Annotated in this window: 49 protein-coding genes (2 of these 49 running past the window's edge); 20 read left to right on the top strand and 29 right to left on the bottom strand. The window is 74.4% G+C overall.

The features are described from left to right. The 3 genes from ACQZ2A_RS05745 to serC form a co-directional block, all read left to right on the top strand. A protein-coding gene (locus ACQZ2A_RS05745) for a citrate synthase 2 (protein WP_430208219.1) crosses the window boundary here: on the top strand, positions 1–543 show its final stretch. It extends 573 nt beyond the left edge of the window; the window shows 543 of its 1,116 coding nt (coding positions 574–1,116); its start codon lies beyond the left edge, outside the window; it ends in the stop codon at positions 541–543. A 101-nt stretch (positions 544–644) separates the two neighbouring features. Continuing rightward, a complete protein-coding gene (locus ACQZ2A_RS05750; RefSeq protein WP_430208221.1) occupies positions 645–2,630 on the top strand; it encodes a PQQ-dependent sugar dehydrogenase in 1,986 nt (661 codons plus the stop codon). A gap of 214 nt (positions 2,631–2,844) precedes the next feature. Further along, positions 2,845–3,972: a phosphoserine transaminase gene (serC, locus tag ACQZ2A_RS05755; protein ID WP_430208224.1), complete on the top strand. Its 1,128-nt coding sequence runs from the start codon at positions 2,845–2,847 to the stop codon at positions 3,970–3,972. A gap of 138 nt (positions 3,973–4,110) precedes the next feature. Here the strand turns inward: serC and ACQZ2A_RS05760 are convergent, their stop codons facing one another. The 3 genes from ACQZ2A_RS05760 to ACQZ2A_RS05770 form a co-directional block, all read right to left on the bottom strand. Beyond that, positions 4,111–5,412 (bottom strand): MFS transporter, encoded by a 1,302-nt coding sequence (locus ACQZ2A_RS05760; protein ID WP_430208227.1) that lies wholly within the window; start codon positions 5,410–5,412, stop codon positions 4,111–4,113. Continuing rightward, on the bottom strand, positions 5,409–5,831 hold the full coding sequence (locus tag ACQZ2A_RS05765) for a MarR family winged helix-turn-helix transcriptional regulator (protein ID WP_430208230.1): 423 nt from the start codon (positions 5,829–5,831) through the stop codon (positions 5,409–5,411). Before ACQZ2A_RS05765 ends, ACQZ2A_RS05760 begins: the two co-directional genes overlap by 4 nt. 159 nt (positions 5,832–5,990) lie before the next feature. Further along, the gene (locus ACQZ2A_RS05770) at positions 5,991–7,490 is read right to left on the bottom strand and encodes an NCS2 family permease (protein ID WP_430208232.1); all 1,500 of its coding nucleotides are present in this window, start codon (positions 7,488–7,490) and stop codon (positions 5,991–5,993) included. A 93-nt stretch (positions 7,491–7,583) separates the two neighbouring features. On the opposite strand from ACQZ2A_RS05770, the gene ACQZ2A_RS05775 reads away from it, so the two are divergent. After that, positions 7,584–7,841, top strand: coding sequence for a DUF2530 domain-containing protein (locus ACQZ2A_RS05775; protein ID WP_430208235.1), 258 nt, complete (start codon positions 7,584–7,586; stop codon positions 7,839–7,841). A 101-nt stretch (positions 7,842–7,942) separates the two neighbouring features. Here ACQZ2A_RS05775 and ACQZ2A_RS05780 read toward each other — a convergent pair whose 3' ends face one another. Together ACQZ2A_RS05780 and ACQZ2A_RS05785 are read right to left on the bottom strand one after the other, a co-directional pair. Next, positions 7,943–8,689 carry a DUF3027 domain-containing protein gene (locus ACQZ2A_RS05780; protein WP_430208237.1) on the bottom strand — a complete coding sequence of 249 codons (747 nt, stop codon included), beginning with the start codon at positions 8,687–8,689 and terminating at the stop codon, positions 7,943–7,945. Beyond that, entirely contained in the window at positions 8,689–9,087 is a 399-nt protein-coding gene (locus ACQZ2A_RS05785; protein WP_430208240.1) for a cold-shock protein, read from the bottom strand. Before ACQZ2A_RS05785 ends, ACQZ2A_RS05780 begins: the two co-directional genes overlap by 1 nt. Positions 9,088–9,271: 184 nt before the next feature. Between ACQZ2A_RS05785 and ACQZ2A_RS05790 the strand changes: the two genes are divergently transcribed. Next, on the top strand, positions 9,272–10,588 hold the full coding sequence (locus tag ACQZ2A_RS05790; protein WP_430208242.1) for an MFS transporter: 1,317 nt from the start codon (positions 9,272–9,274) through the stop codon (positions 10,586–10,588). 13 nt (positions 10,589–10,601) lie between these two features. Here the strand turns inward: ACQZ2A_RS05790 and ACQZ2A_RS05795 are convergent, their stop codons facing one another. Beyond that, positions 10,602–11,414, bottom strand: a complete 813-nt coding sequence (locus ACQZ2A_RS05795) for a hypothetical protein (RefSeq protein WP_430208244.1) — start codon at positions 11,412–11,414, stop codon at positions 10,602–10,604. Positions 11,415–11,519: 105 nt separating this feature from the next. Beyond that, positions 11,520–12,458 (bottom strand): hydroxymethylglutaryl-CoA lyase, encoded by a 939-nt coding sequence (locus ACQZ2A_RS05800; protein WP_430208247.1) that lies wholly within the window; start codon positions 12,456–12,458, stop codon positions 11,520–11,522. Between the two features lie 83 nt (positions 12,459–12,541). Here ACQZ2A_RS05800 and ACQZ2A_RS05805 point away from each other — a divergent pair, with 83 nt between their 5' ends. After that, positions 12,542–13,288 (top strand): hypothetical protein, encoded by a 747-nt coding sequence (locus ACQZ2A_RS05805; protein ID WP_430208250.1) that lies wholly within the window; start codon positions 12,542–12,544, stop codon positions 13,286–13,288. Between the two features lie 12 nt (positions 13,289–13,300). Here the strand turns inward: ACQZ2A_RS05805 and ACQZ2A_RS05810 are convergent, their stop codons facing one another. Beyond that, positions 13,301–17,269, bottom strand: a complete 3,969-nt coding sequence (locus tag ACQZ2A_RS05810; RefSeq protein WP_430208251.1) for a hypothetical protein — start codon at positions 17,267–17,269, stop codon at positions 13,301–13,303. A gap of 193 nt (positions 17,270–17,462) precedes the next feature. On the opposite strand from ACQZ2A_RS05810, the gene ACQZ2A_RS05815 reads away from it, so the two are divergent. The 5 genes from ACQZ2A_RS05815 (at position 17,463) to ACQZ2A_RS05835 (ending at position 23,775) form a co-directional block, all read left to right on the top strand. Next, positions 17,463–18,176: a response regulator transcription factor gene (locus ACQZ2A_RS05815; protein WP_430208254.1), complete on the top strand. Its 714-nt coding sequence runs from the start codon at positions 17,463–17,465 to the stop codon at positions 18,174–18,176. Then, a complete protein-coding gene (locus ACQZ2A_RS05820; protein ID WP_430208256.1) occupies positions 18,176–19,621 on the top strand; it encodes a sensor histidine kinase in 1,446 nt (481 codons plus the stop codon). Before ACQZ2A_RS05815 ends, ACQZ2A_RS05820 begins: the two co-directional genes overlap by 1 nt. A 66-nt stretch (positions 19,622–19,687) precedes the next feature. Continuing rightward, positions 19,688–21,103 (top strand): S1C family serine protease, encoded by a 1,416-nt coding sequence (locus ACQZ2A_RS05825; RefSeq protein WP_430208259.1) that lies wholly within the window; start codon positions 19,688–19,690, stop codon positions 21,101–21,103. A gap of 91 nt (positions 21,104–21,194) precedes the next feature. Further along, the gene (locus tag ACQZ2A_RS05830; protein ID WP_430208262.1) at positions 21,195–23,072 is read left to right on the top strand and encodes a hypothetical protein; all 1,878 of its coding nucleotides are present in this window, start codon (positions 21,195–21,197) and stop codon (positions 23,070–23,072) included. A 46-nt stretch (positions 23,073–23,118) separates the two neighbouring features. After that, a complete protein-coding gene (locus ACQZ2A_RS05835; RefSeq protein ID WP_430208264.1) occupies positions 23,119–23,775 on the top strand; it encodes an HD domain-containing protein in 657 nt (218 codons plus the stop codon). Here ACQZ2A_RS05835 and ACQZ2A_RS05840 read toward each other — a convergent pair. Continuing rightward, positions 23,756–24,532 (bottom strand): DUF4031 domain-containing protein, encoded by a 777-nt coding sequence (locus ACQZ2A_RS05840; RefSeq protein ID WP_430208266.1) that lies wholly within the window; start codon positions 24,530–24,532, stop codon positions 23,756–23,758. The two genes, ACQZ2A_RS05835 and ACQZ2A_RS05840, sit on opposite strands and share 20 nt — an antisense overlap. A gap of 122 nt (positions 24,533–24,654) precedes the next feature. On the opposite strand from ACQZ2A_RS05840, the gene ACQZ2A_RS05845 reads away from it, so the two are divergent. Then, entirely contained in the window at positions 24,655–24,945 is a 291-nt protein-coding gene (locus tag ACQZ2A_RS05845) for a WXG100 family type VII secretion target (RefSeq protein WP_430208269.1), read from the top strand. Positions 24,946–24,952: 7 nt separating this feature from the next. On the opposite strand, the gene ACQZ2A_RS05850 is transcribed toward ACQZ2A_RS05845, so the two are convergent. From ACQZ2A_RS05850 to ACQZ2A_RS05865, 4 genes are read right to left on the bottom strand one after another with little or no spacing between them, the layout of a single operon-like run. Further along, complete coding sequence (locus ACQZ2A_RS05850; protein ID WP_430208271.1) at positions 24,953–25,471, bottom strand: N-acetyltransferase family protein; 519 nt, start codon at positions 25,469–25,471, stop codon at positions 24,953–24,955. 25 nt (positions 25,472–25,496) lie between these two features. Beyond that, positions 25,497–28,058: an ABC transporter permease gene (locus ACQZ2A_RS05855; RefSeq protein ID WP_430208273.1), complete on the bottom strand. Its 2,562-nt coding sequence runs from the start codon at positions 28,056–28,058 to the stop codon at positions 25,497–25,499. Positions 28,059–28,060: 2 nt separating this feature from the next. Beyond that, positions 28,061–28,837 (bottom strand): ABC transporter ATP-binding protein, encoded by a 777-nt coding sequence (locus tag ACQZ2A_RS05860; protein WP_430208275.1) that lies wholly within the window; start codon positions 28,835–28,837, stop codon positions 28,061–28,063. 9 nt (positions 28,838–28,846) lie between these two features. Further along, on the bottom strand, positions 28,847–30,637 hold the full coding sequence (locus ACQZ2A_RS05865) for an alkaline phosphatase D family protein (protein ID WP_430208278.1): 1,791 nt from the start codon (positions 30,635–30,637) through the stop codon (positions 28,847–28,849). Positions 30,638–30,907: 270 nt separating this feature from the next. On the opposite strand from ACQZ2A_RS05865, the gene ACQZ2A_RS05870 reads away from it, so the two are divergent. After that, the gene (locus ACQZ2A_RS05870) at positions 30,908–32,257 is read left to right on the top strand and encodes an NYN domain-containing protein (RefSeq protein ID WP_430208280.1); all 1,350 of its coding nucleotides are present in this window, start codon (positions 30,908–30,910) and stop codon (positions 32,255–32,257) included. A gap of 122 nt (positions 32,258–32,379) precedes the next feature. Here ACQZ2A_RS05870 and groL read toward each other — a convergent pair whose 3' ends face one another. After that, complete coding sequence (groL, locus tag ACQZ2A_RS05875) at positions 32,380–34,005, bottom strand: chaperonin GroEL (RefSeq protein ID WP_430208283.1); 1,626 nt, start codon at positions 34,003–34,005, stop codon at positions 32,380–32,382. 322 nt (positions 34,006–34,327) lie between these two features. On the opposite strand from groL, the gene ACQZ2A_RS05880 reads away from it, so the two are divergent. Next, entirely contained in the window at positions 34,328–35,506 is a 1,179-nt protein-coding gene (locus ACQZ2A_RS05880; RefSeq protein ID WP_430208286.1) for a M48 family metallopeptidase, read from the top strand. Between the two features lie 9 nt (positions 35,507–35,515). On the opposite strand, the gene ACQZ2A_RS05885 is transcribed toward ACQZ2A_RS05880, so the two are convergent. The 7 genes from ACQZ2A_RS05885 to ACQZ2A_RS05915 form a co-directional block, all read right to left on the bottom strand. Further along, complete coding sequence (locus ACQZ2A_RS05885; protein WP_430208288.1) at positions 35,516–38,539, bottom strand: alpha-mannosidase; 3,024 nt, start codon at positions 38,537–38,539, stop codon at positions 35,516–35,518. Positions 38,540–38,574: 35 nt separating this feature from the next. Continuing rightward, positions 38,575–39,798 (bottom strand): CehA/McbA family metallohydrolase, encoded by a 1,224-nt coding sequence (locus tag ACQZ2A_RS05890; protein ID WP_430208291.1) that lies wholly within the window; start codon positions 39,796–39,798, stop codon positions 38,575–38,577. After that, entirely contained in the window at positions 39,795–40,874 is a 1,080-nt protein-coding gene (locus tag ACQZ2A_RS05895) for an ABC transporter ATP-binding protein (RefSeq protein ID WP_430208292.1), read from the bottom strand. The genes ACQZ2A_RS05890 and ACQZ2A_RS05895 overlap by 4 nt, the downstream gene beginning before the upstream one ends. Continuing rightward, complete coding sequence (locus ACQZ2A_RS05900; RefSeq protein WP_430208295.1) at positions 40,874–41,701, bottom strand: carbohydrate ABC transporter permease; 828 nt, start codon at positions 41,699–41,701, stop codon at positions 40,874–40,876. Before ACQZ2A_RS05900 ends, ACQZ2A_RS05895 begins: the two co-directional genes overlap by 1 nt. Next, on the bottom strand, positions 41,698–42,600 hold the full coding sequence (locus ACQZ2A_RS05905; RefSeq protein ID WP_430208297.1) for a carbohydrate ABC transporter permease: 903 nt from the start codon (positions 42,598–42,600) through the stop codon (positions 41,698–41,700). The genes ACQZ2A_RS05900 and ACQZ2A_RS05905 overlap by 4 nt, the downstream gene beginning before the upstream one ends. Next, complete coding sequence (locus ACQZ2A_RS05910; protein ID WP_430208300.1) at positions 42,575–44,005, bottom strand: extracellular solute-binding protein; 1,431 nt, start codon at positions 44,003–44,005, stop codon at positions 42,575–42,577. Before ACQZ2A_RS05910 ends, ACQZ2A_RS05905 begins: the two co-directional genes overlap by 26 nt. A 290-nt stretch (positions 44,006–44,295) precedes the next feature. After that, positions 44,296–44,763: a hypothetical protein gene (locus ACQZ2A_RS05915; RefSeq protein ID WP_430208303.1), complete on the bottom strand. Its 468-nt coding sequence runs from the start codon at positions 44,761–44,763 to the stop codon at positions 44,296–44,298. A 135-nt stretch (positions 44,764–44,898) separates the two neighbouring features. On the opposite strand from ACQZ2A_RS05915, the gene ACQZ2A_RS05920 reads away from it, so the two are divergent. The 3 genes from ACQZ2A_RS05920 to ACQZ2A_RS05930 are packed head-to-tail and all read left to right on the top strand — an operon-like array spanning position 44,899 to position 47,039. Next, positions 44,899–46,125: an inorganic phosphate transporter gene (locus ACQZ2A_RS05920; protein WP_430208305.1), complete on the top strand. Its 1,227-nt coding sequence runs from the start codon at positions 44,899–44,901 to the stop codon at positions 46,123–46,125. Positions 46,126–46,143: 18 nt separating this feature from the next. After that, positions 46,144–46,443: a hypothetical protein gene (locus ACQZ2A_RS05925; protein ID WP_430208308.1), complete on the top strand. Its 300-nt coding sequence runs from the start codon at positions 46,144–46,146 to the stop codon at positions 46,441–46,443. Positions 46,444–46,451: 8 nt separating this feature from the next. Continuing rightward, on the top strand, positions 46,452–47,039 hold the full coding sequence (locus tag ACQZ2A_RS05930) for a DUF3349 domain-containing protein (RefSeq protein WP_430208310.1): 588 nt from the start codon (positions 46,452–46,454) through the stop codon (positions 47,037–47,039). A 177-nt stretch (positions 47,040–47,216) separates the two neighbouring features. Here the strand turns inward: ACQZ2A_RS05930 and ACQZ2A_RS05935 are convergent, their stop codons facing one another. From ACQZ2A_RS05935 to ACQZ2A_RS05960, 6 genes are all read right to left on the bottom strand, one after another. Next, on the bottom strand, positions 47,217–47,510 hold the full coding sequence (locus tag ACQZ2A_RS05935; RefSeq protein ID WP_430208312.1) for a DUF3263 domain-containing protein: 294 nt from the start codon (positions 47,508–47,510) through the stop codon (positions 47,217–47,219). A 176-nt stretch (positions 47,511–47,686) separates the two neighbouring features. Next, positions 47,687–49,003 carry a pyridoxal phosphate-dependent decarboxylase family protein gene (locus tag ACQZ2A_RS05940; protein ID WP_430208647.1) on the bottom strand — a complete coding sequence of 439 codons (1,317 nt, stop codon included), beginning with the start codon at positions 49,001–49,003 and terminating at the stop codon, positions 47,687–47,689. Positions 49,004–49,063: 60 nt separating this feature from the next. After that, complete coding sequence (locus tag ACQZ2A_RS05945) at positions 49,064–49,726, bottom strand: HAD family hydrolase (RefSeq protein WP_430208314.1); 663 nt, start codon at positions 49,724–49,726, stop codon at positions 49,064–49,066. 127 nt (positions 49,727–49,853) lie between these two features. After that, positions 49,854–50,270: an arsenate reductase ArsC gene (locus ACQZ2A_RS05950; protein WP_430208317.1), complete on the bottom strand. Its 417-nt coding sequence runs from the start codon at positions 50,268–50,270 to the stop codon at positions 49,854–49,856. Further along, a complete protein-coding gene (arsB, locus tag ACQZ2A_RS05955) occupies positions 50,263–51,240 on the bottom strand; it encodes an ACR3 family arsenite efflux transporter (RefSeq protein ID WP_430208650.1) in 978 nt (325 codons plus the stop codon). The genes ACQZ2A_RS05950 and arsB overlap by 8 nt, the downstream gene beginning before the upstream one ends. Positions 51,241–51,332: 92 nt before the next feature. Continuing rightward, positions 51,333–51,851, bottom strand: coding sequence for an ArsI/CadI family heavy metal resistance metalloenzyme (locus ACQZ2A_RS05960; protein ID WP_430208319.1), 519 nt, complete (start codon positions 51,849–51,851; stop codon positions 51,333–51,335). Between the two features lie 115 nt (positions 51,852–51,966). On the opposite strand from ACQZ2A_RS05960, the gene ACQZ2A_RS05965 reads away from it, so the two are divergent. Genes ACQZ2A_RS05965 through ACQZ2A_RS05975 form a run of 3 tightly spaced genes read left to right on the top strand, consistent with a single transcriptional unit; the run spans position 51,967 to position 53,869 of the window. Then, positions 51,967–52,314, top strand: coding sequence for an ArsR/SmtB family transcription factor (locus ACQZ2A_RS05965; protein ID WP_430208322.1), 348 nt, complete (start codon positions 51,967–51,969; stop codon positions 52,312–52,314). A gap of 24 nt (positions 52,315–52,338) precedes the next feature. Continuing rightward, complete coding sequence (locus tag ACQZ2A_RS05970) at positions 52,339–53,037, top strand: uracil-DNA glycosylase (protein ID WP_430208324.1); 699 nt, start codon at positions 52,339–52,341, stop codon at positions 53,035–53,037. 34 nt (positions 53,038–53,071) lie between these two features. Next, positions 53,072–53,869 (top strand): SGNH/GDSL hydrolase family protein, encoded by a 798-nt coding sequence (locus ACQZ2A_RS05975; RefSeq protein ID WP_430208653.1) that lies wholly within the window; start codon positions 53,072–53,074, stop codon positions 53,867–53,869. 49 nt (positions 53,870–53,918) lie between these two features. Here ACQZ2A_RS05975 and ACQZ2A_RS05980 read toward each other — a convergent pair whose 3' ends face one another. After that, on the bottom strand, positions 53,919–56,837 hold the full coding sequence (locus ACQZ2A_RS05980) for a glycosyltransferase (RefSeq protein WP_430208325.1): 2,919 nt from the start codon (positions 56,835–56,837) through the stop codon (positions 53,919–53,921). Next, positions 56,834–56,965: the final stretch of a glycosyltransferase family 4 protein gene (locus tag ACQZ2A_RS05985; RefSeq protein ID WP_430208327.1), read on the bottom strand. The gene runs 1,062 nt beyond the window's last position; the window shows 132 of its 1,194 coding nt (coding positions 1,063–1,194); the start codon falls outside the window, past its right edge; its stop codon occupies positions 56,834–56,836. Before ACQZ2A_RS05985 ends, ACQZ2A_RS05980 begins: the two co-directional genes overlap by 4 nt.

The raw sequence follows: 56,965 nt of genomic DNA on the forward strand, positions 1-56,965 counted from the left end.
ACGGGCGCCGACGTCGCGGCGTGCCTCTCCGGCGCCATCGGCGCCCTGTCCGGCCCGCTGCACGGCGGCGCGCCCAGCCGCGCGCAGCACATGATCGAGGGCGTCGAGCAGACCGGCGACGCGGTGAAGTACGTCAAGGGCGTCTTCGACCGCAAGGAGCGCCTCATGGGCTTCGGGCACCGCGTGTACCGGGCCTACGACCCGCGCGCGGCCGTCCTGCGCGACACCTGCAAGCGCCTCGGCGCCCCCCGGTACGAGGTGGCCCTCGAGCTCGAGAAGGCGGCCATCGCCGAGCTCGCCGAGCGCTACCCCGAGCGCCGGATGGAGACCAACGTCGACTTCTGGGCCGCGGTGCTGCTCGACTTCGCCGAGGTCCCCGGCGAGATGATGACACCGCTGTTCGTCGCGGCCCGCACGGCCGGCTGGTCGGCGCACGTCCTGGAGCAGAAGAGGACCGGGCGGCTCATCCGCCCGAGCTCGCGCTACGTCGGCCCCGGCGAGCGCCCGCTGTCGGACGTCCAGGGGTACCGCAGCCCGGCCTGACCCCGGGCGCTCCTCCCGCTCGCCAACCTCCCGGCCCGGACGTACGCTCGCCGGGCAGGCCGACCGCGTGCGCCGGCCCCGGTCCCGGGAGGTCCCGCGTCGTGTCCCCGCTGGCCCTGGCCACCGCCCTCGTCGGCGCGGCGGCCCTGACCACCGCCTCCCCCGCGCCCCCGGCGAGCGCCGCGCCGAGCATCACCGTGACGACCGTGGTCAGCGGCCTGAGCAACCCGTGGGACATCACGTGGGTCGGGGACCTCATGCTCTTCGACCAGCGCGCCGGCACCATCTCGAGCAAGCGCGGATCGGCGGCGCCCCAGCAGGTGAGCATCAGCGGCTTCCCCTCGATCTTCGCCCAGAGCGAGGGCGGCCTGCTCGGGATGGTCGCCGACCCCGCGGCCGCGACGAACCGGCGCTTCTACACCTGCCAGTCGGTGCGCGACGGCGGTGGCAACCCGCTCGACGTCCGCGTCCTGCGCTGGCGGCTCACGAGCGACACGACGGCCACGAGCGACGGAGCCCCGGTCGTCACCGGGCTGCCGCTCTCCAGCGGCCGGCACTCGGGCTGCCGGCTGCGCTTCGGCGCCGACGGGAAGCTCTACGTCGGCACCGGTGACGCGGCCGTCGGCACTAACCCGCAGAACCTCTCCTCGCTCGGCGGCAAGGTGCTGCGGGTGAACGGGGACGGCACGATCCCCGCGGACAACCCGTTCGTCTCGCGCGGCGGGAACGCCCGCTACGTGTGGACCTACGGCCACCGCAACGTCCAGGGCCTCGCGCTGCGCCCCGGCACGAGCGAGCTGTGGTCGGTCGAGCACGGCACCAGCCGCGACGACGAGGTGAACGCCCTGGTCAAGGGTGCGAACTACGGGTGGGACCCGGTGCCGGGGTACGACGAGACCCGCCCGATGACCGACCTCGGCAAGTTCCCGTCGGCGCGCTCCGCGATGTGGTCCTCCGGCGCGCCGACGGTGGCGACCAGTGGGGCGACCTTCCTCTCCTCCCCGGCCTGGGGCTCGTGGCGCGGCAGCCTGGCCGTGGCCCTGCTCAAGGACCAGGGCATCTCGCTCATGCGGACGAACCCCACACGCTCGGCGAGCCGGGTCGTCCAGGTGCTGCCGCTGGCGCAGGCCGAGGGCTTCGGCCGGATCCGCGCGATGGCCGAGGGGCCCGACGGGGCCCTGTGGTTCACGACGTCGAACGGCACGGCCGACCGCATCGTCCGCATCGCGCCGACCGCGACGCCGCCGGTGAGGCAGCCGGGCCAGCTCGTCTCGGCCGTGGGCGTGGGACTGGCCCGCTCGGGCAGCACCGTCGACGTCTACTTCCGGTCGACGGGCGATGCCGTGCTCACCCGCCGCAGCACGAACGACGGCGCGACGTGGGCGGCGACGGCGCGCACCGGGGTGACCTCGGTCGGCCCGCCGTCGGCGGCGTCGTCCGCCCCTGGCCGGGTCGACCTCGTCACGCGCTCGGCGAGCGGTGCGGTCGTGTACTCCCGGATCCTCGGCGGCCGGCGGACCGGGTCGTCCTCGCTCGGCGGCTCGGTGGTCTCGGCCCACGTCACCTCGCTCGGCGACGGCACCATCGACGTCTTCGCCGTCGGGCGGGACGGCGTGGCGGTGCGCAAGCACTGGAACCGGGCCTCGTGGAGCGCGTGGCAGCCGGTCGGGGGGTCGTTCACCTCGGCCCTGTCGGCATCGCCCGACCCGGCGCGCGGCGTCATCACCGTGACGGGACGCGGCCCCGACGGGCGCACGTACGAGCGCGAGTTCACGCCGACGGCAGCGAGCGGGACCTGGGCGCCGCGCACGGACGGGCTGTCGCAGTGGTCGACCCGCGCTGTCGGCGACCTGTGGCCCGGGCTGAGCCGACTCGCGGTCGGGGTGGCGTCCGATGGTTACGTCGTCGTCCAGCGCGGCACGCAGTTCGTCGCGACCGACGTGACCTGGTCCTCCTCGGGCGACATCGTCTCGCGCCCCGACGGCAGCTACCTCATGGCGGGACGGGGCCGTGACGGCGCCCTGTGGGTCACCTCGGGCGGGCCCTCGAGCTACGCGAGCCGCTCGCTCGGCGGTGTCGTGCGCTGACCTCCGCGCCGGTCCTGCACCGGCGCGCTCCCGCCGGACGCCCACCAGATGGACCCGCCGCCCACCATGTGGGCATCCTCGGTGAGGATGGGGTCCGGTCGCGGGTCGCCGACGGCGTCGACCCCGCGGCCCCCGCACGCCCCGCGGCGCCCGATGCCGCGCCGGAGCACCGCGGACCCGTCCGGCACCACCATCCCCGACCACGGAGTGACACGTGAGCGACGCCCCCCTCAGCATCCCCGCCGACCTGCTGCCCGCCGACGGTCGCTTCGGCTCCGGACCCTCCAAGGTCCGCCCCGAGCAGGTCGAGGCACTCACCGCCATCGGTCGCACGGTGCTCGGCACCTCGCACCGCCAGGCCCCGGTGAAGAACCTCGTGAAGTCCGTGCGCGAGGGCCTGGCCACCTTCTTCGACCTCCCCGAGGGCTACGAGGTGGTCCTCGGCAACGGCGGCTCGACCGCGTTCTGGGACATCGCCGCCTTCGGCCTGGTCCGCGACCGCGCCCAGCACCTGGCCTTCGGCGAGTTCTCCAGCAAGTTCGGCTCGGTCACGAAGAAGGCCCCCTTCCTCGGCGACCCGACGATCATCACGAGCGAGCCGGGCAGCCTCCCCGACCCCGTCGCCGAGGCCGGCGTCGACACCTACGCGTGGGCGCACAACGAGACGAGCACCGGCGTGATGGCTCCCGTCCGCCGTGTCGAGGGTGCGGACGACGACGCGCTCCTGCTCGTCGACGCCACCTCGGGCGCCGGCGGCCTCCCGGTGGACGTCTCGCAGGCCGACGTCTACTACTTCGCGCCGCAGAAGTCCTTCGCCTCCGACGGCGGCCTCTGGCTCGGCCTCTTCTCCCCCGCGGCCCTGGCCCGGGTCGACGAGATCGCCGCGTCCGGGCGCTGGGTCCCCGACTTCTTCAGCCTCCCGACCGCGATCGACAACTCGCGCAAGGACCAGACGTACAACACCCCGGCCGTCGCGACCCTGGCGATGCTCGCCAACCAGGTCGAGTGGCTCAACGGCAACGGTGGCCTGGACTGGGCGACCTCGCGCACCGCGGACTCCAGCGGCCGCCTCTACGACTGGGCCGAGCGCACCGCGTACACGAGCCCGTACGTGACCGACCCCGACCACCGCAGCCGGGTCGTGGCCACCATCGACTTCGACGACGCGGTGGATGCCTCCGCCGTCGCGAAGACGCTGCGCGCGCACGGCGTCGTCGACGTCGAGCCGTACCGCAAGCTCGGCCGCAACCAGCTGCGGGTGGCCTGCTTCCCGGCCGTCGAGCCCGACGACGTCAGCCGGCTCATCGCCAGCATCGAGTACGTCGTCGAGCGCCTGGCCTGAGCCCCGCACCCCGGCTCGCGAGCCCCCTCCCGTCCGCGGGAGGGGGCTCGCGCCGTCATCGGGCCACGGCGTAGACGACGGCGACGACGACGAGCACCGCGAGGACCCCGAGGGTCATCCGGCGCCGGAAGAGCGGCGTCACCGGGCCGGTTCCGGGACGGGCACGTGCGCGTCGTCGCGGCGGGCAGGGACGGTGGTGACGCTGACGCGCGGGCGCCGCTGGGACTCGTAGCTCACGCGGACATTCTCCGCCCGTGTGAGCCACACCGAGACCGCGACGAGCGTGATCCCCACTGCGGCGGCCCCGACGCCGATCGTCCACCGCGGGCCGAACTGCTCGGAGATCCAGCCGATCATCGGCGCCCCGACCGGGGTGCCGCCCATGAAGATCGCCATGTAGAGGGCCATCACGCGGCCGCGCATCTCCGGCGCCACCCGCGTCTGCACCATCGCGTTGGCGGTCGTCAGCGCGGTGAGCGCGGTGAGCCCGACGGGCACGAGCGCCACGGCAAAGAACCAGTACGTCGGCGCGGCCGCGGCCACCGCCGCCGAAGCCGTGAAGCCGACGAGGGCCACGAGCAGCACCCGGAGCCGCGGCTCCTTGCGGCGGGCCGACAGGAGCGCGGCGGTCAGGGACCCGACCGCCATGATCGAGCCCAGCAGCCCGAACTCGCCGGCCCCCTTGGCGAAGACCTTCGTGGCCATCAGCGCCATCGTGATCTGGAAGTTCATCCCGAAGGTGCCGAGCACGAAGACGAGCAGCATGACGAGCTGGATGTCGCGGCGGTGCTTCACGTAGGCGAAGCCCTCGCGGATGCCGCCGCGCCCCTTGGCCCGGCTCGGCGAGCGCAGCTCGGAGGTCGTGAGCATCGCCAGCGCGCCGAGGACGAACACGAAGGTCAGGGTGTTGAGCAGCAGCGCCTGGCCGGTGCCCCACCACGCGATGACGAGCCCGGCGAGACCCGGCCCGATGAGGCGACCGGCGTTGAACGACGCCGAGTTGAGCGCGACGGCGTTGGTCAGCTTCTCGGCCGGCACCATCTCCGAGACGAACACCTGGCGCGCCGGGTTGTCGATGGCCGTCGTCACGCCCTGGAAGAGGGCGATGGCGTAGACGTGCCAGAGCTGCGCCGTCCCCGTGACGGCGAGCACGCCGAGGACGAGGCTGGTCAGCGCGAGCAGGCTCTGGGTGACGAGGAGGATGCGCCGCCGCGAGAACCGGTCGGCGATGAGGCCGGTCCACGGCGCGAGGAGGAGGAAGGGGAGGAACTGCAGGCCCGTCACGACACCGAGCGCCGTGGCCGAGCCGGCCGTGAGCACGGTGAGGACGAGCCAGTCCTGGCCCACCCGGCCGATCCACGTGCCGACGTTGGACACGAAGCCGCCGAGGAACCAGAGCCGGTAGTTGCGGATCTCGAGCGAGGTGAAGGTCGGGCTCATTCGGCGGCCACCCGTTCGAGCAGCGCGGTGGCCTCGGCGAGCAGCGCGCGCTCGTCGTCGCTCAGGTGCTCCAGGCGGGTCGCCAGCCACTGGTCCCGGCGCCGTCGCGTCTCGCGCACCGCCTTGCGCCCCTCGGGGGTCAGGGACAGGATCACCTGCCGCCCGTCGGTCGGGTCGTCGGCCCGGGCCACCAGGCCCGCCTCGACGAGCCCGTTCACCGTGCGGCTCATGCTCGGCGCCGAGACGCGCTCGATCTCCGCGACCTCCTTCGGCGTCCGCGGACCGTCCTCGAGCCGGATGAGCACCGAGAACTGGTGCGGGGCGAGGTCGGTCGTGCTCTCGAAGCGCACCCGGCGCGAGATGCGCATGCACACGAGGCGCAGGTCGCTGGTCAGGCGGTCCTTCTGCGCACGGGTCATGGTCGGGGCGGCTGCGGGCACGGTGTTCTCCGGCGGTCGTCTTCATGGATGCTTAGCACAACTCATTACGCGTGCTAACTATTCCACGACTCCGGGGACGACGACGCCCGCCCCGGTCGGGCGACCGGGGCGGGCGTCGAAGGTCGGTGGGCCGGAGGGTCAGCCGGTGACGACCTCGGTGAGCGGCTCGATGAAGAAGTAGACGACGAAGAGCAGGGCCGTGACCCACATCATCGGGTGGATCGCGCGGACCTTGCCGCGGACCAGCTTGATGACGACGTAGGCGATGAACCCGGCGCCGATGCCGGCCGTGATCGAGTAGGTGAACGGCATGAGGATGATCGTCAGGAACGCAGGGATGGCGATCTCGACGTCGTCCCAGGCGATCTCCTTGACCTGCTGCATCATGAGGAACCCGACGAGGACGAGCGCGGGGACGGCCGCCTCGTTCGGGATGATCTTCACCAGCGGCGCGAACACGACGGCCACGAGGAAGAGCAGGCCGGTGACCACCGAGGCCAGGCCCGTGCGGGCCCCCTCGCCGACACCGGACGCCGACTCGATGTAGGAGGTGTTCGACGAGACACCCGCCGCGCCGCCGGCCGCGGCCGCCACCGAGTCGACGACGAGGATGCGCGTGGTGTTCGGGGGGTTGCCCTCCTCGTCGAGCAGCCCGGCCTCGGCGCCGATGGCCGTCATCGTGCCCATCGTGTCGAAGAAGTCGGCGAGCATCAGGGTGAAGACGAGCAGCACCGCGGCGACGACACCGACCCGCTCGAAGGAGCCGAAGAGGCTGAACTCGCCGAGCGTGCCGAAGCTGATGGGGTCGACCTTCTCCGGCCACGCGGGGACGTTGAGGTTCCAGCCGAGCGGGTTGACGACGTTGTTGCCCGCCGCGTCGACCCCGGTGACGGTGGGGCCGACCTTGGCGAGCGCCTCGACGACGAAGGCGACGACGGTCATCGTGATGATCGAGATGATGATCGCGCCCTTCACCTTGCGCACCCAGAGGGCGATGATGAGGACGACGCCGAGCGCGAAGACGAAGGTGGGCCAGCCGGCCAGCTGGCCGCCGATGCCGAGCTCGACGGGGACCGGGCCGGCGCCCGTGCGGCGCACGAACCCGGCGTCGACGAGCCCGATGAGCGCGATGAACAGGCCGATGCCGACCGAGATCGCGACCTTGAGCTGGGCCGGCACCGCGTGGAAGACCGCCTGCCGGAACCCGGTGAGGACGAGCACGAGGATGATGACGCCCTCGAGCACGACGAGGCCCATCGCGTCGGCCCAGGTCATCTTGCTGGCGATGGCGTAGGCGACGAAGGCGTTGAGCCCGAGCCCGGTGGCCAGCGCGAGCGGGTAGTTGGCCACCGCCCCCATGAGGATGGTCAGCACGCCCGCGACGAGCGCCGTGCCGGCCGCGATGGCGGCGAGGTTCGGGGCGTCACCGCCGCCGAGGTACTGCCCGTCGGCGTCCTTGACGAAGCCGAGGATCAGCGGGTTGAGCACGACGATGTAGGCCATCGTGAAGAAGGTGGCGACGCCACCGCGGACCTCTCGGCCCACGGTCGAGCCGCGCTCGTGGATGCGGAAGTACCGTTCGAGGAAGCCGGCGGGAGCCCGGCCGGTGTCGTCGGCGGTGGAGGTGGTCTCGGCCATGGCGTGCAGGCTAGTGGCGCGAGGGCGGCCGTGGGTTTCCGGGGTGTGACGGCGAGACGCGGGACCGCGTCCGGGGGTCGTTACGCTGGCGGCGTGACCGAGCAGACGCCCCGCCCCCGCGCCACCCTCGGCGAGTCCGCGCCGGTCGAGCCGCCGCACGTGCCGACCTCGCTCATCACGCTCGTCGGGTGCGCCCTCTGGGCGGTGGCCCTCGTCGTCTCGCTGGCCGTCCCCGCGCTGCACACGGGCGAGCGGTCGTGGTGGCCGTGGGCGTGCGTCAGCGGCCTGGCGCTCGGTGCGTTCGCGTGGTGGTACGTCCGGCGCGGGAAGGGCAACGCCGCCGGCGCCTGAGGCACCACGAGTATCGGGTCACCCGATACGACCGCGCTCCACCCCGGAACCGTTCCCGGGTGATGCGCGGGGTTCCCGGGGGAAGTGCCCGGCGAGCCGCCTCAGGCGGGGTCGAGCTCGAAGTCGTCGAGGATCGGCGGCGAGACGCGCTCGGGGGCCGGCGCCTCGACGTCGACCTCGGAGTGCGCACCGCACCCGTGGTCGAGGCTGACGACCTTGCCGTCCGAGGGGGACCAGGCGTTGGCGCAGACCCCGAACACCGAGCGCAGCGCGCCGGCCATCGGGACGAGGAAGCCGCAGGACGAGCACGGCATCGGGGCCTTGACCGCCACCGCGGCCGACGGCCCGTTCTCCCCGTCGTACCAGCGCTGCGCGGCGACGTCGCGACCCTCGGCCGAGAGCACGCGGGGGCGGCCGAGGCCGAGCTCCCAGAAGCCGACGGCATCGACGTCCTCGTCACCGGTGGCCTCGAAGCCGGCCTCGAGCAGCGGGTCGGCCTCGAGGTAGGGCGTGACGTCGCCGGCGCCGAGGTCGCCGGGAGCGAGCCGCGCCGCGTAGGGGACCCAGTCGGGCGAGAGCATGGACCCCTCGCCGGGCACGAGGTTGGCCTCGCACACCGTCACGGCCTTGGAGCGCGCGACCCGGGAGACCGACACCGCCCAGCGCCAGCCGCGGTAGGCGGGCGCGGTGCAGGCGAAGTAGTGCGTCGCCAGCCGCTCCTCGTCCATCGCCATCCCGAGGTGCTCGCCGACGGCGTCACCGTCGGCGACGGCCAGCGCGGCCTCGCGCGCGACCTCGACGGCGCCCTTGAGGGTGCTGTCGGTCTTGACGGCGGTGGCGGTGGGCATCAGAGCTCGAGGTCGGCGGCGACGGCGTGCAGCACCTGGGCGACCTTGTTGCCGTGCGCCTTGTCGGGGTAGTGGCCGCGACGCAGCGACTCGGAGACGTCGTCGAGGAGCTTGATGACGTCCTCGACGATGACGACCATCTCGTCGGCCGGCTTGCGGTCGCGGACACGGCGGTTCGTGGCGACCGAGGGGGCCGGGTCGAGGAGGCGGACCGAGAGCGCCTGGGCGCCGCGGCGGCCCTCGGCGACGTCGAACTCGATGCGCTGGCCGCCCTTGAGGCCGGCGACCCCGGCGGGCAGCGCGGAGGCGGGGACGAAGACGTCACCCTCCCCGGACTCGCCGGACACGAAACCGAAGCCCTTCTCGGCGTCGAAGAACTTCACCTTGCCAGTCGGCACGGTCCACCTCACCCATCACGTCGCTGCGGCACCCGGTCCGGGCACCGCTCCCAAGGCTAACCGGTGCCGGGCCGGGCGCGCCGCCGGGTTCTGGCCGGCGGTCGACCGGCCGCGCGGGTCGGCGGGGTGCGCGCCGGGGGAAACCCCGTCGAGGACCGTCGGTGGGTCGTGGCACCGTGGGCCCGTGCCCGAGACGACCGAGGGCCCCCGGGGGGCCACCACCGACCAGCCGGCCGACGGCGGCGAGCACCGGCTGACCCTGCGCGGGTTCTGGGACGCGCTGCCGCCGGCCGGCCGCTGGCTGCTGTCCACCACCGCCGTCTCCACGCTCGGCCGCGGCATGACGCTGCCGTTCACCGTCATCTACATGCACGAGGTGCGCGGCCTCCCCCTCGACGTCGCCGGCCTGCTCATGGGCCTCATCGCCGTCGTCGCCGTGCTCGTCACCGGGCCCGTCGGCGTGCTCACCGACCGGCTCGGCGCGCGGCCGGTCGTCATCGCCGGCCTGGCCGCCCAGGCGGTGGGCGCGGTCGTCATCGCCTTCGCCACGACGCTGCCCGCCTTCGTCGTGGCCGTCTGCCTGCTCGGGCTGAGCTTCGGCATCGGCTGGCCGGCGTTCAACGCGATGATCGCGAGCATCGTCGAGGGTCCCCTGCGCACGCAGTTCTTCGGCGTGAACTTCGCCCTGGTCAACCTCGGCATCGGCGTGGGCGGCGTGGTCAGCGGCTTCCTCACCGACGTCGGCCGGCCCGCCACGTTCACCGCGATCTTCCTCGTCGACGCCGCGTGCGTGCTCGTGCCGGTCGCCCTGCTGCTGGGGCCGCTGCGCGGCGTCGCCGGCCGCCCGCAGCCCGTGGAGGACGGCGCGGACCCAGGCGTCGGCTACCTCGCCATCCTGCGCCGCCCGGCGGTGCTGTGGATCACCGCGCTGACCTTCCTCTCGAGCTTCGTCGGGTACGGCCAGATGGAGGCCGGCTTCCCCGCGTTCGCCCGCCAGGTCAGCGAGGTGTCCACCCGCACCATCGGGCTGGCCTTCGCCGTCAACACGGTCGTCATCGTCGGCCTGCAGTTCCTCGTCCTGCGCCGCATCGACGGCCACCGCCGGACCCGCGTCTTCCTCGTGCTCGTCCTCCTGTGGGCGCTGGGCTGGGCCCTGCTCGGCAGCACCGGGCTGGTCGCGGGCACGCTCGCGGCGGCGGCCGGCGTCATCGTCTTCCACGTGTTCTTCGGCCTCGGCGAGACGATGCTCCAGCCCACGGTGCCGGCCATCGTCAACGACCTCGCGAGCGACCGCGACCGCGGGCGCTACAACGCGGTGTCCGGTGGGGCCTTCCAGGTGGGCGCCATCACCGCGCCGGTCGTCGCCGGGTGGCTGCTCGACCGCCGGCTGGCCGGCGTGTTCGTCGCCGTCCTGCTCGTCTGCCTCGGGCTCGTGGCCGTGCTGGCCCTGGCCCTCGAGCGGCGCATCACCCCCGAGGTCAACGGGGTCCGCCGCCGCTGACGGGCGGGCGCGGTCAGCCGAGCACGTTCAGCCGGGTGGCCGCGAGCCCCTCCTTCGCCGCGACGACCCGCACCTGCGCGCCGACCTGCAGCGGCAGCCCGATGCGGGTGGACGCGTACCCGGCGGACAGGTCGTAGGTGGCGGCGAAGCCGTCGGCGCTGCGGACGGCGATGCTCTTCCCGGCGGTGTAGGCCGTGACCTCGCCGACCTGGACCACCATCACGACCGGCGTGCCCGTCGCGGCCGTCGTGAACTCGCCGTGCAGGACGTCGTCCATCCCCGCCATGCCACCCGTCATCGCGCCCCGGCCCTGTCCCTGCCCGGGCAGCCGGCCGGTCCCGCCCTGCTGCCCCTGGTCCTGCCGCCCCTGGCCCTGCGGCCCGTCGGCACCCTGGCGGCCATCCCGGCCGGGACGCCCGTCGCGGCCCTGGCCCGTCATGGGCCCGCCGCGCTGCATCCCCGGCCGGTCGTCATCGCGGCCGAAGGCGGTCCGCCCGCGTGCGTCCTCGCCCCGACCGTGGCCGCCGACGAGCGCGGCCCCGAGACCGATGACGGCCACGACGAGCAGGGTGGCGAGCACGGCGACCGCCCCGAGGGCCACCCGGCCCCCGGTGGAGGAGGTCGCCTCGTCCCAGGTGCGGCGGGCGCGCCCGGGAGGTCGCGGCGGCGGCGGTCCCCCGGGCGGGGGCGTCGCGGACGCCGCGGCCCACGCCGGCTGCTGCTCGCTGGGCACGGGCGGCTGCGCCGCGGTGGGTGCGGTGTCGGTGGGCGGCGTGGGCGGGACGGGCTCGTCACCCGTCGGGGAGCCGGTGGGACGCTCGGTCATGCCCCCGATGATCCGCCGGTCCGGCCCCCACGGCTCCCGGTGCGCGCGGACTCATACGCAACTCACAGCCTCGCCGGGTGCTCGTCCACACCCGGCGGCGGGCCCTCATCCCCCGGACAGCGCCTTGACGACCCGGGACGGCGACGGGCGGCCGAGCCGGCCCGCCATCCACACCGACGTCTCGACGAGGGCGTCGAGGTCGATGCCCGTCTCGACCCCCGCGCCGTCGAGGGTCCAGACGAGGTCCTCGGTCGCGAGGTTGCCGGTCGCCGACTTCGCGTAGGGGCAGCCGCCGAGACCGCCGGTGGAGGCGTCGACGACCGTGACGCCGTCCCGCAGGGCGGCCAGCGTGTTGGCCAGCGCCTGACCGTAGGTGTCGTGGAAGTGCACGCCGACGCGCTCGGGCCCGATGCCCGCCGCCCCCAGCGCGTCGATCAGGCGGTGGACGTGCCCCACGGTCCCCACGCCGATGGTGTCGCCGATCGAGAGGTGGTCGCAGCCGAGGTCCATGAGCCGGCGGCAGACGTCGACGACCTGCGCCACCGGCACCGGTCCCTCCCACGGGTCCCCGAAGCACATCGAGACGTAGGCCCGCACCCACAGCCCCTCGGCCCGCGAGCGCTCGACGACCGGGGCGAACATCGCCACCGACTCCTCGACGGTGCGGTTGAGGTTCCTGCGGGCGAAGGTCTCGGTGGCGCTGCCGAAGATGGCGACGGCCCCGACGCCGGCGGCGAGGGCGCGGTCGAGCCCGCGCACGTTGGGCACGAGCACCGGGCGGCGCGGGCCGCGCCCGTCGTCGCCGAGGAGCGTGAGCACCTCCTCGGCGTCCGCGAGCTGCGGCACCCACCGGGGGTCCACGAACGAGGTGGTCTCGACGGTGTCCAGCCCGGCGCCGGCCAGCCGGCGGACGAACTCGGCCTTGTCGGCCGCGGGCAGGACGCCGGCCTCGTTCTGCAGGCCGTCGCGCGGGCCGACCTCGTAGACCGTGACCCGGCGCGGGAGGGAGGGGTCGGGCTCGACCTGCGGCAGGACACGGCTCATCCCCCGATCCTGACACGCCGCGGCCGCTACCCTCGTGCGCGAGCGCCGGAGGGTCCGGCGACCGACCGAGGGGACCGGCCCACGTGAGCACGAGCGACGACGACTTCCGCGACCCGACGGCCCCGCCGCCGCTCCCCGAGGACGCCCCGTCGCACGACACGGGGGCCGCGGACGCACCGGCCGGTGACGACACCCAGGTCGTGGGCACCGACCGGACCCGCCCCTTCGAGCCGCCGTCGACCGGGTACGAGCCCCCCACGTACGCCGGGCCGACCTACTCGACGCCGAGCTACGAGCAGCCCGACTACGGGACGCCGAGCTACGGCACCCCCGCGGCCCCTCCCCCCGCCGCACCCGCCGGCAGCACCCCGCCCCCGGCGTGGCCGCCCGCGCCGACCCCCTACCCGAACGCCGGCGCGACCCAGCCCCCCTCCGGCGCGCCCGCGCCCTACGCCCCGCCCCCGCCCGGCGGCCAGGCGGCCAACCCGTACGACCCGTCCGTCCCGGCTGCGGGCGCGTACCCGTACGGCGCTCCCCCGTCGATCTACGGTGTGCCGCAGCGCAACACGAGCGCGCTGGTCCTGACCATCCTCTCCGGCCTCCTCGTGGCGTCCTGCTGCGGAGCCCTCACCCTGCCCGCGCTGATCCTCGGCATCATCGGCCTGACCAAGCAGTCCGACGACCCGGAGGGCTCGCGCCGGATGTCGCGCTACGGATGGATCGCCTTCACGGTCGCGGTCGTCCTCACCGTCGTCGGCATCGTGGTGCTGGGCGTCATCGGCTCGATGGACGGCGGGTCGTCGTCGGACAGCACCTTCGACGGGTACTGACCGGGGCGGACGTCAGGTCCGCCGCGCGATGACCGCGTCGACCACCACGAGGCGCCCCGTCGTCCGGCTGCGCAGGGTCAGGGTGCCGCTGCGGACCGAGGGCAGGAGCGGCAACGCCAGCACCTGCCTCGCGCGGGTCGTGGACGAGCGTGTCGACACGCTGCCGACGCGGGTCGAGCCGAGGAAGACGTCGAGCGTGCCGCACGTGGGACACGTCGTCGCCACGACGAGGACCCGACGGGCCACGGTGCGTGTACGGGTCAGCACCCGTCCAGCGGTGGTGGTCCTGGTCACGGTTCCCGCGGAGGCGCTCGACGAGCCCGCCCTGGTCCAGCCGGTGCCGGCGGCGAGCGCCCGGTCGTCGAGCGCCCGGGCCGTGCACCGTTCGGCAGACCACGCCGAGGTGTTGCCGACCCTGTCGCGGGCGCGCACCGAGAAGCAGTACTCCGTCCCGGACGCGAGCGACACCGTCACCGACCGGGCGGTGCGTCCCGACCAGGCGGCCGGTTGGCTGTGCGCCGAGAACGCGGTCGAGGACCAGGCCGCCGAGCGCACCCTGACGTCGTAGGAGGAGACGCCGGCGGTGTCGGAGGCCCCGTAGGTCACGGTGACCGTCGAGCCGAGCACCGCGACCGGCAGGGCCGTGACGGCGACCGTCGGGGCCGCACCGTCGACGGTCCAGCGGTGGGAGGCGGTGCTCACGCGCCCGAACGGGTCGGTGGCGGTCACGGTCAGCGTGTGCGACCCGGCGGCCACCGTGCCGGACCATCCCGACGAGCACGCCGCGGTCGGCTTCCCGTCGAGTCGGCAGGTGACGGTCAGGCCACCGACGGGCACCGTGTCGTCGGTGACCCGCACCGGTATCCGGGACGTGGTCGCGGTGAGCGCCGGGGCGGACGGGAACGTGATGGCCGGGGCCTGCTCGTCGAGCCGGCGCCAGGCCACGGCGCTGACCGACATCGCACCCGCCGGCGAGGAGACCGTCGTCGTGCCCGCGCCACCGTGCGGATCGGCACGCCAGACGGTCACCGAGTCGGCACTCCACGGCAGCCAGGTGGGCACGGCCAGCGCGTCGCCGGCCGGGGCCCACGCCGGTCGCCCGAAGACCGTCACCCCGACGAACCCGCTGACCCGCACCGTCGACGCGCCCCCGCCGATCGGCAGGGTGCGCACCTGGTCGACGCCGTCCGCGCCCGTCCTCGTGAACGCGACGACATCACCGCGCGGGGACACCGCCGGCCAGAACGCGCCGTCGCTCCCGGCGAGGGTGGTCCTCGTCCCCGTGGCGCCGATGCGCACGAGCCGGCTGGTCGGACCGTCCACGGTCACGGCGACCAGGGCGGTGCCGTCGGGGAGGAAGGACGGCAGGACGGCGCCCTGGCCGCCCGGGTACGCGGCCGCCCGGGCCTCGGGCGCCAGCCCACGACACCAGACGGCACCCGCCCCGGCGCTCACCTGCGACCAGCAGACGCGCGACCCGTCGGGCGACCACACCGGGTCCAGCTCGTCGGCCGCGGGGTCGTCGGCGAGCAGCCGGGGCGCCGGCCCACCGGGCTCGACGGAGCGCACCCACAGCGACGCGGCGAGGTCGGCGTCGTACACCGTGTACGCCACGAGCCGGCCGTCGGGCGAGACCGCCGGGGCGTCGACGTCCTGGCCGCTCCCGTGCGCGACCCCCGGGCCGTCGCCGAGGGGCGCGGACACCAGGTCCCCGGTGTTCCAGCCCGCCGCCAGCAGCAGCTCCTCGTCGGCGGCGACGACGCTCGCCTCGTCGTCGGGCGGGGTCGGCGTGCTGCCGTGGCGGTTCGTCACGACGAGCCGGTAGCGGTACGTCGTCCCTGCCGTGACGTCGGGGTCGACCCAGCTCCCGGCACCTGGCTCGGCCTCGCCGACGCGGACGAAGGACCCCTCGCCGGTCGCCCGCTCGATGCCGATCGTCGTGACCGGGCTGCCACCGTCCCCGCCGGCGTACCACTGCACAGACACCCGACCGAGGACGGCGACGGCCCGCGGCGTCCACGGGGGCGGGCCCCCCTGTGCCGAGCCGGCGACCTGGAGGACGAGTCCCCCGTTCGGCGTCTCGGCCGGAAGGCGCAGCACGGCCGAGGTCGTCCCGGTTCGGACCGGGTGGTGGACGACCTCCACGGTGCACCGCTCGTCGACCGCCAGGACGGCGCCGCAGGTCGAGGCGCCCAGGCCGAAGGACGACGCGTCGTCCCCTCCGACCGCCGCGTCGCCCAGGCCCAGGGGGCCCGACCCCGCGTTGTGCAGCGTCACGGTGACCGGTGCCGACGTCTCGCCGACGACCACGCCGGCGAACGGGTCGCCCCCGACCGAGCCCGGGGTGGCCTCGAGCGCCGCGAACGGTGTCGCGACGCCGTAGCGCACCTGGACCTCGACCGGCCGCCCGACGCACGAGAGGTGGAGGTCGGCATCGAGGCGGTGCACCGTGCCGTCGGCACGCACCCAGGCCTCCCGCACGACCGCGGTCCCGAGGAGCGCGCTGCAGGTGGACGGGCCGGATATCAGCGACACCTGGTACGCGGAGGTCTCGCCGACCTCGTAGGTCCCGGGGCCCGGGAAGCGCGGCAGGCCGAGGATCGTGCCCGATCCCGCCAGCTCGCTCACCCGGTCGCGCAGGACGGGCCGGTCCGAGCCCAGGGGGGTGGCGGTCCCGTCGCGCAGGACCGAGGAGCCCGAGTCGGCCTCGATCACCATCGCCTGTTCGGCGTCGGCGTCCGGCGGGTCCGGGAGGTCGGGGCGCGTGACGGTGACCGGGTCGGCCGCCGCCTCCCCGGCCGCGGTGTACGCCGAGACGACGTAGGTCGCGCTCTCCCCCGGGCCGAGCGCGGTGTCGACGAAGCTGGTCTCGTGCAGGGCCCGGGTCCCGAGCAGCACCGGCTCCGGGCCGTCGGTGCGCCGGATGCGGAAGCCGTCCGGCAGGGGCGCCGAGGAGTCGTGGGTCCAGCGCATCGAGACCCCGTCGTAGCCGGCGTCGGTGGTCAGCGACTGCGGGGCTCCCGGCGTCTCGATGACGCTCTGCACACTCAGGCCGATCCGCACCGCCCCCCGCACGGTGCCCCGCGCGGGGATCGCGAGCCAGGCCTGCGAGCCACCGCCCGGGATGCCGTCGTCGACGTACTCCACCCGGATGTCGCAGCTCGCCCCCACGGCCAGCGTCGTCCCGGAGCACCCGTCAGCGCCCGGGACCGGCTCCACGCGTGGCTGGTCGGCGGCCACCGGGACGGCCGCGGCCTGACCGAGGGTCATCGGGACCGTCCCGAGGTTGCGCAGCGTCGCGCCGTAGGGGGTGCGCGACCCGCTGACGACGGCCGGGAGGATCGTCGAGACCGAGCTCGCGGCCGTGTAGTCGGCGGTGGAGCGGACCCGCACGACGCCGGCGATGCTCGACCCCGTGGACGACGGGTAGCACGGCATGAGGAAGGTCGCCGCCAACGAGGACAGGGTGCCGTCCGGGGTGTAGGAGACCTCGTCCACCGTCAGCGTGCCGCCCTGGGTGCTGCTGAAGCTCTGGCAGTCGGTGACGGCCTTCGAGAGGCGGATGACGGGGGTGGTCCGGGCACCGATCGGGAGCAGGCCCGGCACCTTCGTGTGCGTCCCGACCGCCAGGCGGCCCGAGTCGGGCGGGATGATCTCGACCCCGACGCCGTTCGTGGGCACCACCTTGACACCCCCGGGGAGGGTGCCGGCGCTCACCGTCGGCCCGGTGCCGGCGGCGCTGTCCCAGGCGGCGCTCGACGCGCGGGGGCCGTAGGAGCGGGAGTCGGTCAGCAGGTCGATGACGAGGGCGTCGCGCGGCACCGGGTCGGCGGCGGCCGGCACGGGGACCACCGTCGGACGGCTCGCCGTCGGGACGACGGCCCCGGCCGGAGCGGCGGAGGTCAGTGCCACGGCGAGCCCGAGGACGGCGGCGAGCGGGACGGCCCGGCGCGCCCGGGTGGCGTGGGTCGGCAGAAGCACGGCTCCGGTCCCCCTGGCTCGACGAACGAGGCCCCACGGCCTGGGGCGGCGACAGCGTAGGGCCGCCGTGCGCCGGCGCACCACGGTTCCGCGCACGTCCGGGCCGATCGGCCGACCCCGGCCTCGGTACAGCACCGGCGGACGCCCAGCCCACGTCCAGCGAGTTCACAGGTTCGCGGCCGAAACTGGGAGGGTGACCGCCACCCAGCAGCCCGAGGCCCGGCTCCTCGTCGTCGAGGACGAGCCGAACATCCGTGAGCTCCTCGCCACCTCGCTGCGCTACGCCGGCTTCGACGTGGCGACCGCGGCGAGCGGCTCGGAGGCCCTCCGCGTGGCCGGGGACCATCAGCCCGACCTGTGCGTCCTCGACGTCATGCTCCCCGACATGGACGGCTTCACGGTCACCCGCAAGCTGCGCGACCAGGGCCGCCAGCTGCCGATCGTCTTCGTCACCGCCCGCGACTCGGTCGACGACAAGATCAAGGGCCTGACCGTCGGCGGCGACGACTACGTCACCAAGCCGTTCAGCCTCGAGGAGGTCGTGGCCCGCATCCGCGCCGTCCTGCGCCGCACCCGCGGCGACCTCGACGAGGACCGCCCGGTCCTGCGCTTCGAGGACCTCGAGCTCGACGAGGACTCGCACGAGGTGCGCCGCGCCGGCCGCGCCATCGAGACCAGCCCCACCGAGTTCAAGCTGCTCCGCTACCTCATGCTCAACCCCAACCGGGTGCTGTCGAAGGCGCAGATCCTCGACCACGTGTGGGACTACGACTTCCGCGGGGAGTCCGGCATCGTCGAGTCCTACATCTCCTACCTGCGCCGCAAGATCGACGTCGAGGGGCTGCCCGCGCTCATCCACACCAAGCGCGGTGTCGGGTACGTCCTGCGGCTGCCCCCGCAGGCCTGATGCTGCGCGCGTCCCGCCCGGCCGCTCGGGTGGCCCGCCGGCTCGAGGTGGTGCCCCTGCGCACCCGGCTCCTCCTCATCGTCGGTGTCCTCGTGGGTGCGGCCCTGCTCTCGACGAGCCTCATCACGGCGTACCTGCTCAAGAGCGACCTCGACACGCGGGTGGACTCCGAGCTCCAGAGCGTTCTGCAACCCGTTGCCACACAGGCACTCTCGGACCTGCGGCGCGGTAACACCGACACCCTACCCACGAGCTACGCCTTCGTCCTGCAGAGCGGCGGGCAGCAGGTCCCCCAGCTGCCCACGGGCCAGCGGGTGGTGCCGGCCGTCCCGCTGCTCGCCCTGGACGACCCCCGGGTCACGAAGCAGGAGCCGTTCACCGTGGGGTCGGTCAAGGACCGGCTGCGGTGGCGCTTCATCGCCGCCCGGGTGAGCGACACCGACGCCGTCGTCGCGGTCGGAGTGCCACTGGAGTCGGTGTCGCACACCGTGACCCGCCTCCTGGTGTCGACCGCGCTCCTGGGCACCGGCGCGCTCGTCCTCTCGCTGGTTCTCGGGCACTTCGCCGTGCGCCGGGCCTTCCGCCCGTTGCGCCGCATCGAGGACACCGCGGCCGCCATCGCCGAGGGTGACCTGACCCGGCGCGTCCCCGTCCGCCAGGCCGACGACGAGGTGACCTCGTTGTCCCGCAGCCTCAACGTGATGCTCGCGCAGGTCGAGTCCTCGTTCGCGGTCCGCGAGAAGAGCGAGGAGAAGATGCGGCAGTTCGTCGCCGACGCCTCCCACGAGCTCCGCACCCCGCTCGCGACGGTACGCGGGTACGCCGAGCTCTACCGGCAGGGCGCCGTGCGCGACCCGGAGGCCGTCGGCTCCGCCATGCAGCGCATCGAGGCCGAGTCCGGCCGGATGGGCGAGCTCGTCGAGGACCTGCTCACCCTGGCCCGGCTCGACGAGGAGCCGGAGGTCGAGCACACCGATGTCGACCTCACCGTGCTGGCGAACGATGCGGTCGCCGACGCGCGGGTTCGGGCCCCGGAGAGGCGGATCCAGCTCGTGGGCATCTCCGGCCCGGTCGAGCCCACCGTCGTGCGAGGGTCCGAGGCCCGGCTGCGCCAGGTCGTCACCAACCTCCTGGCGAACGCGGTGCGGCACACCCCCGACGGCACCCCCGTGGAGGTCGCGGTCGGCCTCGACGGCGACACGGCGTGCCTCGAGGTGCGCGACCACGGACCCGGGGTGCCGCCCGACATCGCGACGAAGGTCTTCGAGCGCTTCTTCCGGGCCGACCCCTCGCGCGGGCGCGCGCAGGGCGGGGGCACCGGGCTCGGGCTGGCCATCGTGGCCGCCATCGTCGCCGGTCACCGCGGACGGGTGGGCGTCGCGGAGACCCCCGGCGGGGGCGCGACCTTCGTGGTCCGACTCGCACAGCGGACTCCCAGCCGCTGACCAGCGGGCGCCCACCTCGGGGGAGTTGGGTGGGGTGCAGTCGAACACGAAGGAGCACCCACGGCGATGAGCGACCAGCAGCCCCCCACCCCGGACCGGTCCGGCCAGCAGTGGCCGACCCCCCAGTGGTACACCCCGCACGGCGGCACCACCACGACCCCCCGTCCGACGGGCGAGGCCGCGCCGACCGCTCCGGTGCCCCAGGCACCCTTCCCCCCGAACGCCCCGTCCGGCCCTGCGGCCCCTCCCCCTCCGTCGGGGCCGTACGGGTCGGCGGGGTCGCCCCTCGCCCCCGGCACCCCGCCGCGGGCCTCGGGGCGTCGCCGCGCGGCGGAGCTCACCGCCGTCGCGGTCCTGGCCGCCGTCCTGTCCTCCGGCGGCACGGTCGCCGCGACCCGGCTGCTCGACGACACGCAGTCCCCTTCCTCTGCGTCGTCGTCCACGCAGCTGGGTCGCGGCACCGACAGCGCCCCGGTGCAGCAGGCCAGCGCCTCCGCCCCCAACTGGACCGCCACCGCGGGCGCCGTGTCGCCGAGCGTGGTGGCCATCACCGCGGAGGTCTCGGGCGGCACCGCGCAGGGCTCGGGCGTCATCATCGACGACTCCGGCCACGTCGTGACGAACAACCACGTCGTCGCGGGCGCGGAGAAGCTCCAGGTCACCCTGGATGACGGGCGCACCTACTCGGCCCAGGTCCGCGGGACGGACCCGTCGACCGACCTCGCGGTCATCACCATCGACAAGGCCCCCTCCGACCTCACGCCGATCGCGATGGGCGACTCGGACGCGCTCAAGGTCGGCGACCCGGTCATGGCGGTCGGCAACCCGCTCGGGCTCGCCGGCACCGTGACGACCGGCATCGTCAGCGCCCTCAACCGTCCCGTCACCACGCAGGCCGAGCAGGACCAGCAGCAGCAGAACCCGTTCAACGGGGACTTCCAGCAGCAGCAGTCCAGCGCCGAGCCGGTCGTCACGAACGCCATCCAGACCTCGGCCGCCATTAACCCCGGCAACAGCGGCGGCGCCCTGGTCGACGCGTCGGGTCGGCTCGTCGGCATCAACTCCTCGATCGCCTCGCTCGGTGCGTCCTCGGGCGGCCAGTCCGGCTCGATCGGCATCGGCTTCGCGATCCCCGTCGCGGAGGTGCAGTCGATCGCCAAGCAGCTCATCGACACGGGCAAGGCCCAGCACGCCTACCTCGGCGTGACGCCCGAGAACGGTTCCGCCAGTGACGGGTCCGCCACCCGCGCGGGTGCCGAGGTCACCTCGGTCGGTGCCGGTACGCCGGCGGCGAAGGCCGGCCTCCAGAAGGGTGACGTCATCGTCGCCGTGGACGGCGACCCGGTCGACTCCGCCGAGTCCCTCGTCGGGTACGTCCGCGAGCAGACCGTCGGCAGCACCGTGAAGCTGACCGTCCTGCGCGACGGCAAGAGCATGGAGGTCGACGCGACCCTCGTCGCGCGCGACGCCACCACCGGCTGACCGACCGCACACCGCACCACCCCGGGGCGCCCGGGCACGGATGAGTAGCCGTGCTCAGGCGCCCCGTCGGCGTCCCCGGGAGGGTTGCGGCATGACCCCACGGGACGAGGTTGCGCGCCTCGAGCGCGAGTTCGCCGATGCGATGCAGCGCATGTACTCCGTCGGCAACGGGCTGGCCCGTCTCCGGGCGGACCTCGAGCCGCGTTCCGCGGCAACCGCTCCCGCTGCAGCACCGGCCTCCGCAGGGGCGGCCGGGACGGTGGCGGGACCGGCTCCCGTGGGTCCGACGAGCCCGGTGGGTCCGCCCCCCGGGTGGGCCCCGGGCGGGACCGGGGCGGCGCCGCAGGGTGGCGTCGCACCGGCTCCCGTGCTCGTGCGGGCCCCGGCCCCCGTCGACCCCTGGTACCGGCGTGAGGGCGCCGTGACCCGGGTGCTGGCGGTGGCCGGGGCGGTCGTGACGCTCTCGGGCGTCGCGATGCTGCTCGTCCTCGCGGTCCGGCACGGCTGGTTCGGGCCGGGCGCGAGGGTCGGTGCCGGCGCGTTCCTCGCGGCAGTGCTCTGCGGCCTCGGCGTGCGTGGAGGGGCGCGCGAGCGGGGCCTGGGTTCTCCCGTGGGGAGCGCGCCGGTGGCCCTCGTCGCCACCGGCGCCGCGGCCGCCTACCTCGACGTCGTGGCCGTCACCGCGTACTACGGATGGCTCCCGCCCGTCGTGGGACTCGCGCTCTGCGCCGCCGTGGCCGTCGGCGGTCTCGCCGTGGCCCGGAGCTGGGCGAGCGAGCTGCTCGCCGTGCTCCTCGTCGCGGGCGCCGGGGTGCTGTCCCCGGTGGTCGCGGGCCGGGCGGGCTGGCTGCTCTCGGCCGTGCTCGGCGTGCTCGCCGTCGTCGGCTGGTGGGCGGGTGGGCACCGCAGCGTCCCCGGCCTCACCGTCGTGCGCACGCTGCCCGTGTCGCTCTCGCTGCTCGTCGGCGCCGGGACCGCCACGGGGTCCGGCGAGCGGTGGGCCCTCCTCGCGGTCGCGGCCGTCGTCCTGCTCGCCACCCTGGCCACGTCGGGTATCTCGGTGCGCCGGGAGCCGGGCGACGTGGCCTCGAGCGCCGCGCTGGCGATGGCCTCCGTCGGGACCCTCGCCGTCGTCGCCGTCCAGGCGCGGGGCGTGGCGAGCGTCGCGTTCCTCGGGACCGCACTCGTCCTGCTCCTCGGCGCCACCGTGCTCGGCCGCGCGCCGCTCGGACCGGTGGCCCCGCACCTGGTCGTCACAGCGGGTTCCGCCGGCGCGGTGGCCGGGGTGCTCACCGTCGTCCGGGGCGCCCCCGAGGGGTTCGTCGGAACCGGCCTGCTGCTGCTCGCGCTCGGCCACCTCGCGGTCGCCGGGGTCACCCGCTCGCACATCTCGCTCGGGCTCGGGGCCGGGGTGGCCGCGGTGGCCCTGCTCGCCTGGGTCCAGCACCCCTTCGCCGTCGTCGACCTCGACCTCGCGACCGGCCACGACCTCGCCGTCGCGTTCGTCGACAGCACGCTGGCCGCCGGTGTCGTCGCCGTGGCCTGGTGGGCCTGCGCGAACGTCCGGGGCGTCCCCTCCGAGGTCCGCGTGCTCACGCAGGTCGTCGCCTGGGTGGTCGGGCTGGCCTCCACGGCAACGGCTCTCGTCAGTGTCGGCACGCTCGCCGGGCAGCACTTCGGGGGGGCCGAGCTCGGCTTCACCGGTGGCCACGCCGTCGCCACCGTCGTGTGGATGAGCGCCGCCACCGCGCTGCTCCTGCACTCGCTGGAGCGCCCGGGCGATGCCGACCTCGCGCTGCGCAGCGGGCTGCTGCTCGCCGCCGTCGCGGTGGCCAAGCTGTTCCTCTTCGACCTCGCCGCCCTCGACGGGGTGGTCCGCTCGGTCGCCTTCATCGCCACCGGGCTGCTCCTCCTCGCCACCGGCAGCCGGTACGCCAAGGCGTGGGAGAACAGCCGTCCCCGCACCTGAGGGCGGAGCGGGTGACGCCGCGCGCGTCCTCTGCCAGAGTGGCCGGGTGCACGCGCTGCAGGGTCGCTGGCCCGTCGACTCCGCACCGGTGCTGACCGGTGCCGACCCCGACGCCGTCGCCGCCGTCGGGGCCGACCTCGTCCACCGGTGGAGCGAGCCGCACCGCCGCTACCACGACCTGACCCACCTCACCGAGGTGCTGGCCGCGGTCGACGCCCTCAGCCGGTCCGAGCGCCTCGGCGAGGACGACCGGTCGGTGGCCCGGCTCGCCGCCTGGTTCCACGACGCCGTCCACGCAGGCGCCACCGACGGGGCCGACGAGCGGGGCAGCGCAGACCTCGCGGCGCGGTCGATGCGCGCCCTCGGCGCCGGGGAGGGCGTCGTCGAGCGGGTCGTCCGGCTCGTCCTCGACACCGTGGAGCACGACGTCGAGGCCGACGGCGGCGACCGGGCGCGTCCGGTGCTGCACGACGCCGACCTCTGGATCCTCTCCGCCCCCGTGACCCGCTTCGACGACTACTGCCGTCAGGTGCGCGCCGAGTACGCCCGGGTGGGCGAGCGTGACTACGCCGCGGGCCGCACCGCCGTGCTGCGTCCCTTCCTCGTCCGACCCCACGTCTACGTGACGCCGTACGCGCGCCGCGAGTGGGAGCCGGCGGCGCGCGAGAACCTCGCGCGTGAGCTCACCAGGCTGGCGGGCTGAGCACCCTCTCGACGAGCGGCCACCAGAACGTCGTGCCGCACAGGTCCTCCAGCTCGGCCGGGGTCACCCAGCGGCGGTCCGAGGTGTCGTCGTGCGTGGTGGACAGCGGCGGGCGCGTGGCGGTGAGGTGCACCTCGAACAGCTGGAGCAGGTCGCGGCCCTCGTGCCACGGCCCCGGCCCCTCGACCGCGCTGAACCGCTCGTAGCCGACCGGCCGCAGGGCATCGCGGTCCAGCACCAGGCCCGTCTCCTCCTGCACCTCGCGGACCGCGTTCTCGCGCACCGTCTCCCCCGGCTCGCGGCCGCCACCCGGCGCTCCCCACTGGTCGCGCCACACCGAGTGCACCACGGCGTGGTCGCCGGCCGCGTCCTGCACGAGCACGAGCGCGGCGAACACCCGCGCGGCATCGGCCTCGCGGGGGGACGCGATGAGGTCGACGTCGACGACGACGCCCTCGGCCAGCCGGACGCCCGTGACCCGCGCGACGCCCTTGTCCCCCCGCCGCTTCTGCATGCGCAGGCCGCTCGCGACGAGCCGACGCAGCAGCTCGCGGGCCGGGACCGGCTCGGCCCCCGCCGCCACGACGGCGTCGTAGCGCTCCTCGGGCACGTCGTAGTGGTCACCCTCGAAGCCGCGGGCGGGGATGCCGCAGCCGCGGGCGAAGGCGTGCAGCTCCTCGAGGTCGGTGTCGGTGACGAGGTGGGACCAGCGCCGCCCGTGCGCCTCGGCGCGCGGGGGGTCGATGAGGATGGCCACCCGCCGATCGTAGGCGGGTGCCCGAGGGCCTGTGGAAAACTCCGCGGCGCCCGGCCCTGGTCGACCTAGCGTGGAGGGATCGGAGCGGCCACCGGGCCGGTCCACGACGAGGGGGTACCTCCATGACGGCCCAGTTCCAGGTCGACACCGACCGCATCGCCGCGGCAGCCGGCGACGTCGCACGCGTCTCCGCCGAGATCGAGGGCCAGGTGGCCGTCATGACCTCGCGGCTCACCGCCCTCCAGGACGCCTGGACGGGCACGGCGTCCGCGCAGTTCCAGGGGGTCGTCGAGCAGTGGCGTGGCACGCAGCACCAGGTCCGCGAGTCCCTCGACTCCATCGGCCGGGTGCTGGGCGCCGCCGGTGCGCAGTACGCCGAGACCGAGGCCCAGGCGGTGCGGATGTTCTCCTGACCGGGCCTCAGCGCAGGTCGAGCTTCATCCCCGCGTGCGAGTGGACCCACCCGAGCCCTTCGTAGAACCGGTGGGCGTCGGTGCGCGAGAGGTCGCTCGTCAGCTGGGCGAGCACCGCACCGCGCCGGCGCCCGTGGTCGGCCGCCCAGCGGAGCAGCGCCGTGCCGAGCCCGCTGCCGCGGGTCGTCGCGGCGATCCGGACGGCCTCGACCTGCATCCGCAGGGCCCCGCCGCGGGACAGCCCGTGGAGGAAGGAGAGCTGGAGCGTCCCGACCACGGTCCCCTCCTCGTCGCGCACGACGACCAGGAGCTGGTGGGGGTCGGCGTCGACCGCGGCGAACGCGCGCAGGTACGGCGCGAGGTCGTCGGGCGTGGCCTCGCGGCCTGCTCCCAGCACGTCGTCGCGCAGGAGGGCGACGACGGCGGGCACGTCCGCTGCGCGCGCCCGGTCGACGACGAACGCCCGTCCCTGCACCGGCAGGTGCTGCGGGAGGGAGTCGTCGGTCTCGTGCGTCGCCTCGGTCACGGGGCCCGACGGTACCGGCGGGGCATCACTCGGTGGCGATCGCGCGCAGCACGTCGAGCCGCGCGGCACGACGGCCCGGCCAGAGCGCCGCGAGCACGCCGACGAGCGCCGCCATCGCGACGAACCCGGCAAGCTGCAGCCACGGGATCGCCAGCACGTCGATGCCGTCGTCGACCAGCGAGCGCTGGAGGGCGACCGCGAAGGCCAGACCCAGCACGACCCCGAGCACCGCCCCGAGCACGGCGATGGCCACCGACTCCAGGCGCAGCATCGTCCGCAGCTGCCGGCGGCTCAGCCCCACCGCCCGCAGCAGGCCGATCTCGCGGACCCGCTCGACGACGGAGAGGGCGAGGGTGTTGACGATCCCGAGCACGGCGATGACGACGGCGAGCCCGAGCAGCGCGTAGACGATGAAGAGCAGCTGGTCGATCGGCTGGCGCTGCTCGGCGGCGAACTGCGCCTGGTCCGCGACCCCGACGGTCGGGAGGTCGGCGACCGTGGCGTCCAGCGCCTTCTTCAGCGCCGTCCGGTCGGTGCCCGGCTCGGCGACGACGAAGGCCGACCGGTCCGTCGGTGGGACACCCAGCTCGTCGAAGGCGGCGAGCGACATCGTGACGTCGCCCTGGAGCACGGCGTCCGGCTCGTAGGTGGCGACCACCCGGCCGGCGACCTCGGCGCCGGCGAACGTGGTGGTCACCGGGTCGCCCACCCGCAGCCCGAGCTCCTTCGCGTGGGCGGTCGACAGCGCGACGTCGCCGGTGCCGAGGGCCTCGAGCGAGCCCTGGGTCACGTCCGGCCGGGCCACGCGCACGACGCCCGCGGGGTCGACCCCGGTGGCGAACTCGCGGTCCCCGGCGAGCTCCACCCGGGCCCCGCGGACCCGCACGACCTCCGCGACCCCCGGCACCTTCTCGACGGCGTCGGTGATGGCGGCGGAGAAGCCCTGGCCGACCACGCTCGAGACGACGTAGTCGGCGACGATGTCCTCGGCGAGCGACTTGTCGAGGCTGGCCTTGGCCGACGCCCCGAGCACGGACATCAGGGTGACGAGCGAGACGCCGATCATCAGGGCCGAAGCCGTGGCGCCCGTGCGACGCGGGTTGCGGCGCGAGTTCTGCTCGGCCATCCGGCCCACCGCCCCGAAGGCCCGGCGGTAGGAGGCCCCGAGCAGCCCGAGCACCGGCCGCCCCAGGACCGGGCTGAGCAGCGCCGTCCCCACGAGCACCCCGAAGGCGCCGACCCCGAGCACGTAGGTGGGCTCGCTGCCCCAGCCGGCGAGCCCGGCGGCCATCGCGGCCACGCCGGCGGCGAGCAGCACCGACCCCACGAGCACGCGCCAGCGCATCCCGCCCTCGGCGAGCACGGCATCGTCGCGCATCGCGGCGACGGGCGGCACGCGCCCGGCCCGGCGCGCCGGCAGGTAGGCCGAGACGACCGTGACGAGGACGCCGACGGCGACCGCCACGAGCACGGTGCGCAGCTGGAGCACGAGCGGCGTCGAGCCGAGGTCGAGCCCGATCCGCCCGAACACCGCGCGGATGCCGATGGCCAGCACGACCCCGAGCCCCACGCCGAGCGCGGACCCGACGAACCCCACGAGCCCGGCCTCGACGAGCACCGAGCGGGCCACCTGCCGGCGGCTCGCCCCGATGGCGCGCAGCAGGGCGAGCTCGCGGCTGCGCTGCGCGACGAGGATCGAGAAGGTGTTGACGATGAGGAACGCGCCGACGGTCAGCGCGACGCCCGCGAAGACGAGGAGGAAGGTCGTGACGAACGAGAGCGCCTCGTCGATACGGGTGGCCGCCCGGGCCGAGGTGGCGTCACCGGTGTCGGCGCGGTAGCCCTCGGGCAGCACCGCCTGCACCGAGCGCAGCAGCTGGTCCTGGCTGGTCCCGGGCGCGGCGGTCACCCAGACCGTCGACCACCCGGTGCCGCCCTCGAGGAAGAGCTCCTGGGCCTGGCGGGCGTCGAACATCACGACGCTCGCGCCGACCAGCGAGCTGCCGCCGAACTCGGCGGTCCCGACGAGGCGGGCCTCGATCCGCGGCTGCGCGCCGGCGGTGAGGAGCGGCACGGTGTCGCCGAGCCGCCAGCCCGAGCGCTCCGCGCTGTTGGCGTCAAGGACGACCTCGCCCGCCGCGGTGGGGAAGCGACCGGTCTCGATGGTCGCCGAGGGGATGCCGTTGGCGGCCGGGCCCGAGCTGTAGGAGACGGCGATGCCGGGCGGGCCGCCCCCGCCGACGAGCTTGCCGTCGCGGTCGACGACGAAGGTGCCGAAGGTGGTGACCCGCCCGTCGGCCCGCGCCGCGCCCGACACGCCCGACAGGGTGCGGACGAGGTCGGCGGGCACGGTCCGCACGGCCGCGGCCCCGAGCGGGCCCCCGCCGCCGCCGCTGTCCTCGGCGCTGCCCGGCCGGACGATGACGTCGCCGACGGCGCCGCTGGTCAGCCCGGTGAAGGCGCGGTCGAGGGTGTCGGTGAAGACGTAGGACCCGGCGACGAACGCGACGCCGAGGACGACGGCGACACCGCTGAGCAGCAGGCGCACCTTGTGCGCGAGGATCCCGCGCAGCGTGGCGCGGAGCATCCTCAGGCCTCCGACTCGGCGAGGCGGGCCATCCACTCGAGGACCGCCTCGGGGGTCGGCTCGCGCAGCTCGCCGACGACGTGGCCGTCGGCGAGGAAGACGACGCGGTCGGTCCAGCTGGCCGCGCCGGGGTCGTGGGTGACCATGACGACGGTCTGGTCGTGGGTGTCGACCGAGCGGCGGAGGAAGCCGAGGACCTCCGCACCGGACGTGGAGTCGAGGTTGCCGGTCGGCTCGTCGGCGAAGACGACGTCCGGGCGTCCGACGAGGGCCCGCGCGCAGGCGACCCGCTGCTGCTGGCCGCCGGACAGCTCGCCGGGCCGGTGACCAAGGCGGTCGCGCAGACCGACGGTGTCGACGACCTCGTCGAACCAGGCCTGGTCGGGCCGGCGGCCGGCGATGGCCAGCGGGAGCACGATGTTCTCCTCGGCGGTCAGGGTCGGCACGAGGTTGAAGGCCTGGAAGACGAACCCGATGCGGTCGCGCCGCAGCTCGGTGAGGTGGCGCTCCTTGAGCGTGGTGAGGTCGACGTCGCCGAGGTAGACGTGCCCGCCGGAGACCGAGTCCAGGCCGGCGGCGCAGTGCATCAGCGTGGACTTGCCGGAGCCGGAGCGGCCCATGATCGCGGTGAACTCACCGGCGTGCAGGTCGAGGGTGACGTCGTCGAGGGCGACGACGCGGGTCTCCCCCGACCCGTAGACCTTGGTCAGCCCCTCGACCCGGGCGGCCGCCCGGACGGCGGGCGCGGCGGGGGTCGGGCTGGGCTCGGCGACCGTCATGGCACAACGCTAGGCGACCACGGCGGCCGGCCGCCGTCGGGGTCCACCCGGGCGCTCCCCCGGGTCCTCGCCCCGGTCGGGCTCGGGGCGGGTGTCGTCCGTCGCAGCGTCGCGGGAAGGGACGCGGACCGAGTACACCTCGCGCAGCCAGGGGTGGTCGTGGTCGTCGCCGTCGACCATCCCCGCGACCCAGGTGAGCTCGAGACCGCCGGACGTCACCCGGCAGAGCGCGACGTTGTTGTCGAACCACGGTCCCTCGGTGACGGTCCAGGGGTAGCGGGGGTCGGGGACCCGGCGCGAGCGCGAGGCGAGGAAGCGCATCGGGCGGACGAGCGAGCGGGTGAGCATCGAGACGGCGATGCGCACACCGCGCGGCATCGGGTTGCGCAGCGGCGAGCAGACGGCCTGGACGATGCGCGAGCGGGCGCCGTGCCGGGCGGGGTCGGTGACCTCGGCGAAGTAGGAGTTGTGGACGTCGCCGGAGAGGAAGGTGACGGTGTCGGGGGCCGGGCCGCGGTTCCCCCGGGCGAGGTCCATCACCATCTCGAAGACCTCGTCGAAGCCGGCGTTGAAGGCGGCCCAGTGCTCGAGGTCGACGGTGCGCCGCACGCGCTCGGCGGCGTGGGCGGCGGTGCGGCCGTACTCGCCCTGCGCGACGACCTCGTCGATGGCCTCGAAGTCGTGCAGGCCGGGCGGTAGCAGGAAGGGCAGCGAGGTGCCGACGAAGACGTGCCGGTGGCCGCCACGCAGGGTCTCGTCCAGCCACTGCATCTCGGTGGCGTCGAGGATCGAGCGCCGGTCGGGCTGGAGGTCGCGGGCCGCGCGCGAGTCGAGGACGACGAGCAGGCAGTCGCCGAGCTCGCGGGTGTGGCTCCAGCGGTAGGTCTCGGGCTCGGCGTCGGCGCGCGCGGCGAGGGCGTCGAGGTCGGCGGTGAGGTCGAGCTCGTCCTCCGCGCCGGACGCGGCGTGCGCGAGCACCCGCGCGTAGAGCTCCTCCTGCGCCAGCTCGTCCGGCGAGAGGTTGCCGAGGTGCTGGTGCACCCAGTACGAGGCCAGCCCGGAGACGATGCGCTCCTGCCACCAGGTCGTCGCCCGCATGTCGCGGCGCCAGGACCACGAGGTGTTCCAGTCGTCGCGGACGTCGTGGTCGTCGAAGATCATCGAGCTCGGGAGGGTCGAGAGGAGCCAGCGGATGACCGGCTCGGACCACGTGAGCCGGTACAGCTCGTCGTACTCGACGTAGTCCTTGATCTCCTCGTACGGCGGCTCGTCGAGGCTGCGCCGCGCGCGGATGAACTCCTCGAGCTCGGGGTGCGGCGTGGTGTCGGCGTACACCTGGTCGCCGAGCAGGACCATCAGGTCGGGGCGGCCGGCGTCCGGGACGTCGCGCAGGGTGACTCCGAGGCTGCGGAGGGCATCGACGCCGTGGAGGCGCACGCCCTTGGCGTCGTGGCTGCCCATCGTCCGGCAGGAGCCGAAGGCGAAGTGCGGCAACCGGTCCGGGTCGAGGGTGCGGATGTGGCTCGGCGGTGCGCCCTCCAGCGGCCAGACCCGTTCGTCGTCGAGGAGCACCTCGTACGGCTCGTCGGAGGCGGGCTCGAGGCCGTCGCACACGACGAGCGCGTAGTGCGACCCGTGGACGCCGAAGGTCGGCGCCGACCAGCGCCGGCCGGCGCGGACCACGGTGACCGTGGCGCGCTCGGCGGTGCGGACCCACACGGTGGCGGAGGTCTGGTCGACGTACCGGAGCAGGGGCCCGAGGACCAGGGCGCCCTCGGGCAGGGTGGACGGGCGGCTCATCCCGACATCCTGCCCCGCTTCGCTGGGCGTGCGCTGTGGGGGAACACCCCGGTCCGACCCCGGTCGAGCGTCGGGGCCTCCCCGCCCCCACTGGCCCACGCGCGAGCCTCCTTCCGGCGCCGGAGCCCCCTGCAGGCGGCTCGGATGCGGGAAGTCGGCTCGCGCGGCCGGAAACCACAGCGGTCGAGGGCTATCCGGCGGCGCACGGTGGGCACTAGCCTCACGCCACGCCCGTCGCCGTGGGGGTGGCGCGGTCCGGGAGGGAACACCATGCGCAGGTCGGCACTGTTCATCGACTTCGACAACTTCTTCAGCGGCTTGCTCGGAGCCGACCCCGCTGCGGCGCTCCGCGCCGTCGAGAACCCGGGGCTGTGGCTCAGAGGGTTGGTGCAGGGCGTCGACCCTGCGACACCCCCACGACGCTGGCTCATCCTGCGGTGCTACCTCAACCCGAACGGATCGGTCGAGCATCCGCGTGACCCCGCTCGTCGGCTGTACTTCTCGAACTTTCGCCCGTTCTTCACCCAGGCCGGAGTCGAAGTGGTTGACTGCCCGAGCCTCACCCGCGGAGCCAAGAACGGCGCCGACATCCGCATCGCCGTCGACGCGATGACGGCCCTGCAGTCGCCCGTCCCCTTCGACGAGCTCGTCATCGCCTCGAGCGACGCGGACTTCACACCACTGCTGCAGGTCGTGCGGGCGAACGACAAGCGGATCACCGTCATCGCCACCTCGACGACCGCTCCGGCCTACGAGTCCCTGGCGGACGAGGTCCTCGACGAGAGCGACCTCTTCGCCCTCGCGTCGGGCGGGCCGGTGGTAGACCTCGCCCCGGGGCCCGACATTCCTGCTCCCCCGCAGGAGGCCGCACCGGAGCTCCCCGAGCCGGACCCTGCAGCTCCGGCGATCGACCCGGAGGAGGCGGCCGAGCGGTTCGCAGACGTGGTCCGAGCTCGATATGCCGCCGCGTCCGAGCCCCTCAACCTCACGTCGTTGGTCAATGCGGTGGTCATCGAGCTGGGCCCGGCTCCGAAGGCGACCAACTGGTTCGGGAACGGCACGTTCGGCGCCGCGCTCCGTGCGCTCGACCTCCCGTCCGCCCGCTTCTCCCAGCACCACCTCTGGGACTCGGAGCGGCACGAGGCACCGAGCCCGGTCGCGCCGCCCACGGCCCCGCCCCCTCCTGTCGCCCCGAGTTCCGCGCTCCCACCGACGGTCGCCCGGATCGCGGCGGTGACCGGCCTGCCACGCATCGCGAGCGAGAAGTGGCCCGTCGTCTGCTCCACCTTGGAGGCCTACCGCGTCACGCACGACTTCGACTTCACGGAGGCCACGAAGTGGGCCCGTGACCAGGCCGCCGCGGAGGGTCACGAGATCTCGCGCCAGGCGTTCAGCTACGTGGTGCGGGCCTGCCGGTACGCGGGAACGCCGATGACCGCCGAGCCCGCCCCAGACGCCGAGACGATCGGTCGAGCCTTGTTGGAGAGCGTCCTACGACAGGCGGATCTCGCGGGGTTCGAGGTCGACGCGAAGGATCGTGGCCGGCTCGCCGAGTGGCTCCACGTGCCGACGGCGCCGGACGGACCGACGACACGACCGGACGGCGTGACCGCCGGCTGAGCAGGCGACGACCGCCGGCGGCGCGCATCGGGTCGTCCGTCGGGCGGGGGCGGACGCGGCGACGGGCGGCCCTCCCGGAGGAGGACCGCCCGTCGGCGTTCGTGACGTGGGGCGTCAGCGGCTCAGAAGCCCATGCCGCCCATGTCGTCGCCACCCGGCATGGCCGGAGCGGCCTTCTCGGGCTTGTCGGCGATGACCGCCTCGGTGGTGAGGAACAGCGCCGCGATGGACGCCGCGTTCTGCAGCGCCGAGCGGGTGACCTTCGCCGGGTCGATGACGCCGGCCGCGACGAGGTCGACGTACTCGCCGGTCGCGGCGTTGAGGCCCCAGCCCGACTCGAGGTTGCTGACCTTCTCCGCGACGACCCCGCCCTCGAGACCACCGTTGACGGCGATCTGCTTGAGCGGCGCCTCTATGGCGACCTTGACGATGTTCGCCCCGGTCGCCTCGTCACCGGTCAGGTCGAGACCGGCGAACGCCTTGGCACCGGCCTGGATGAGGGCGACGCCACCACCGGCGACGATGCCCTCCTCGACGGCGGCCTTCGCGTTGCGGACGGCGTCCTCGATGCGGTGCTTGCGCTCCTTGAGCTCGACCTCGGTGGCCGCGCCCGCCTTGATGACGGCGACGCCGCCGGCGAGCTTGGCGAGGCGCTCCTGGAGCTTCTCGCGGTCGTAGTCGGAGTCCGACTTCTCGATCTCGGCGCGGATCTGGTTGACCCGACCCTGGATCGCGTCGTTGTCACCGGCACCCTCGACGACGGTCGTCTCGTCCTTGGTGACGACGACCTTGCGGGCGCGGCCGAGGAGCGAGAGGTCCGCGGTGTCGAGCTTGAGCCCGACCTCCTCGGAGATGACCTGGCCACCGGTGAGGATGGCGATGTCGCCGAGCATGGCCTTGCGGCGGTCACCGAAGCCGGGCGCCTTGACGGCGACCGACTTGAAGGTGCCGCGGATCTTGTTGACGACGAGCGTGGACAGCGCCTCGCCCTCGACGTCCTCGGAGATGATGAGGAGCGGCTTGCCGGACTGCATGACCTTCTCGAGGAGGGGCAGCAGGTCCTTGATCGAGCCGATCTTGGAGTTCGCGATGAGGACGTAGGGGTCCTCGAGCACGGCCTCCATGCGCTCGGTGTCGGTGACGAAGTAGTGGCTGATGTAGCCCTTGTCGAAGCGCATGCCCTCGGTGAGCTCGAGCTCGAGGCCGAAGGTGTTGCTCTCCTCGACGGTGATGACACCCTCCTTGCCGACCTTGTCCATGGCCTCGGCGATCATCTCGCCGATCTGGGGGTCAGCAGCGGAGATCGAGGCCGTGGCAGCGATCTGCTCCTTGGTCTCGACGTCCTTGGCGTTGGCGAGCAGCTCGTCGGAGACGGCCGCGACGGCCTTCTCGATGCCGCGCTTGAGCGCCATCGGGTTGGCCCCGGCGGCGACGTTGCGCAGACCCTCCTTGACGAGCGCCTGGGCGAGGACGGTGGCCGTCGTCGTGCCGTCACCGGCGACGTCGTCGGTCTTCTTGGCGACCTCCTTGACGAGCTCCGCGCCGATCTTCTCGTACGGGTCGTCGAGCTCGATCTCCTTGGCGATGGAGACGCCGTCGTTGGTGATCGTGGGGGCGCCCCACTTCTTCTCGAGGACGACGTTGCGGCCCTTGGGGCCGAGCGTGACCTTGACGGCGTCGGCGAGGGTGTTCATCCCTCGCTCGAGACCGCGGCGCGCCTCCTCATCGAAAGCGATGATCTTGGCCATTCGGGTGGTTCCTCCCACGCGAATCGAAGGTGGGACCGGAGGGTGCCCGCGACGGACGGTCCGGGGCCGCGGCTCACGTCACCGTCGGCGCACCGGGCCTCACCGGACCGGTCGGTACTTGTCACTCTCAGGGCGAGAGTGCTAACGCTCATTATTGGCACTCTCGGGGGGAGAGTGCAAACGGTGCCCGGCGCGGGCGCCGACGTGCCACCATCGCGCCATGACGGAGGGGACGGGGACGGTCGGTGCCGCGCGGAGCGGGGGGTCGGGGTCCGAGCGACCGTGCCCGGAGTGCGGGCGGGCGCTCCCGGAGGAGCCGGGGATGCCGCCCTGGTGCGAGCACTGCGACTGGGGCGTGCGCTCGGGGTCCTCGACGGCCCGCGGCGTCGTCGGCCGCCAGGTCGATGCCTCCCTGCGCCGCTGGGCGGTCCGCCTGCACGAGCGGCTGGTCCGCGACCCGGACTCCGTCACCCCGAGCCGGCGTCCGGCCCTCGTCCTCGCCGTGGCCGTCCTGCTCGTGGCGGTGGCCGTCGTCGGGCTCGGCCTGTGGGGCGCCCTCCTCCTCGACGGGTGGTGGCGGGTGGCCGCGCTGGCCTTCTGGGCCCTCGTCGTGTGGGAGTTCGCGCCCCGCCCGACGCGGCTCGACACCTACGCCCTCGTCGTCGCCGACGACCACGTCCCCGGGCTGCGCGCCCTGGTCGACGACGTCGCCCGGCGGGTCGGCGCCCGCAGCCCCGAGGTGCTCGCGGTGGAGACCGATGCGAACGCCTACGTCGTGGCCCTCGGCTACGGGCGCCGCCAGGCCCTCGTCGTCGGGCTGCCGCTCTGGACGACCCTCGACCCCGACGAGCGGGTCGCCCTCCTCGGCCACGAGCTGGGCCACCTGCGCAGTCGTGACACCTCCACCGGGGTGGTGCTGGGCACCGCCGACGCCCTCCTGGCGCGGGCCGTCCGGGTCCTCCACCCCGACGGCGTGGGCGACCACGACGACATCGTCGTCCTGGCCTCCGAGGCGGTCGGGAACGTCCTCCAGCGCATGGTGGTCTGGCCGGTGGCCCTCCTGCGCCTGCTCCTGGTGCGGCTCTCGGCGCAGCAGAGCCAGCACGCGGAGTACGTCGCCGACCGGCTCGCCGCGCGTGCGTCCGGGCCGCAGGGGCTGGTCTCGCTCCTCGCCTCGTTCGCCGGGGAGCCCCGGGGGTGGACCGCCGCCGAGGTGGCCGCCCGCACCCGCCAGGACCCGTGGGTCGCGCTCGAGACGGGCACGCGGCCGACCGAGCGCGAGGTGCGGCGCAGGTGCCGCGCCGGCGAGCTCGAGGAGCACCGGGTCGACGCCAGCCACCCGCCGACCCACCTGCGCCTCGACCTCGCCCGGCGGATGACGGACGAGGGCACGGACCGGGTCGACACCCGGCTCGTGGCCGCCGCCGACGACGACCTGCGCGCACTACGGCCCGAGCTCACCCGGCAGCTGACCGACGATCTGGTCCACGGCCGGTACTGAGCGGCGGCCTCAGGCGCGGGCGACGCGCAGCGTCAGCACCTCGAAGGGACGCAGGGCCAGGACGAGCGCGCCGTGCTCGACGACCGGCGGGGCCACGCCCTCGAGGGGGCGCTCGAGCAGGTCGGTGACGACCGCTCCCGAGTGCTCGAACCCGAGCGCCAGCCGGGCACCCGTGCGCGCGCCGAGCGCCTCGTACAGGCGGACCACGACGTCCCCCGAGCCGTCGTCGGCGAGCTTGACCGCCTCCACGACCACGCCGTCCCGGTCGAGCGCCACCAGCGGCTCGGTCGCGGCGCCCGAGCCGCGCAGGGTCCGCAGCGGGAGGTTGAGCCGGAGCCCCTCGCGCACCGCGTCGACGACGCCGGCGCCGGGGACGAGCGCGTAGGTCATCCGGTGCGTGCCGAGGTCGGCGACGGGGTCCGGGCTCTGCGGCGCCCGGAGCAGCGAGAGCCGGACGACGCTGCTCGTGCCGCCGCCCTCGCGGTCGGCGCGCGTGACGTCGTGCCCGTACGTGGAGTCGTTGGCCACGGCGGCCCCGAACCCCGGTTCGCCGACGTGCACCCACCGGTGCGCGCAGACCTCGAAGCGCGCGGCGTCCCAGCTGGTGTTCGCGTGGGTCGGCCGGTGGACGTGCCCGAACTGCACCTCGCAGGCGACGCGGTCGGTGCTGACGTCGAGGTCGAACGCGGCCTTGAGCAGCTTCTCGCGCTCCTGCCAGTCGACCTCGGTGGCGATGTCGACGCGGGCCTCCCCCGGCGGCAGGGTCAGCACCTGCTCGATGCGCGAGCGACCGAAGGACCGGACGATGCGCACCCCACCGTCGACGGGCTCCACCGACCCGCTCTCGCCGAGGTCGACGAGGTCGGTGACCGAGCGCCGGTAGTAGGCGTCGACGTCCCAGGCGTCGAAGCGCACCGGGGTGTCGGCGTGCAGCTGCAGGAGGTTGCCGCGCGAGCCGGGCGCCAGGGCCTCGCGCCCCGAGGCGGCGTCCACCACCGATGTCAGGAGGCCCGCGGCATCGATGCGGGCCCGCACCAGCCCGTTGTCGAGCACCCAGCCGTCGCCGTCGGCCTCCACCGACACCGCCGACAGGGGCGCCGTGGGGACCCCGATGCCGCCCGCGGCCACGCCGGCCCGGGGGTGCGGCGCGGCGTTGGCGACCACGTCCACCTCCCCCTCGCCGGCGAGAGCGCGCTGCGCCTCGCCGATGACCTCCTCGAGCTCTCCGGCGACGGCGGCGTACTCCTCGGCGGCCTGCCGGTGGACCCAGCCGATCGACGAGCCGGGGAGGATGTCGTGGAACTGGTTGAGCAGCACCGTCTTCCACAACCGGTCGAGCCGCTCATACGGGTACTCGACAGCTTCACGCACGGCCGCGGTCGCCGCCCACAGCTCCGCCTCGCGCAGCAGGTGCTCGCTGCGCCGGTTGCCCTGCTTGGTGCGCGCCTGGCTCGTGTAGGTGCCGCGGTGCATCTCGAGGTAGAGCTCGCCGACCCAGACCGGGGCCTCGGGGTACTCCGCCTCGGCTGCCGCGAAGAAGGCGTCGGGGCGCTCGACCTCGACCCGTGGCGAGCCGTCGAGGTCGCGCAGCCGGGCGGCGCGAGCGAGCATCTCGCGGGTGGGCCCGCCCCCGCCGTCACCCCAGCCGAAGGGCAGCATCGAGCGGTTGGCGGCACCCTTGTCGGCGAAGTTGCGGGCGGCGTGGGCCACCTCGGCGCCGCTGACGTCCGAGCCGTAGGTGTCGGCCGACGGGAAGTGGGTGAGGACGCGCGTGCCGTCGAGCCCCTCCCAGCGGAAGGTGTGGTGCGGGAACCGGTTCGTCGTGTTCCACGAGATCTTCTGGGTGAGGAACCAGCGCGAGCCGGAGAGCGCGACGAGCTGCGGCAGCGCCGCGGTGTACCCGAAGGAGTCGGGCAGCCACACCTCGCGGGTCTCGATGCCGAAGGCGTCGAGGAAGAACCGCTTGCCGTGGGTCAGCTGGCGCACGAGCGCCTCGCCGCCGGGCATGTTGGTGTCGGACTCGACCCACATGCCGCCGACCGGCACGAAGCGCCCCTCGCGCACGCGCTCGACCACCCGCTCCCACACCTCGGGCCGGTGCTCGCGCACCCACGCGAACTGCTGGGCCGAGCTCATCGCGAAGACGAGCTCGGGGTGGTCGTCCATGAGCGAGGTGACGTTGGCGCAGGTGCGGGCGACCTTCCGCACGGTCTCGCGGGTCGGCCACAGCCAGGCGGAGTCGATGTGCGCGTGCCCGACCGCCGAGACGCGGTGGGCGCTGGCCCGCGCGGGGGCGGCGAACGCCGGTTCCAGCTCGGCCCGCGCCGCCGCGGCCGTGCCGGCGAGGTCGGCGACGTCGAGGCGGTCCATCGCCCGGTCGAGCGCCCGGAGCAGCTCCCACCGGCGGCCGTCCTCCAGGGACAGCTCGGCGGCCAGCTGGCCCAGGACCTCGAGGTCCTGCTGCAGCTCCCACACCTCGGTCTCGAAGACGGCGAGCTCGGCGCGGGCCACGCGGTAGAGCGGGTCGCGCGGGGCGGTGTCGGGGTCGCCCATCGGCGAGGGCCGGAAGTCGAAGCCGCCACCCCCGAGGAGCAGCGGGTTGGACGCGGCCTCGACGTGCAGGTCGACCTCCTCGCCGCCACGCGCCGCGTCGCTGACCCGCACCCACTGGGTGCGCGGGTGCAGGCCCTTGACCACGCTCCCGTCGGGTCGGTAGACGAGTCCCTCGGCGTGGAAGCCGGTGCGATCGGGGTCGAACCCGAGGTCGAGGCGCAGGTCGACGACCCGTCCAGCGAACCGCTCGGGCACCGTGCCCCGCACCCGGAACCACGAGGTGCCCCACGGCGGGCCCCAGGCGTCACCGACGGCGCAGGGCGCGTGCTCGGCGGCCAGGCCCTCGGCCACCGGCACCGGCTCGCCCGGCGCGTCCCACCGCCCGAGGTCGACCGGCTCGGCACCGGACCACACGGCATCCTCGACGCGCTGGAGGGTGCGGGCCAGGCGGCCCTCGATGAGCTGGCGGTCGTCGTGCACGGCGGGTCCTCCGAGGGTGGCGTGGTGGGCAGGGGTCAGGAGCCGAGCGCGAGCAGGGTGCGGTCGTCGCGCTCGAGCAGGTGGGGGCCGTCGTGGCCGGTCAGGCTGGCGTGGTCGCCGCGTACGGGGACCCGCCGGCCGTCCGGGCAGACCAGCTGGGCGCCGTCGGCGTCGACGGCCACGAGCTCGTCGCCGAGGCGGAGCAGCACGGGCGCGTCGCGGCCCGCGGACACGGCCGTCCGGCCTGCGGCGAGCCCGCCGAGGACGTCCCCGTCCTCCGTGAGCACCCACGTGGTCGGCGTGCCGGGCAGCTGCTCGCGCGGGTCGTGCACGTCGCTGCCGCCCACCGGGACCGGGTGGCCGGCCGCCGCCCACCACGCCAGCGGCGCGCCGTGCGTCGGGTCCGCCCACCCGCCGTGCCACACCTCGGCGAGGTCGGGCGCCTCCCCCAGCGGGCCGCCGGGCCCGCGCCACGCGCAGTCGCCGGAGGCCGGGTGGTTGACCGACAGCAGGCCGCCGGCCTCCCGCGCGTGCCGCAGCCACTCACGGGCCGGTGCTCGGAAGTCGACCCAGCCGACGTCGCCGAGGACGTTGGCGTGCCCGTCGGCCGTCGTCACCTCCTGCCCGGGGAGCAACGAGATGCCGTGCCGCGCACCGACCTCCGCGAGGTGGGCGTGGTGGCTGACGGTGTTGTGGTCGGTGACGTAGAGCGCGTCCAGGCCCTGCGAGACCGCGAGCGCCGCGAGGGCGTCGAGGGTCAGGACGCCGTCGCTGTGCAGCGAGTGGGCGTGCAGGTCGGTGGCGAGCCAGCGCATCCCGGCCGGGGCCGGCAGCTCGCGGCGCGGGGGCCGCTCCGCCGGCGGGCCCGGCGGCGCCTGCGGCGGGGGCTCCACGACCACCGGCTCGACCCGCACCTCGACCTCCAGCCCCTCGGCCGGCAGCCGGTGCAGCCCGAGGACGACCTCCCAGGTCCCGGCTGGCAGCCCGCGGTCGAGGTAGCCCGGGGTCGCACCCTCCGGCGCCACCTCGACGACCGCGCGCGCCCCGCCGGACCATCCGCGCCAGCCGAGCGGGTCGGTGAGCCCGAGGTCGATGACACCGGAGGGCCCGTGCGAGCGGTCGTACGACAGCGTGACCCGCAGCCCGGGGCACCCGTCACCGACGGCGACCGGCAGCACCGGCCAGACCGACGCCGCCCGATCCTCGGGCGTGACCCGGCCGCGCCACGTGCCGCGGCCGACCTCGGGCAGCGGGCTCACGGCTGGACCAGCCCGCCGTCCTCGTCGGCCCGGTACAGCAGGACCCGCGCGGTCTGCGGGCGCAGCGGCAGGTGGTCGCCGACCGCCGGCTCGTCGTCCTCGGGCAGCACCGCGCGCACCTGCACCTCCCCCACCTGCACCGTGACGAGCACGGTCACGCCGAGGTTCTCGACGGCCGACACCTCGCCGGCCACGACGTCGTCGCCGTCCGGGCCGGTGGCGGCCGAGACGTACTCGGGGCGCACGCCCCAGACAACGCGCTCGCCGTCGGGCAGCGAGCGGTGGGCATCCGGGACGGGCACGTCCACCCCGCCGAGGTCGATGCGCCCGCCGCGCACCGTGCCCTCGAGGAGGTTCATCGGGGTGGCCCCGATGAAGTTCGCGACGAACAGGCTGGCCGGCCGCTGGAACACCTCGCGCGGGGTGCCGACCTGCCGGATGCGGCCGGCCTCCATCACCGCCATCCGGTCCGACATCGCCAGCGCCTCGGCCTGGTCGTGCGTGACGAACACGGTCGTGACCCCGAGCCGGCGCTGCAGCTGCTTGAGGAAGGTGCGCGCCTCGAGCCGGAGCCGGGCATCGAGGTTGGAGAGCGGCTCGTCGAAGAGGAAGACCTGCGGGTGGCACGCGATGGCCCGGGCCAGGGCGACCCGCTGCTGCTGGCCGCCGGACAGCTGGGCCGGCCGGCGCTCGAGGAGGGCGCCGAGGCTCAGCGGGTCGGCGGTCTCGCGGGCCCGCTCCTCGCGCTCGCCGCGCGCGACCTTCTGGATGCGCAGCGGGTAGGAGATGTTCTCGGTGACGGTCATGTGCGGGAAGAGCGCGTAGTCCTGGAAGACCATCGCGACGTCGCGCTCCCCCGGGTCGAGCGCGGTGACGTCGCGCTCGCCGATGCGGATGCTGCCCTCGGTGGCGGCCTCCAGGCCGGCGAGGGTGCGCAGCAGGGTGGTCTTCCCGCAGCCGGACGGCCCGAGCAGGGCGAAGAACTCCCCGTCGGCGATCGCGAGGTCCACCCCGTCGACGCCGCGGACGCCGTTGGGGTACTGCTTGACGAGGTCGGTGAGCTCGACGGTGGCCATCAGCCCTTGATCCCTCCCTGGAAGGCGAAGCCGTAGCGGCGGTTGACGAACAGGTACAGCACGACGACCGGCACCGAGTAGACGAGCGCGAAGGTCGAGATGAGGGCGAAGTCGGGCTGGCCGCCGGCGTCGTAGAACGTGTACATGACGACGGCCGCCGGCTGCTTCGACGGGTTGGCGAGCAGGACGTACGGCACGAGGAAGTTGCCCCACACCTGGACCAGCGCCCAGACGCCGACGGTCGCCATCCCCGGCCGGATGACCGGCAGGACCACGTGCCGCAGCACCTGGTTCGGCTTCGCGCCGAAGACCCGGGCCGACTCCTCGTAGGAGCGCGGCACGGAGTCGACGAAGTCCTTGAGCATGAAGACCGCCGCCGGCAGCAGCCCGCCGGTGAGGACGAGGACGACGCCGAGCTGGCGGTCGATGAGGTTCAGCTGGAACAGCATCAGGAAGATCGGCACCATCGCCGCCGTCCCGGTGACGATCGAGGAGAGCAGGAGCAGCGCGTACAGCAGCCGGTCGCGCCCCGGCACCCGCACCCTGCTCAGCGCGTACGCCGCGAGCGCCGCGAGGGCGATGACGAGGAGCGCGGAGCCGCCGGCCAGCACGAGGCTGTTGCGGATGGAGGGCCAGACCTGCGGGTTGTCGACGAGGCCGGCGAAGTTGTCGAGGGTGAACCCGGAGAGCGAGGCGCGGTAGGTCGGGTTCGGCGTGAACGGCGTGAGGACCAGCCACAGCAGCGGCAGCGCGAAGAACACGACGAGCAGGCAGACGAGCACGTACCCGCCGACGCGCCCGACCACGGTGCGCACCACCGGGTTCACGACTCGTCCTTCCGGCCGCGCAGCACCCGCAGGTAGAAGACGGCGATGACGAGGTTGGCGAGCAGGAGCAGCAGCGAGATCGCCGAGCCGTACCCGAGGTGCCCGCCGATGATCGCCTCCCGGTAGATGTAGACCGGCAGGATCTCGCTCGCCCCGTTCGGCCCGCCGCCGGTCAGCAGGTAGGGCGAGAAGTCGTTGAACGTCCAGAGCGTGATGAGCAGGGTGTTGGTCAGGACGTGGCGGCGCACGGTGGGCAGCACGACGTCGCGCAGCTGCTGCCACCCGCTGGCACCGCTCATCCGCGCCACCTCGAGGTGCGAGCGCGGCACCGAGGACAGGGCCGCCGTGTAGAGCAGCATCGAGAACGCGGTGCCGCGCCAGATGTTGAAGATGACGATGACCCACATCGGGTGGTCGAGCACCCACGCCTGGTCGGTCGTGCCGAGGATCGCGTTGAGGGTGCCGCCGCGCCGGTCGAGCAGCGCCTGCCAGAGGAACGCGACGACCGAGCCGGGGAGGATCCAGGCGAGGAGCACGAGCACGGTCAGCGTCGGCTTGACCACCCGCCGGGCGTCCCGCAGCCCCCAGGCGAGGAGGAAGCCGAGCACGTTCTGCCCGATGACCGCCGACCCCGCGACGTAGACCAGCGTCAGCCAGAGCGAGCGGGTGAACCCGGGGTCGCCGAGCGCCTCGACGTAGTTGCCGAGGCCGACGAACTCCGGCGCCTGCGCCCCGGCACCGGTCAGCGAGTAGTCGAGCAGCCCGAGGTAGATCGTCCAGACCGCGGGGAAGACGAGGAAGACCGCGATGACGACGAGCGCCGGCGCGACGAACCCGAGCGCCCGGGCCCGCCCCAGCCCGGCGACGTCCCGGTCAGCCGCCGGCGACGTGGTCGGCACCGACGGCCTCGGTCAGGGACTTCGCGTAGGTCGCGGCCGCCTCCTGCGGCGCCGTCCCGGAGACGACGTCGGCCGTCGCCTGCTGGATGGCCAGCGACACCTCGTTGTAGGCCTCGTCGGAGGGGCGGTAGGTGGTGATCGGCAGGACCTCCTCGCTGATGAACGACAGCAGCGGGTCGTTCTTCAGCGTCTCGGCGTTGACGTCGGCACGTGCCGAGACCCGGATCTGGGACTCGCTCAGCTTCTCCTGCATCTCCTTCGAGGACATCAGGGCCATCAGCTCCCAGGCCTGCTGGGGGTACTTCGTCTTCGGGCTGAGCATCCAGCCGGCGCCGCCGGAGACGCTGACGAAGTCCTGGCCCTCGACGCCGGCCCCGGGCGTCTCGGCCGGGATCTTGGCCCAGCCGACGACCTCGTCCCGGTTCTTCATCGAGGTGGCGCCGCAGTCCTCCTCGCTCGGGCAGATGACCGAGCGCCAGAAGTAGTCGCCCTCGGCGAGGATGCCGATCTTGTTCTGCGCGAACTCGGCGAAGGACTGGTCGCGCCCGGCCTTGTCCTGCTGCATCCGCGGGTCGCCCAGGCCCTCGCCGTAGACCGCCTTGTAGAACTCGAGGACGGAGGTGACGCCCGGGGTCGCGCCCTGCCAGGTGCCCTTGGCCTCGTCGTAGAGCGGCGCGCCGGTGCCGGCGAGCAGGGGGAGGAAGCCCTGCGCGGTGGTCGCCTCGCCCATCGGGACGCCCGCGTTGACCTGGATGGGCGTGACGCCGGGCAGCTTCTTCAGCGCGCGCCCGGCCTCGAGGACCTCGTCCCACGAGGTCGGCTGCCAGTCGGCGGGCAGGCCGGCCTTGGCGAAGAGGGTCTTGTTGACGTAGAGGACGCGGCCGTCGGTGCCGTTGGGGATGCCGTAGCGCTGGTCCTTGAAGGAGAGGTTGGCCTGGACCGCCTCGGAGATCTGGTCCCAGCCGTCCCAGCTCTTCGCGGCGTCGCCGACGACGTCGTCCAGCGGCTTGACGTAGCCGGCGGCGGCGAGCTCGCCGAGCCAGATGCCGTCGGCCGCGAACACGTCGGAACCGCTGCCGGTGCGCAGGTTGAGCTCGAGCTTGGTCTTGTACTGCTCGTCCTCGACGCCGGCACCGTTGAAGGTGACCTTCGCGGTGACACCCTTGGCCTTCTGCTGGGCGACGAAGGCCGGGATCACCTCGTCCTCGATCCAGGCCGCCTCGGCGGCGTTCTTGCCGCCCTTGACGTCGTTGGCGCTGATGACCAGCGTGACGTCCTTGGCGTCGGCGTTCGCGCTGGGGTCGGTGGCGTCGCCGGACTCCTTGGCGCCGACGCAGCCGGAGAGCAGGGCGGTGGCCGCCAGCCCGCAGATCGCGAACCGGGCCACGACGGATGGACGCGTCATCGGGGGTCCCCCTCCAGGAACGAGGACCGGCGCCGGGGCGCCGGGGCGGTCACGCCGCTGTGCCCGCTCGCCGACGACCCTTGCACAGAAATGTCCGCCGATGACGTCCTGCGCGCACTTTTTTCACACGGCGGACGGCAACGACAACCGACGAATGTGTCACGTGTCGTCGCCCCGGGCCCGCCTCCGGTGACGACAACCGACGAATGTGTCACGTGTTGTCGCTGCGGGCCCGGGCACCGGCGTCCACGAACCGTCGAATGTGTCGATTCGTGGACGCCCTGGCCGGCTCAGAGCTCGGGGGTCGCCCCGCCCAGTCGCACGCGCAGCGAGGCGTCGGCCTCGGAGGCCACCGGCTCCTCGAGGTCGGCGACGAACACGGCGACCGCCTCCCGCGCCGGGTTGCCCTCGAGCTCGTGCAGCACCTCGCGCCACGCCGCGAGGTTCGGGTGCGGGACGTCCGTGCACGCCTCGGCCGGGGCGAGCGAGTCCACCGCCGCCTCCAGGTCGGAGTGCGAGAGCGGCAGGGTGGCCGTCGAGCCGTCGTGGCCGAGGATCGTCGCGAGGACGACGGTGGCCAGCGCCGGGCGCGCCCCGGGGGACGCGGTGACGTGCGGGAAGTCCCAGTCGGGGGTCGAGGACGCCGGGGAGAGCCCCACGGCGTGCGCCGCCGGCTCCCGCCATCCCTCGATGCGGTCCACGAGGTGCGCGCGGATGGCCGCGAGCCCCTCGGGCGTGCTCCAGTCCAGGTCGCTCATCGGGTCATCGTGTCAGCACATCCGCCCCCGGGGCCCCGCACGCCCCGCGGCCCGGGCGAGTCCTCAGGTGAACAACGGGTGAACGCCGACCCCTGCCTTGGTGAACCGGGGTCGTCGACCCCACACTGGTCCCTCGTGGACGCAGCGACCATCATCCTCGTGCTCGTCATCGTGACGGCACTGGCCTTCGACTTCACGAACGGCTTCCACGACACGGCCAACGCCATGGCGGCCTCGATCTCCACCGGCGCCCTCGCGCCGAAGGTGGCGGTCGGCCTCTCGGCGGTGCTGAACCTCGTCGGGGCCTTCCTCTCCGTCGAGGTCGCCCTCACCGTGTCGAACGCCGTCATCAAGATCCAGGACGCCGACGGGGCCCCGCGCCCCGAGCTCCTGACCGGCGGCGGGGAGGCGCTCCTGCTCATCGTGCTCGCCGGGCTCGTCGGCGGCATCGTCTGGAACCTCGCGACCTGGCTGCTCGGCCTGCCGTCGAGCTCGTCGCACGCGCTGCTCGGTGGGCTCACCGGCGCCGGCGCGGCCGGCCTCGGGTTCGCCGGTGTCAAGTGGACCGGCGACGGCACGAAGCTCGACGGCGTCGTCGGCAAGATCCTGCTCCCCTCGCTGCTCTCCCCGGTCGTCGCGATGGCGGTCGCCTTCATCGGCTGCTGGCTCGTGCACCGGCTGACGAACTCGGTGATGGACAAGCTCGAGGAGCGGTACTTCCGCTGGGGCCAGATCGGCAGCGCCTCCCTGGTCTCCGTCGCCCACGGCACGAACGACGCGCAGAAGACGATGGGCGTCATGACGCTCGCCCTCATCGCGAGCGGCCACTGGGACCGCACCGACGCCGTGCCGATCTGGGTGAAGATCAGCGCCGCCCTGGCCATCGCGATGGGCACCTACATCGGCGGCTGGCGGATCATCCGCACCCTCGGCAAGGGGCTCGTCGACATCACGCCGCGTCAGGGCCTCTCGAGCGACGGCTCCACCGCTGCCGTCCTGCTCGCCTCCAGCCACCTCGGCTTCGCCCTCTCGACGACCCACGTCGCGACCGGGTCCGTCCTCGGCGGCGGCCTGGGCCGGGGCACCCACGTCCGGTGGGCCACCGCCGGGCGGATGGTCGTCGCCTGGGCGCTGACCTTCCCCATCGCCGCCGGCATGGGCGCCGTCATGTGGTGGATCGGCCACACCCTCGGTGGCGTCGCCGGCGCCCTGCTCGTCTTCGCCATCCTCTGCGCCGCCTCCGGGTGGATGTACCACCGCTCGCGGCGCGAGCACGTCGGGGCGCACAACGTCACCGACGAGTGGGGTGCGGCGCCGGCCGGCACCGAGCAGCCCACCGCGTCCAAGACCACGACCCGCTGACGGAAGGGACCGACCACCATGCGCAGCCTCGAGCTCGCCCTCCAGGGGGCCGGCAAGGTCCTCCTCGCCGGCCTCGTCTTCGGCGCCGGCCTGACCGTCGTCTACGCGCTCGCGATGCGGGTGCTGACCCTCGGTGCGCGACCCACCGACGGCGGCGGTCCGCCGCAGTACACCCTGCTCGGGCGTACGCTGGCCGGCCTGCTCATCGCCGTCGTGGTGGGCGGGGTCCTCCTCGGGCTGCTGCTCATCGTCGCGAGCGGCTTCGGGAAGGCCGTCAGCTTCGAGAACATCGTCCCGGCCATCGTCGACAAGAAGTGAGTCGCCCCATGCAGCAGCTGTCGCACTCGGTCATCGCGCACATCCGCGCCGGCTTCCCCGACGGGGTCGCCGACTCAGAGGCCGCCGCGCTCGGCGCCGTCCTCCAGGAGCGGCTCGGCACGGAGGCGGCCCACGACGTGCTGCGCAAGCTCGCCGCCCAGAAGCTGCTCTCCCGCAAGGCCGTCCGCGCGCTCGTCCCCGAGGACGACCAGCTGCGGCAGGTGTCGGCCAAGCTCGTGCTGGGCGGCTGGCCGCTCGGCGGGGTCGACGAGGAGGAGGACGAGGCGCCGCGCGAGGGCAGCCCGCTGGCCCGCATCGTCAACTGGCTGCGCGAGGGCTACCCGGGCGGCGTGCCCGAGCACGACTACGTGCCGCTGCTCGCCCTGCTCGAGCGCCGGCTGACCCGCTCGGAGGTCAAGAAGGTCGCCAAGGCGCTGCGCCGGGCCGACGTCAGCCCCGCCGGGCCCTCGGACATCGCCGCGATGATCACCTCGTACACGCACGCCGACCCCAGCGCCAAGGACCTCAAGCGGGTGCGCGACCAGCTGGCCAAGAAGGGATGGCCGGTCGAGTTCCCCGACCCCGACCTCCCCTGACGCTCCTGGGGCGACGTCCTCGCCCCTCAGCCGTCGAGAGTAGAGAACACGCCGTGTGCGCCCGGGTGCACACGGCGTGTTCTCTACTCTCGACGGGCTTCCGGGGCCGGGCACAGCGACGCCCGTCCGGCTTCCCTCACGGACGGGCGTCGCTGGCTCCGGGGTGGCGGCGCGGGCTCAGGGCTCCAGGCCGAGGCGGCGGGCCGAGCGGGCGCGCTGGCGGCTGGCGCGCAGGCGGCGCAGGCGCTTGACGAGCATCGGGTCGTGGGCCAGGGCCACCGGGTTGTCGATGAGCGCGTTGAGCACCTGGTAGTAGCGGGTCGAGCTCATGTCGAAGAGCTCCTTGATGGCCGTCTCCTTGGAGCCGGCGTACTTCCACCACTGGCGCTCGAAGGCGAGGACCTCGCGGTCGCGCTCGGAGAGCTCCGGCACGGCGACGGCAGGGGTGACCTGTTCGGACGCGGCACTCACGTGTGTTCTCGACCCTTCCCTGCGTGCGGCTGCGGCTGCGGTCCTCACTGTAGCCGCCGAATGACAGTCGTGTCATTCCCGTGGCCGGGCCCTGCGCGTGTCGGCTGGACATCGGGCCGTTCGGACGACTCACGAGTCACACCGACCCCACGGACCCCATCGGCCGACCGGACGGCTCAGGCCATCGTGTCGAGGATCGCCGCGATGTCGGCCTCGGTCGTCGCCGGGTTGACGATGGCGAAGCGGGCGAGGGTCTCGCCGTCGTGCGACGTGGGCACCACGAAGGCGAACTCGTCGGCGAGCATCCGGTCCGACCACGCCTGGTAGTCGGCCGGCGACCAGCCGAGCCGGCGGAAGACGACGACCGAGAGGTCGCGCTCGCGGACCAGCTCGAGCTCGGGCCGGCGGGCCACCTCGGCCTCGGCGTACCGGGCGACGTCGAGGGTGCGCTCGACGGCCGCCGCGTACGCATCCGTGCCGTTGACGACGAGGGAGAACCAGAACGGCAGGCCGCGCGCCCGGCGGGTCAGCCCGACCGAGTAGTCGGTGGGGTTCCACTCCGGCGCCTCGGTGAGGACGTCGAGGTAGCTCGCCCGCTGCGTGTGCGCGGCCCGGGCCAGCGCCGGCTCGCGGTAGAGCAGGGCGCAGCAGTCGAACGGCGCGAACAGCCACTTGTGGGGGTCGACGATGAAGGAGTCGGCGTGCTCGATGCCCGCGTACAGGTGGCGCACCGACGGTGCGGCCAGCCCGGCCCCACCGTACGCCCCGTCGACGTGGAACCAGATGCCGTGCTCGCGGCACACCTCGGCCACCGACGCGAGGTCGTCGACGATGCCGAAGTTCGTCGTCCCGGAGGTCGCGACGACCGCGAAGAACGTCTCCGGACCGTTCGCCTCGAGGACCTCGCGCAGCGCCGGCCCGGTGAGCCGGCCGGCGTCGTCCGCGGGCACCCCGACGAGCTCGGCGTCCATCACCTCGCAGGCCGAGGCGATGCTGCTGTGCGCCCCGCCGGTCGCGGCGACCCGGAACGGCCGCACGCCCTCGGCGGCCCGGTGCCGCGCCGCCGCCCGCGCCGCCACGAGCGCGGAGAGGTTGCCGATGGTCCCGCCGGGCACGAACACGCCGCCGGCGCGCTCGGGCATCCCGACGAGGTCGGCGATCCAGCGCAGCGCCTGGTTCTCGGCCCACACCGCACCCGAGCCCTCGAGCCAGGAGCCCGCGTAGATCGACGAGGCCCCGACGACGAGGTCGAAGACGACGGCGGCGTCGGCCGGCGCGCAGGGGATGAAGGAGAGGTAGCGCGGGTGGTCGACCGACAGGCAGGCCGGCGCCAGCTCGTCGGCGAAGATGCGCATCGCCTCCGGGCCGCCGAGGCCACCCGCGGTGATGGTCGCGCCGAGGGTGGCGTCGAGGTCCTCCTGGGTCCGGACGCGGTCGAGCGGCGGCTCCATCCGGATGCGGTCCTCGGCGTAGGCCGTGACGGCGGCGAGCAGCTCGGAGAGCTCCTCGTGGACGTTGCGCTCGTACTGGGAGGTGGGGTGCACGCCCGGAGTCTAAGAGCCCTCGCGCCCCAGGAGGAGGTCGGTCAGGGCGGCGACGTCGTCGACGAGCGCGTCCGGCTCCTCGGCCGCCAGCGCGCCCCGCTCGCCGGCGCCCCACGTGACGGCGACAGCGGCCATCCCCGCGGCCTTCGCGGCCTGCACGTCGACCGTCGCGTCGCCGACGTAGACGCAGGTCTCGGGCGCGACGCCGAGCACGGTGGCGCCGCGCAGCAGCGGGTCGGGCGAGGGCTTGTGGCGGTCGGTGTCCTCGAGCCCGGCGGCCACGGTGACGAGGTGGTCGATGCCGACGCCCTCGAGCGCGAGGCGCGCGGTCTCCTGGCGCTTGGAGGTGACGACGGCCGTGCGGACGCCCGCGGCGGCCAGCGCCTCGAGCAGCTCGGGCACGCCGTCGTAGCGCCGGATGAGCGCCGCGGTGTTCGCGAGGTTCCACTCGCGGTAGGTGGAGTCGAGGGCGTGGCCGTGCTCGGGCGACTCCTCGAGCAGCGCCTCGAGCAGCGGCCGGCCGATCCAGGCGCGGGCCCGGGCGTCGTCGACCTCCTCGCCGAGCACGGTGCGGAACGCGTGCTGGTAGGAAGCCACGATGAGCGGGATGGTGTCCGCGAGCGTGCCGTCGAGGTCGAAGAGGACGGTGCTCCAGCGGGGCGTCGTGGTCACGACCCCAGTCTGACGCGGTGGTGCCGGCCCTCGTGCACCGGTCCGCCACCGGTCCCCCGCGTCGAGATCAGGTGACCTGCAGGCGCTCGGGCCGGACCGCGTGCGTGTCACCTGGTCTCGGGGTCGGTCAGGCGCCGGCGGCGGGGACCCCGAGCTCGTCCAGCAGCACGAGCACGCGCTCCCGGATGTCGTCGCGGACCTCACGGACCATCGCGATGCCCTGCCCGGCCGGGTCATCGAGCTCCCAGTCCTCGTACCGCGTGCCGGGGAAGATCGGGCAGCTGTCGCCGCAGCCCATCGTCACGACGACGTCGGAGGCCCGCACAGCCTCGGGCGTCAGCACCTTGGGGCGCTCGGCGGCGATGTCGATGCCCACCTCGCGCATGGCCTCGACGCCCACCGGGTTGACCGACTCCCCGGGTGCGCTGCCGGCCGAGCGAACCTCGACCGCCCCGCCGGACAGGTGGTGCAGCCAGGCGGCGGCCATCTGGGAGCGGCCGGCGTTGTGGACGCAGACGAACAGGACGGACGGGCGGTCAGCCACGGGAGAACCCCTTCCGGAGGGCGAGTGAGACGTAGACGAGCCCGACGAGCACGGGCACCTCGATGAGGGGGCCGACGACCCCGGCGAGCGCCTGCCCGGAGGTCGCGCCGAAGGTCGCGATGGCGACGGCGATGGCCAGCTCGAAGTTGTTGCCGGCCGCGGTGAAGGCGAGCGTGGTGGTGCGTGCGTACCCGAGCCCGAGCGAGCGGCCGAGCAGGAAGCCGCCGCCCCACATGAGGACGAAGTACGCCAGCAGCGGGAGCGCGATGCGCACGACGTCGAGCGGCTTGCCCGTGACCTGCTCGCCCTGCAGCGCGAAGAGCACGACGATGGTGAAGAGCAGGCCGTAGAGCGCCCACGGCCCGATGCGCGGCAGGAAGGAGCGCTCGTACGCCGTTCTCCCCCAGCGCTGCTCACCGAAGCGCCGCGACAGGTAGCCGAGCACGAGCGGGATGCCGAGGAAGACGAGCACCGAGCGCGCGATGTCCCAGGCCGAGACGTCGAGGGCGGTCTGCTGCAGGCCGAGCCACCCCGGCAGGACCGACAGGTAGAACCAGCCGAGGCCGGCGAACGCGAGCACCTGGAACACCGAGTTGAGCGCCACGAGCACGGCGGCGGCCTCGCGGTCACCGCAGGCGAGGTCGTTCCAGATGACGACCATCGCGATGCACCGCGCCAGCCCCACGACGACGAGCCCGGTGCGGTACTCGGGCAGGTCCGGCAGGAGCAGCCAGGCGAGCGCGAACATCAGCGCCGGCCCGAGGACCCAGTTGAGGACCAGGCTCGCGAGGAGCATCCGCCGGTCGCCGGTCACCGTGTCGAGCCGGTCGTAGCGGACCTTGGCCAGCACCGGGTACATCATCACGAGCAGGCCGAGGGCGATCGGCAGCGAGACGCCGTCGACCTCGACCGCCGAGAGCCCCTCGCCGAGGCCGGGCACGACCCGGCCGAGGAGGAGGCCCGCGACCATCGCCAGCCCGATCCACACGGGGAGCAGCCGGTCGAGGGTGGAGAGCCGGGCGGCGCCCGCCGGGGCGGGCGCCGGGACATCGGTAGGGCCGCTCACGGGCAGCAGGACCCCTCGGCGGCGCGCTCGGCGTGGCCGGCGGCCGGGGTGCAGCAGGCGCCGTCGCCAGCGAGGGCGACCGGCCGGTCGAAGGCGTCGCGCGGGTCCTGCGGGGCGTCGTCCTTGACGGTGTAGACCTCCCACGGTGCGCCCGCGGGGTCGTGGACCCACACCTTGTCCTGGAGGGCGTAGCAGCAGGTCGTGTCGTTCTCGTCGAAGGCGGCGAGGCCGGCCTCGCGGAAGCGCTCGCGGGCGGCGACGACGTCGTCCGTCGAGGCCACCTCGACACCGAGGTGGTTCAGCGCACCCGCGGTGCCGGAGCCCCGCACGTCCTCCCCGGTCTCGATGAGCACGAGCTTCAGCGGCGGCTCGGCGACGGCGAAGTTCGCGTAGCCGGGACGGCGCTTGTGCGGCTGTACCCCGAACATCGCGGAGTAGAACGCGACCGAGGCCTCGAGGTCGCTGACGTTGAGCGCGAGCTGGACGCGGCCGGTGGACGGGGTGGTTGCGGACATGGGCACCTCCGGGAGGAGACTCGTGCATCGACGATCGTCGATGTCTGGCGCCCACCATGGACCATCGCATCGACGTGTGTCAATATAGAGGCTCGTCGATCTCCAGGAGGACACCGTGCCGGTCCGCGAGCTCCCCCTCGCCCCCACCGATGCCGCCTCCTGCTGCGGCATCGGCGTTGGCGGGGGGCTGACCAAGGAGGACGCCGAGCGCAGCGCCGCGCTCCTCAAGGCCGTCGCCGACCCCGTCCGCCTGCGGCTCGTGAGCGCCATCCGGGCCACCGCCGACGGCGAGGCCTGCGTCTGCGACCTCACCGACCTCGTCGGCCTGTCGCAGCCCACGGTCTCCCACCACCTCAAGGTGCTCACCGAGGCCGGCCTCCTCGAGCGCGAGCGCCGCGGCACGTGGGCCTGGTACCGGCTCGTGCCCGCCCGGTTGGCCGAGGTCCGGGGCATCTTCGACTGACCGGCGCGTCATAGGGTGGTGCGGATGACCAGCCCGCCCGCCCCGCCCGCGCCGAAACCGCTCCACGAGCTCGTCCACCCGTCGTGGGCACGGGCCCTGGCCCCCGTCGAGCCGGCCGTCGCACGGCTCGGGGAGTTCCTCCGTGGTGAGGTCGCGTCCGGGCGTGGCTACCTGCCCGGGGGTCCCCACGTGCTCCGGGCGTTCCAGCAGCCGCTCGACGCCGTGCGCGTCCTCGTCGTCGGCCAGGACCCCTACCCGACCCCGGGTCACGCGATGGGCCTCTCCTTCTCCGTCGAGCCCGACGTCCGCCCGGTGCCGAAGAGCCTCGTGAACATCTACAAGGAGATGGAGACCGACCTCGGCCTCCCCCGCCCCGAGAACGGCGACCTCACGCCGTGGGCCGACCAGGGCGTGCTCCTGCTCAACCGCGTCCTCACGGTGACCCCCGGCAAGCCGGCCAGCCACCGTGGCCGCGGCTGGGAGGAGGTGACCGGCCGGGCCATCGAGGCGCTCGTCGAGCGTGGCGGACCGCTGGTCGCGATCCTCTGGGGGCGCGACGCCCGTTCTCTCGCACCGCAGCTGCCCGGCATCCCGTGCATCGAGTCGGCCCACCCCAGCCCGCTCTCCGCACACAACGGCTTCTTCGGTTCGCGTCCCTTCTCGCGCGCCAACGCCCTGCTCACCGAGGCCGGCGCCGACCCGGTCGACTGGAGGCTCCCGTGACCCTGCCCGCCGCGTCTGGACCCGCTACGTCGCCATCGGCGACTCCTTCACGGAGGGGATGTCCGACCCGGACCCCGAGCGCGACGACGTCTTCGTCGGCTGGGCCGACCGGCTCGCGCACCGCCTCGACGCCGTCGCCGAGGCCGAGCACCTGCCCTTCGGCTACGCCAACCTCGCGGTCCGCGGCCGGACCCTCGGCGACGTCGTCGGCCCGCAGCTCGACGCCGCGCTGACGATGCAGCCCGACCTCGTCTCGATGGTCGGCGGTGGCAACGACCTGCTGCGCCCGAGCGTCGACCTCGACGGGCTGGCGTCCCGCATCGAGGAGGCCGTCGTCCGGCTGCGCGCCACCGGCGCGGACGTGCTGCTCGCGACACCCACCGACACCCGGGAGGCCGGGCTGTTCCGGGCCCTGCGCGGCCGGCACGCGGTGCACAGCGCGAACATCTTCACGATCGCCCAGCGGCACGGCTGCCACGTGCTCAACCTCTGGGGGATGACCGCCCTGCGCGACTGGCGGATGTGGTCCGAGGACCGGATCCACCTGACGACGGAGGGCCACCAGCGCGTCGCCCTGGCCGCGTTGGCCGCGCTCGGGCACGACGTCGAGGTGTCGCAGTGGGCCACCCCGCTGCCACCGGCCGACCGGACCACGCGGGCCGAGCAGCTGCGGGGGCACGCCGAGTGGGTGCGCACGCACGCGGCGCCCTGGGTCGAGCGACGGGTGCGCGGCACCTCGTCCGGCGACCACCGCGACCCCAAGCGCCCGACGCTCCAGCACCTGCGCGACCCGCACGAGGAGCCCGAGCACCAGCAGCTGCCCGAGCTCTGAGCCGACCCCGCGCCGGGCCCGACCGAGCCGGTGCCCCGCGGGTCGTGGGTCATCGTCGCGCGCTGGGCACCCGTCCCCGCGCCAGACCCGTGGCGACCGCCAGCAGCGCGGTGCGCGCGTCGTCGTCGGCCCGCATCGAGGTCCAGCCGTGGGCGATCCGCACGAGGGCGAGGGCGCCGTGCACGTCGAGGGCGGCGGGGTCCGGGCGGTGACCGGTGGCCGTGGCGTACGCCGTGAGGAAGGGCGCCGCGGGCCCGGCGAACAGGGGGTCGGAGCCGCCGAGGGTCACCCAGAGCCAGGCGCACCAGTAGGCCAGGTCCCGCTCGCGCTCGGCGAGCTGCAGCCGGTCGAGGTCGATGAGCGCGACCTGCGACTCCGTCGCGTGGACGTTCCGCGGCGAGAAGTCGCCGTGGTTCGGCACCAGTGGACCGGATGTCGTTCCCTCCCAGGCCGCCTCGATGGCGTCGACGGCCGTGGTGAAGGCGCCGACCACCACGGGGGACTCGTCGGGCCCGAGCGAGGCCACCTTGCGCCGCGCCGAGCGCACCAGTGCCCGCCGGTCGCGGACGCGGTGCAGCGCGACCCCGGAGCCGTGGAGGCCGGCGAGCAGGCGGCCGGCATCCGCTCCCCGGAGCACGGAGGCCCCGACCGACCCCCGGACGGCCAGGGCGTCACCCGCGACGCGCGCCATCACGAGGTCACCGCTCCCGCCGTCGAAGGCGAGCGGCTCCGGCATCCGGGCCGGGGCCCCGCCGCCGAAGGTCGAGGCCCAGAGCGCGGTCATGTCGTCGTGCACGCGGGAGCCGTCGGCGCCGAGGTAGGTCTTGACGACGACCGGCCGACCCGTCGTGTCGTCGACGCACATCCGCACGGGGCGGTCGGCGTGGCCCGTCGGCACCAGCCCGGAGCGCGGAGCGGGCACCGGCCGCCCGGCGAGGAGCCGCAGGAGCGCGTCCCGCTCCTCCGGGCGGCCGTGGCGGCTCTCGGCGAGTCCGGCCAACCGGGCCAGCGCCAGCCGTTCCCACGCGACGAGGTCCTCCGGGACCCGGCCGTAGCCCTCGAGGAAGGCGTCGACCGCGGCCCCGGCCACCGCGGGGCTACGCCGACCGACGACGGCCTCGCGCCGCAGGTGGGCGACCATGTTGCCGACGTCGAGACCGCGCGGCGCGAGGGCCGTGTCGTCGAGGTCGATGAGGCAGACGCCCTCCCCCACCGCGGGGCGCACCACCTGGCGCGGGTGCAGGTCGCGGTGTGCGGGAACGAGGTCCCCGTCGGCGGGTCGCCGGGAGGCCTCCTCGGCAGCGACCGCGCGGCACCCGTCCGGCGCGCGGCGGACCAGCTGGTCGCACTCGTCGGCCGCGGTCCAGCGCCGGTCGAGCGCGGCCCCGCTGTCGTGCAGGCGGGCCAGCACGCGCCCGGTGTCGCGGGCCGCGGTGACGAACGCCTCGTCGTCGAGGTCCTCCATCACCGTGCCCGCACGGAACGAGACGACGCCGACGCAGCCGTCGGAGGACGTCCCGAGCGACGTCGGGACGACGTCGGCGAGTCCGGCCTGCTCGAAGGCCACGAGCCGCCGGGCGTTGCCGCGTGCCCGCGGTGACGAGAAGGCCTTGACGACGACGTCCTCATCGAAGCGGTTGGCGGAGAACGTGACCCGCCGACCGGCCACCCTGCGGAGGGCGGGGCCGAACCGCAGGCCGACGAGCGGGCCGTCGGGCTCGGCGGCGGCACGGCGGAGCGCGTCCGCGACCGCGTCGTCCTCGGGCGCCAGCGCCCGCACCGTGGCCTCGAGGCTCCCCGGGCCCGTGCACGCCCGGTCCAGACCGCGCAGCACGTCCTCGATGCGGGCGGCCCACGACCACTCGTCGCGCACCGTGGCCGCGACCCGTCGCGCGCTCCGGCCCGCGCCCCTGTCCAGCGCGGACCCGATCCCCGCGACGAGGTCGCCCACGTCGCCGGGTCGCACGAGCGTGCCGACCCCGAGGCCCCCGAGCAGCCCTCGCAGCTGCCCGAGGTCGGAGGCGACGACCGGTACCCCGGCCGCGAGGTACTCGTAGACCTTGAGCGGGGAGAAGGAGAAGTCGGCCAGGTCCGGGTAGGGCGCCACGGCGACGTCGGCGCACCGCACCACCGCGACGGCCTCGTCGTGCGGGCGCTGCCCGAGCAGGTGCAGCCGGTCGGAGACCCCCAGCTCCGCGGCCCGCTCGGCGAGCGACTCGCGCACCGGACCGTCACCGACCACGACGAGGTGGGCCTCGCGCCGCAGCCCGGCGAGCGCCTCGACGGCGAGCTCGACCCCGTGCCACGGGCGCAGCGTCCCGGTGAAGACGACGAGCGGCGCGCCGACGGGCAGCCCGAACCGGGTCCGCGTGGCCGCCACGTCGAGCGGGGCGGTGAAGGGCCGCGGGTCGACGCCGTTGGCCACCGTCTCCACCGAGGCCGCCGGCCCGACGAGCCCGCGGACGGACGCGCTCAGCTCGTCGCTGACCGGGACGAGGTGGTCGGCGCCCCGGAGCACCTCGCGCTCGCGCTCGCGCGCGACCGCGACGTGGGCCAGCCCCCGCCACCGCGCCTCCTCGTGCGCCAGCAGCGCGTTGACCTCGACCACGTGGCGCGCGCCCGCGGCCCGGGCCAGCCGCAGCCCGGCGGTCCCGAAGAGGGCCAGCCGCTCGTGGACCACGTCCGGGGCGAAGTCGGCGAGGACCGCCGCCCCCTCGGTCGCGAACCGTTCGACGAGGGCGAGCTTGTTCCGCTCGCGCAGCACGCCCTCGGCGCGCCCGGGGTGGGGCAGCAGGTGGGTCCGCAGCCGGGGCCCCGACGGTGGCGCCCCGTGCCCGGCGACCCCGAGCAGCAGGACCTCGTGCCCGAGCTCGGCGTAGGCCTCGGCCACCGCGCGCAGGTGCAGCGAGGCGCCCTTGGTGCCCGGGACCCGGACGCCCTGGTCGGTGCAGAGGACGACGACCTTCACGAGTTCGCCTCCGTCCAGACCTCGAGCAGCGCCCGGCCGGAGCGTTCGGGTGCGTAGGCCGAGGCCACGAGCTCGCGGCCGGCGGCGCCGAGGGCCCGCGCGGCGACGGGGTCGGCACGCAGGGCCGT

The organism is Phycicoccus avicenniae (assembly GCF_050496545.1).
GTDB classification, from domain to species: Bacteria; Actinomycetota; Actinomycetes; order Actinomycetales; family Dermatophilaceae; genus Phycicoccus; species Phycicoccus avicenniae_A.

Excerpts from the sequence above, each read along its gene's own strand:
- ACQZ2A_RS05760 (WP_430208227.1), bottom strand. The coding sequence starts at position 5,412 with ATGAGCCCGACCTTCACCTCGCTCGAGATCCGCAACTACCGGCTCTGG.
- ACQZ2A_RS05765 (WP_430208230.1), bottom strand. The coding sequence starts at position 5,831 with ATGACCCGTGCGCAGAAGGACCGCCTGACCAGCGACCTGCGCCTCGTG.
- ACQZ2A_RS05770 (WP_430208232.1), bottom strand. The coding sequence starts at position 7,490 with ATGGCCGAGACCACCTCCACCGCCGACGACACCGGCCGGGCTCCCGCC.
- ACQZ2A_RS05780 (WP_430208237.1), bottom strand. The coding sequence starts at position 8,689 with ATGCCCACCGCCACCGCCGTCAAGACCGACAGCACCCTCAAGGGCGCC.
- ACQZ2A_RS05795 (WP_430208244.1), bottom strand. The coding sequence starts at position 11,414 with ATGACCGAGCGTCCCACCGGCTCCCCGACGGGTGACGAGCCCGTCCCG.
- ACQZ2A_RS05800 (WP_430208247.1), bottom strand. The coding sequence starts at position 12,458 with ATGAGCCGTGTCCTGCCGCAGGTCGAGCCCGACCCCTCCCTCCCGCGC.
- ACQZ2A_RS05820 (WP_430208256.1), top strand. The coding sequence starts at position 18,176 with ATGCTGCGCGCGTCCCGCCCGGCCGCTCGGGTGGCCCGCCGGCTCGAG.
- ACQZ2A_RS05825 (WP_430208259.1), top strand. The coding sequence starts at position 19,688 with ATGAGCGACCAGCAGCCCCCCACCCCGGACCGGTCCGGCCAGCAGTGG.
- ACQZ2A_RS05830 (WP_430208262.1), top strand. The coding sequence starts at position 21,195 with ATGACCCCACGGGACGAGGTTGCGCGCCTCGAGCGCGAGTTCGCCGAT.
- ACQZ2A_RS05845 (WP_430208269.1), top strand. The coding sequence starts at position 24,655 with ATGACGGCCCAGTTCCAGGTCGACACCGACCGCATCGCCGCGGCAGCC.
- ACQZ2A_RS05855 (WP_430208273.1), bottom strand. The coding sequence starts at position 28,058 with ATGCTCCGCGCCACGCTGCGCGGGATCCTCGCGCACAAGGTGCGCCTG.
- ACQZ2A_RS05860 (WP_430208275.1), bottom strand. The coding sequence starts at position 28,837 with ATGACGGTCGCCGAGCCCAGCCCGACCCCCGCCGCGCCCGCCGTCCGG.
- ACQZ2A_RS05865 (WP_430208278.1), bottom strand. The coding sequence starts at position 30,637 with ATGAGCCGCCCGTCCACCCTGCCCGAGGGCGCCCTGGTCCTCGGGCCC.
- ACQZ2A_RS05870 (WP_430208280.1), top strand. The coding sequence starts at position 30,908 with ATGCGCAGGTCGGCACTGTTCATCGACTTCGACAACTTCTTCAGCGGC.
- groL (WP_430208283.1), bottom strand. The coding sequence starts at position 34,005 with ATGGCCAAGATCATCGCTTTCGATGAGGAGGCGCGCCGCGGTCTCGAG.
- ACQZ2A_RS05880 (WP_430208286.1), top strand. The coding sequence starts at position 34,328 with ATGCCGCCCTGGTGCGAGCACTGCGACTGGGGCGTGCGCTCGGGGTCC.
- ACQZ2A_RS05895 (WP_430208292.1), bottom strand. The coding sequence starts at position 40,874 with ATGGCCACCGTCGAGCTCACCGACCTCGTCAAGCAGTACCCCAACGGC.
- ACQZ2A_RS05910 (WP_430208300.1), bottom strand. The coding sequence starts at position 44,005 with ATGACGCGTCCATCCGTCGTGGCCCGGTTCGCGATCTGCGGGCTGGCG.
- ACQZ2A_RS05915 (WP_430208303.1), bottom strand. The coding sequence starts at position 44,763 with ATGAGCGACCTGGACTGGAGCACGCCCGAGGGGCTCGCGGCCATCCGC.
- ACQZ2A_RS05925 (WP_430208308.1), top strand. The coding sequence starts at position 46,144 with ATGCGCAGCCTCGAGCTCGCCCTCCAGGGGGCCGGCAAGGTCCTCCTC.
- ACQZ2A_RS05930 (WP_430208310.1), top strand. The coding sequence starts at position 46,452 with ATGCAGCAGCTGTCGCACTCGGTCATCGCGCACATCCGCGCCGGCTTC.
- arsB (WP_430208650.1), bottom strand. The coding sequence starts at position 51,240 with ATGGTCGCGGGCCTCCTCCTCGGCCGGGTCGTGCCCGGCCTCGGCGAG.
- ACQZ2A_RS05960 (WP_430208319.1), bottom strand. The coding sequence starts at position 51,851 with ATGTCCGCAACCACCCCGTCCACCGGCCGCGTCCAGCTCGCGCTCAAC.
- ACQZ2A_RS05970 (WP_430208324.1), top strand. The coding sequence starts at position 52,339 with ATGACCAGCCCGCCCGCCCCGCCCGCGCCGAAACCGCTCCACGAGCTC.